This is a genomic window from Phenylobacterium sp. CCH9-H3, from assembly GCF_001557235.1.
Classification (GTDB): domain Bacteria; phylum Pseudomonadota; class Alphaproteobacteria; order Caulobacterales; family Caulobacteraceae; genus Phenylobacterium.
The window spans coordinates 1-57671 of the sequence record NZ_LSJI01000093.1; the positions used below are offsets into that span (position 1 = coordinate 1).

Genomic DNA, 57671 nt, shown 5'->3' on the forward strand with positions numbered 1-57671 from the left:
TGTCGGACGTGGCGCGGCGCCACGACATCCGCCCGCAGCAGCTGTTCGGCTGGCGCCGCGAGATGCGGATCGTGGACCCTGAGCCGCCGATGACCTTCGTGCCGGCGCTGATCGAGCCGCCTGTGAAGGCTGAGCGGGCGCGGCCGAGGCCGGCGCGGGGCCGGACGCGGCGACATCGAGTTGGAGTCGACGGCGTCGTGGTCCGGGTGCGCCGTGGCGTGGAGGCCAAGACCCGTGGCGGCGGTGATCAAGGCGCCGAGCAGGGAACACCCGCCGATCCGGGACGACGGTTCGCGCAGCCAAGCGAGCCGCGACTGCCGCGCGTGAGCCTTGTCCGACAAGATGGGGCGGAAGGCCCATCCGTGTAAAGGCGCACGGTAGCGTATTGCACGCAATATTGTGGGTGGGGTTAGCGCCGGCCGGTGAACCCGCCTCCGAGGAGCGCTTGGAGGCCGAGTTCGAGGTCGCTCATGCCCATTATGCGGTCGATCGAACCCTTGCGTAGCTCGCCGGACCGGCGTCGTCCGGTCGTAGCCGTCGAGCAACTGCAGGATCTGGGTGTCGTCCTTTCGGGCGGCCGCGGGATCCTTGGCCCGAAGCCGCCGCCCTTCTCAAGTGCCACCACGCCATGCTCTATCGGGCCTTGCAGACCCGTTCGCCGCCGCCGCATAAACCTGTTCATGGTCTGTCCCGCTTAGGGCCGTCCGTGTAACAAACCTTGAGGCACCCCAACCTACGGCGTGGAGATTCAATATCGATTCTAGGGCCGGCGCTGCGGGTCCCGCGCCGCCCTTGTTCGTCGCGCACCAGACGGAAATTTCGCCGTGCCTCTACTGAAGATTGCAGCTTGATCAAAGCTGTAATGTGACTTGCGATATCGAGCAATGAGGCTTCGCCAGGCGGGATTCACTCCCCTTAATCCCCAATACCTCCCCGGGGCGAGGGGATGCTTGGGCGACCCGGGCGATCTGCCGCGCCGCCCTCATTTTTACTTGGGCTGGAGCTACAGTGCCGATCGACGCTCTTGGAGAATTGGCCTGATCAGGAGTTCGCCGAGTGCGACTTCGTTGATAAGAGGCTAAACAAGCTTCTTGGGCCCCTAGCCTAAGCAGTCGATCGGGCGTTAACACGCTCACAATTCCATTCGACGCTGACTATCTTGTAATAGGCGCCGTCCCGACCCCACCTTCGCTGACGAAGTTGGCCGGTGCTGGTGGCGACCCGGCCGGTGGATTTCCGAAAAGGAATGGGCGGCCTGGCGGCGCTGGTGAAGGATCAGTTTGGCTATTGGCAGGCTTCAACACATTTCTTAGACCCCCATACGTAGGATGTTAATCCGGGCAACCAGAATATCTTCGAATTCTTGGGGATCGCCATGGACTCTGACGCCCATAATGCACTTTACGATGCGCTAATCGGTCGCACTCAGCAGATCGGCATGAGAATCGGCATGATGGTTGGCGTCGGCGCCGCCTTTATTCCGGTGTTTGGCTGGCCCGTCGTCCCGTGGCTCGCGTGCATCATCACTCTGCAGCTGGGCGAGCGCGCATGGATTCTGCGATGCGACCGCCGTCGCGTGCTCAGGCAGCGCGCCGCCTGGGGTTTGCCCTTGATTGTCCTCAACAGCCTTCTCTTTGCCGGGATTGGCATGGCCGCCGTGCTGACCGGCGATTTCTGGGCGATGCTGTCCGGCGTGTTGGTGATGGCAGGCGTCCTAATGAACGCCGGGCCTTCGACCGGTACTTCGAAGCTTGCCTATATCGCCGCAGCCGGCTCGATCACGGTCTTCGCCTGGTCGCTCCCGGTTATGGCGTATCGATCCGGAGCGACAGCGGGCGAGGTCTGGGCTCTGTCCGTTTGCGTCCTGCTGCTGTTTGCCGCTTCGCTCAGCACGCGCAGCTTCGCGGTACGCGCGTTCAGAGCTGAACGTCGGGCCAACGCCGCGAAGAGTACCGCCCTGGCTACCATCAGTCATGAGATTCGCACGCCGCTGAACGGCGTGCTCGGCATGGCTCAGGCTATGGCGGCCGACGATCTATCCGAGACGCAACGTGCACGGCTGGAGACCATCAGTGAGTCTGGCGACACTCTGCTTATTATCCTCAACGATGTCCTCGACTTCTCAAAGATCGAAGCAGGAAAGCTGGAGTTGGAGGAGGTGGACTTCGAGCTCAGCTCCCTCAGGAGTGCGGTCCATGCCGCCTTCGAAGCCGTGGCTGCCGCTAAAGGCCTGAAGTTCACCTTCGTTATCGAGGAGCAGGCGAGGGGCTCTTATCGCGGCGATTGCATTCGCCTGCGGCAGGTTCTCAACAACCTCGTCTCGAATGCCCTCAAGTTCACGGAACAAGGCGAGGTGTGCGTGCGTATCCGCCGAGAGAATGAAACTCTCGAATTTGTCGTCGCAGACACCGGCATTGGAATTCCCAAGGACGCTGTGGCCCGGTTGTTTAACAAGTTTGAGCAGGTGGACACCTCCACCACTCGTCGGTTTGGAGGTACCGGCCTAGGGCTCGCGATCTGCCGAGAGCTCGTCAGCCTGATGGGCGGGACAATCGAGGTCAGCAGTGTCGAGGGCGAGGGCAGCCGGTTCCAGGTTCGCCTTGCGCTCTTGCGGTTGGGCGACGAGCAGGTCCCCAGGGCGAAGGCTGGCGACCGGCGGGCACCTGCGTTAGACGGAGCGCCGCGGCTCCGCCTATTGGCCGCCGAGGACAATAGCGTCAACCAGCTGGTACTGCGCACTTTGCTTCAGCAGGTCGGGATTGACCCAGTGATGGTCGTAGACGGGGCCCAGGCGCTGAAGTACTGGTGCGATCAGGAGTGGGACGTAATCTTGATGGACGTCCAGATGCCGGTGATGGACGGTCTCTCGGCCACACGGGCCATTCGGTGCGCCGAGGCGGGGACCGGCCGCGCTCGTACGCCAATCATTGCACTCACCGCCAACGTGATGTCGCACCAGATCACGGAATACGTTGCCGCCGGTGTGGATGGCCACGTGGCCAAGCCAATCAACGTCAACGAGCTGTTCACCGCTATCGACGGCGCACTCGCGCGGTCAGACCCTCGCGCCGCCTCGACCGCCTAGCCTCCACAAGCCGCGCTGGGCACCAACAGTCGAAGGGCGCGTATCCCACCCCACTTCAGGTTACAGGATGGCGTTGCTCTCTCGCAGCACGGTCGCGTCCGAGGTAAGACCGTAGGTCCGCTGAGCCGAGGTGGCTCGCCCTACACTGCGCCTTCGAGGGTTGCTCGGAGTGGCCGAGCCGATCCTCACCGCAGGAGGACGAGCCGCGGAGCATTAGTGAGGTTTTCGTCGGGATCGATGTGGCGAAGGCGCGGAACGTCATCGCTGTAGCGGACGGTGAGCGCGGCGGCGAGGTGCGCTTCGTCGGCGAGGTGGATGCCGCCGAAGAGAGCATGCGCAGGGTGGTGAAGCGGATCGCGGCGACCTGCGAGCGGGCGCATTTCTGCTACGAGGCCGGCCCCACGGGGTACGGACTGCATCGGCTGATCACCTCGCTCGGTCACCCCTGCACTGTGGTGGCGCCGTCATTGATCCCGCGGAAGCCGGGCGATCGGATCAAGACCAACCGCCGTGATGCCCTCGCCCTGGCGAGGCTCCTGCGCGCCGGCGAGCTTACGGCGGTGTGGATCCCAGACAAAGCCACGAGGCGCGATCTGGTTCGCGCCCGCGCCGCTGCGGTCGAGACCCAGCGCGTCCACCGCCAGCAGGTCAGCGGCTTCATGCTCAAGCACGGCCGCGTCTTCCCACGGCCGAAGGCCTGGACCATGCGCTACCTGCGATGGCTGCAGGAGCAGAAGTTCGATCATCCCGCCCACCAGATTGCGCTGCAGGAGATGGTCGAGGCGGTCCGGGTCTCGAAGGAGCGGGTCGAGCGGCTTGAGGCGGCGATAGAAGCGTTCGTGCCGACCTGGTCGCTGGCGCGGGTTGTGCGGGCCGGCGGCCCCAGCGGGAGCGGAAGTTATCGGAGATATGCCCGATGGTCGGATCCATGAAGGCGTCGAAGGCCAGTGCTATCATGATGGCCGTGGCCACCATCTGCGCGGGCAGGCCGATGACCTGATTGTAGAAGACCAGCAGGAAGAGCGAGTGGCCGCGCTGCTTGATCGTGTTCGCGGCGGCGCCCGACGCATAGGGGAGCCGGGTCTTCCAGCTGAGCGGCGGCGCGCTCGGTAACCCGGTCATTGTCTTTCTCCCCGCGTGGGCCGTCTAGCGAGGCAATCCCACCAGGCTGCGGCCCATGATCACCCGCTGAATCTGCCCGGTGCCCTCGACGATGTTCAGCGCCTTGGCGTCGCGGAACAGCTTTTCCACGAGGTTGTGGCCGGCGCCGGCCTCCAGGCCGACGATTTCCATGCCCAGGGCGGCGGTCTCCTGCGCCACTTCGGCGGTGATGATCTTGGCCATGGAGGATTCCAGGATGTTGCTGCGCCGGTTGTCGGCCATCCAGGCAGCCTGCAGGGTCATCAGCCGCGCCCCACGGATTTTTCGCAGCATCAGCTCCAGCTTGTCGCGGATGCGAGGCGACTTGATCGCGCCCGACTCCCTGGCGAACCGCCGCGCTTCGTCATAGGCGGCGCGGGCCACCCCCAGGGCGCTGGCGGCGACACCCACGCGGGTGGCATTGAGCGCGCCCATGGTCGCGCCGTAGGACCCAGAGCCGGCGGCCCCCATCTTCGGCTCACTGCGCTCGCCGCCCAGCAGATGATCGGCGGGCACTTCGCAGTCCTCGAGGATGAAGGACACCGACTCGTAGGAGCGCAGGCCCATCTTCTTTTCGATCTTCACCCCGGTGAAGCCGGGAGTGCTGCGTTCCACGAAGAAGGCGCGCTGGGCGGCGCGGCCCTTGGTGGGGTCGAGGGTGGTCTGCACCAGAACCCAGTCGGCGCGGGAGGCGTTGCCGATGAAGCACTTGGCGCCGTTCAGCACATAGCCCTTGTCGGTCTTGCGGGCGTGGGTGCGAAAGGCGGCGGTGTCCGATCCACCGCCGGGTTCGGTCAACGCGAAGCTCGCCCAATGCGGCGTCGTATGATGGGCGAAGGGGCCGAGGAAGCGCTCCTTCTGCTCCGGCGTGCCGGCCGCGTTGACCATGCCGGACGGGAAGCCCGCGCCGGGGGAGGCGACCCCCATGCCTCGATCCCAGTAGGCGCTCTCTTCGCCCAGCACGACCATCTGGGTGATGCGCCCTTCCGGGGCGGGCTCGGCGGCGGCCATGAGTTCGCGGCGGCCACGTCCGCGGTCGATGAACCTCTGAAAGTAGGCGTGGCCGACCGGCAGCGGAGAGCCGGAGCGGTCCGCCTCCAGGCCTGCCGGGCGGGCTTCGGTTTCGCCCCATTCGCGAGCGTCATCGACGAGTTTCTTCAACTGAGGACTGATCTGCAGTTCCATAGACAAACTTTCTCAGAAGGCGTCGCCGACGGTGTCGGCCAGGGAGGCGGCGTCGTCGCGAGCGCGTTCCACGCCGCCGGCGAGAAGGCCCAAGGCCCGGGTCTCGCGCATCGCCTTCTCCATCGGGAAGTCGCGCATGAAACCGTGACCGCCGAGGATCTGCACCCCGTTGGGACCCACAAAGCGGCTCGCATCGACCGCCTCGACAAAGGCGGCGGCGGCATGCTGGCGGGCGTCCTCGCCGGCCTCGATGCGGCGCGCGGCGTCCTCGACCAGCAGGCGCACCTGCTCCACGGCGTTGAACATGTCGACGATCAAGAAGGCCATGCCCTGGTGGTGGGCGACTGGTTGACCGAAGGCCATGCGCTCCATGGCGTATGCCCGCGAGAACTCGGTGGAGTCGTAGAGCACACCGACCAGCAGCGAGGCGAAGTAGAGCCGCGCCTTGGCGAGCGCCTGTTCGGCGGCGTCCTTGTCGTTCCAGGCGGCCGCGGCGGCGCCATCGAAGCTCAGGCGGCTGGCGCCGGCGGCGTGCAGACCGATGCTCTTGACGGGTTCGGCGGTGGCAGAGCCTTCGATTACCCAGGCGCTGGTGGGGCCGAGGCCGACCACCAGATCGGCGCGCTCGACCGGCGCCCAGGCGACCTTGCCGCTCACCCGATCACCGGCGGCGAGGCTACGATCTTCGTCCTCGACCACGAGCACCACGCGGGCGTCCGGGGTTTGCAGGATCGGGCCGGCGAACCGGGCGACCGCGTCGGGACCGCCGAAGGCGTCCAGCAAATAGACGGCCGGTCCAAGTCGATCGAGCGCCAGAGCCGCGCCGGCGTCGGCCTTGGCCAAGCAGCTGTTAGCGAGAACGCGGGTGAGGATGCCCAGGCCCACCCCGCCGGCCGCCTCCGGCACATCGAGCCCCTCGAAGCCCAGCTCGGCGAAGCTCGCACGGGCCTCCGGCGAGGGTGCGCGAGCCGCTTCGGCGGCGCGCAGGTTGGGACGCAGCTGTTCGCTGGCGAAGGCGGTCAGGCTGTCGACGATCATCTGGTCGTCTTCGCGGATGCCGAAATTCAAGGCGGTCTCCTAAGTCGTCGTCAGGCGCGGTCAGGCGCCGACGAAATTGCCGGGCCGGCGTTCGGCCACCGACCGAACGCCCTCGCGATAGTCTTCGGTGGGAAAGAGCTTGGCCTGCTCGGCGCTTTCGTGGTCGGTGCGGGCCTTAAAGGCGTCCGCTAGGCCCTCACGCAGGGTGGCGCGGGTGGCGATCACCGCCAGCGGGGCGGCCTGGGCGATTTCGGAGGCGAGCGCCAGGGCGGCCTCCCGCAAGCCCTCCTTCGGTGCGACCACGTCGGCGAGGCCCCAGGCCAGGGCCTCCTCGCCGTTGATCCGGCGGCCGGTGTAGAGCAGCTGGGCGGCCTTCTGCAGACCGATTAACCGGGGCAGCGTGAGGGTCAGGCCGAAGCCCGGGTGGATGCCGAGCTTCACGAAGTTGGCCGCGAAGCGAGCCTCCGGCGCGACGACGCGAAAGTCCGGAACCAGGGCCAGGCCGAGCCCTCCGCCGATGGCCGGCCCCTGGATCGCACCGACGATCGGCTTCTTGGTGGCGAAGAGCCTTGCGGCCGCGCTGTAGAGGTCGCCCGTCGCCCCGCCGGTCGGCGATGGCCGGCTGAAGTCCGCGCCGGCGCAGAACGAGTTGCCCTGGGCGGCCAGGACGATGGCACGCAGATCTGTCTGCCCGTCGATCGCCTCGAATGCCATGGCCAGCGCAGTGATCAGCCCGACGTCGAAGAAGTTGTGCGGCGGCCGACGGATCTCCACCACCGCCACGTGCCCATGGGTCTCGACGCCCACATCCTCAGCCTGACCCATCTCCGCCCCTTCAAATTCGGCCGCCCCGTCTGACGCGGCGCGTGCCTAAGGCTGACGCAGGGAGGGTAGGCGAGGCAACTGTTTCACATGTGAGGAAGACGTTTTCGCATATGTGCATAATGTGCAGGTAAGCGACCTGCGTTTTTTCCTATTTCAGGATCTCGGAAAACTTGGCGACGGTGTCCTGCAGAAGCGCCAGGTGTTTGTCATGCCCGGCGACGATGCGCTCGGAAGGGCCGCCCAATCCGATCGCGAAAATCCGCCTGAAGGGCGTCTCGGGCAGCAATACGGCGATGATCCCGACCCCCGGGGTTACGAGGTTGTGGGAGATCGCATAGCCGCTGCGGCGGATGACGTTGATGCTGGTGAGGAGATCCTCGACGTCGATCTTCTCCTCGCCGGCGTCGCGGGCGGCGTCTATTCGCCGGACAATGGCGCGGATGGAATGATCGGTGTGGCCGCTGAGCAAAAGCCGGCCGAAGCCCGATCGAGCCAGCGGGCGCAGCGTGCCTGGGGCCACCGAGTAGTTGAGCGGTTCGCGCGAATAGATGACGTGGACGTACTGGGCATGCAGGTCGCTTTGGGCGGCCAGAATGACGGTCTCGCGTGTCTCGTCGCGCAACGTCTCCATCAGGCCGATGATGTTCATACCGCCAAACAGCTCGGTCACCACCCAGCCGCCCAGGGCGGCGATACGCATGGTCGGCAGATAGGTCCGGCTCCGTTTGTCGTATTCAAGATAGCCCAGCATCACCAAGCTCTTAAGGATCGCCGCGCCGCTTGATGGCGGGTAGCCGTGCTGGTCGCAGATCTGCTTCAGCGACAGCGGCGTGCGCATGGTGTCGAAATATTCGAGCACCTCGAACACGCGACGCGCCGACTTAATGGTGACATCTGACATCCGGCCTCCAGCCTTATCCATGCGTTATGCATGCATATGAAAATTCAGCACGTCCATATGTAAAACATTGCATCACCGCGAAAGAGCGTGACTATTTGATCAAGCATGCATCGGGTGAAATCCAGACCAGCCGGGTGAGTGCTGAAGTCATTACCGGAGGTTCGAACAGACGGCCGGGTTTACGCCAAGTCGTCGCTCGCATAGCGGGTGATGATCGATGTCTCGCGAGGTAAGGAAAGGGCGCCGCTTGAGAGCAAGAGCTCGGTAGGCGTCCAGTAGAACGCTAGGGAGGGACTTATGACTAGGGCGCAATTGCTTGCGCGCTCAGCGTGCGCGCTTGCCTTGAATGCAGGGCTGGCGGGCTGGGCGATGGCGCAGTCGGACGGACCGAAGGAGACGTCCGTCGAGGAAGTCGTCGTCACCGGCTCCTATATTCGGGGCACGCCGGAGGACGCCGCCCAGCCGGTCGATGTCGTCACCGCCCAGGCGCTGGAGCAGCAGGGCTCGCCTTCCGTGGTGCAGCTCGTCAAGACGATCACGGCCGCTGGCGCCGCCCTTGGCGAGGCCAACCGTTCCCTCGGCGCGCAGGCGTCTGGCAACGCTTCGATCAACCTGCGCGGTCTGGGTCCGGCAAGGACCCTCACGCTGATGAACGGTCGTCGGCTGGCCGACTCCGCCAATGCAGGCGGCGGTCTCGGCGCGAACCTGCTTTTCGTCCCGTCCGCCGCGGTCGGGCGCATTGAGATCCTGAAGGACGGCGCGGCCGCCACCTACGGTTCCGACGCCATGGGGGGGGTGGTAAACTTCATCACTCGCCGAGACCTGGAAGGGTTCGAGTTCTCCGGCCAGTACGCCGCCATCGACGGTTCCAAGGGTGACTACGAGGGCAACCTAGCCTACGGCTGGCGCGACGACCGGGGCAATATCCTGCTGACCGCCGGCTATCGCCACCGCAGCCGCCTCGACATGCTCGACCGCGGCTGGGCGAAGTCCCCCTACGAGGATCCGAACTACGGCGGCTGGACGGGTGCCACCAACCCGGGCTTCTATGTCGCCAACACCGCCTCGCTATCGCCGGCAATCCTCTTCCGCGACAACGGCTGCGCCGAACTGGGCGGGGTCTTGACCAATGGCGCCACGGGCCGCCCTGTGTCGCCCGCCAGCGCTTTAGTCAACGGCGGGGCGGCCACCTCGACCTGCCGATTTGAGTTCACTCAGCTCAGCGACCTGGTGACCACCGAGAACCACTATCAGCTCTACGCCGAGGCCAACTACGACCTGTCCGACAAGGTCCAGATGCATGTGGAGGCGGCCTGGACGCGCAATGATGTGCCCAACCAGCGCATCTCGCCGGCCAACCTCTCGACGCAGTTCCCGACGCCGACCTCGCTCGGAGGCACCTCCGGGTCGCTGGCCCCTCCGGGCGCCTTCAACTTCTTCGTCCGCTACAATGTCCCGCAGAATAACCCTGGGCTCGACCAGCTGGCGGCCGACTGCGCGGGCGGCGGCGGCCGGTTCGGTGAGTTTGGGACGGCCCAGTGCGCAAGCATCACCGCCGCCGCTACGGCTGGGGCGCTCGGGGTGGACATCTCGCCGACGGCCTGGCGCGCCATCGCCTTCGCCGGCCATCCGACGACCAACTCGAAGTCCGCCGAACAAGACGTGCACAACGATTCCTGGCGCGTGTCAGCCAGCCTCAACGGCGACTTCGACAACGGCATCCACTGGGACGCGGCGTTGACCTACATGGACGCCACCTCCTCGCACTCAAACTCCGACATCCTCGTCAACCGATTGCAGAACGCTCTCAACGGCTTCGGCAGCCGGCAGGGCGACGCGAATGAATGCTCGGCGGCCGAGCGGTCCGTGGCGGCCAACGCGGGCAACGCCGCCGCGGGCTGCTACTTCTTCAACCCCTTCACAAACAGCGTTGCGACCAGCGTCATCAACGGCCAGGCAAATCCCTACTATCGGGCCGGGGTCGCCAACGATCCGCGGCTCATCGACTGGATGATCGGCCGATACACCAACACCTGGACCAATCAGCTGCTGGTCGCTGATGCCGTACTCACCGGCGATCTCCCGGTTTTCGAGCTGCCCGGCGGCCAGGTGCAGTGGGCCATCGGCGCGCAGTACCGCTACCAGCGCGAGTTGCAGTACTCCGGCGACTTCTTTGACAACCAGACCTTTCCCTGCGTCGACTCCATCGATGACAGCGTCCCGGTGTGCGGCGCGCCGGCCGGGCCGCTGATCTTCTTCGGGTCTGGCCGCGACCGCGATCTTGACCGGTCCGTTCCGGCCGGGTTCCTGGAACTGCGGCTGCCGCTTTTCGATAACTTCGAAGCCAACATCGCGGTGCGCCACGAGCGCTATGGCGGCGGCGTCGGGTCGACTACCAATCCACGGATCGCCCTGCGCTGGCAGGCCTTGGACTGGCTGGCGTTCCGCGGATCAGCGGGCACCACGTTCCGGGCCCCGACGCTGGAAAGCACGACCTCGGGCTTCACCCGCAGTGTGGTCAACATCTCTGGCCAGTATCGGGCGGTCCGCACTAACGGCAATCCCGATCTGCAACCCGAAACTGCGCACGCCTATAATGGCGGGATTCTCGTCGATTTCCGCAGGTTCAAGGCTTCGCTCGACTACTGGCGCTTCGACTTCAAGGACGAGCTGACCACGGAGTCTTCGACGGCGCTGTTCTCGGCCATGTTCCCGGCGGTCGCCGACGCCAGCACCTGGGCCTGTCTTGGCGGCGCCCGGACGGTCCCGGAGCTCGCCGCCCGCTTCAACTTCGGCGGGGTCTGCGCGCCGGGGAACGTGCTGGAGATCAACACTTCTTTCGTCAACGGCCCGAACACCCGGACCTCGGGCTTCGATTTCAGCGCTCAGTACGACTGGCCAGATGTATACGGCGGCGACCTGACCGTTGGCTTCGACGGCACCTATCTCAAGGAATTCCGCCGCGGCGCCTTCTCACTGCTGGGCGCGCCGCAAGTGGTGTTCCAGCAACCAGTGGATCGCGCCGGGACCAGCGATCTCGTCGGCTCGTTCTTCTCCTACCCGCAGCTGCGGGCGAACGGCTTCGTCAACTTCAACCGCGGGCCGCTCAACGCCCGTTGGCAGGTCCGCTACACCGAGGGCACCAAGCCGGCGCCCGGCACGCCCGCCAATAGGTGGGTGCTGCAGGGCTCCGACTACGTCCAGGTCCCGGTCGGCAAGAGCAAGGCCTACGTCCAGCACGACCTGACGGTGCGCTACGACGCGCCGTGGGATACGACCGTCACCTTCAGCATCCAGAACGTGTTGGACACCGATCCGTCGGACGCACCGGGCGCCTACAACTACGACATCACCAACGGCAACCCCCTCGGCCGCGTCTTCGAGGTCGGCTTCAAGAAGACGTTCTGACCGATGCGCTCTTCTAACACGTCGCGCGCCCGGCGACCGCCTTCCCCTCCCCCGGGTACCGGCGCCTTGACCCTGGCGCCGCCGGCTCCCGCTGGCGGCGCATCCTTCATGATCCCGTTCAGCAGCCTGAATTTCCTGTGACAGATCCTTGCATGACCGCCACCACCTCTTTGCCCGTATCGCCCCTAGATGGTCTCCGCATCATCGATTTGACCTCGGTGATCATGGGTCCCTATTCGACACGCATCCTCGCAGATATGGGCGCGGACGTGATCAAGATTGAGCCGCCCGAAGGCGACATGATGCGGCCCCCACAAGGCGCTCGGCTCTCGGGCATCATGCTCAACCTCTACCGCAACAAGCGCAGCGTGGTGCTTGACCTGAAGCGCGCGACGGGAAGGGCGGCCCTGAACGCGTTGATCCCCACCGCCGACGTCTTCGTGCACAACCTACGCCCGCAGGTGATGGAGCGGCTGGGCTTCACCTATGACGCGGTCAAGGCCTTGAATCCCGACATCGTATATTGCGCGGCGTTCGGCTTCGGCAGCGAAGGGCCGTATGGCCAGAAGCCGGCCTATGACGACCTGATTCAAGCCTCCTCCGGATACGCCAGCACCGCCATTCCGCTGACCGGCGAGCCGGCCTACGCCTCGGCGGTGATCTGCGACAAGCTGGCCGGGCAGGCGATCGCCTACGCGATCCTCGGTGGCCTCCTGCATCGCGCACGCGGCGGTGGGGGCCAAGCCATTGAGGTGCCGATGTTCGAGACCGCCATTGACTTCAACCTGGTCGAGGGCTTCGGCGGCGCAGTCTACGCCCCGCATCGCGGACGACCGGGCTATCCGCGTATTCAGACCAAGGAGCGGCGGCCCTATCGGACGGCCGACGGATACGCCTGCATCCTGCCGTACTCGGCCAAGAACTGGTTCGACTTCTTCGATTTTGTCGGCCGAGCGGACTGGAAGGAGCTCTACCGCGATCCCGCTAGGCGGGCCGCGGCCATCGAGACGCTCTACGCGATGATCCGCGAGGAGGCGCCCCGTCTCACCAACGCCGAATGGCTGGCCTTCTGTGACGGCGCCGACATTCCATGCATGCCGGTCATCAACGTGGAGGACCTAGCCGATGACCTGCACGTACAGGCCGTCGGCCTGATGCCTGTGGTCGAGCACCCGACCGAGGGGCCGTACTACAGCGTTCGGCAACCCATTCGGTTCAGCCAAGCGCCCTACCGGCTGCGCTATCACGCCCCGGCTCTCGGTCAGCATACCGAGGAAGTCCTCCGCGAAGTCGGTCTGACGCCGTCAACCTGAGGGGGGCCTTATGGCCGCGATTTCCATCGAACCGGGCGACGGCGAGGCGCCGCTGCCGTCCGTGGCCGATCAGACCGACGCCGCAGGAGCCGGCGCCAAGCCCGTCGGCCGTCCGTGGCTGATGGCCTGGATGCTCATGGCGGTGCTGACCCTGAACATCCTGGACCGCCAGGTGATCAACGTTCTCGGCAACGAGATCGGCAAGGACCTCAATCTCACGGATTCGCAACTCGGCCTGGTCGGCGGCCTGGCGTTTTCGATGGTCTATTTCGTCTTCGGCTTTCCCTGGGGCTGGATCGCCGACAGGCCGAAAGTAAGCCGCGTCTGGGTGATCTCAGCGTCCTTGACCATCTGGTCCACCATGACCGCGCTCTGCGGAGCCGCCTCAGGCTATGGCTACCTGCTGCTGGCGCGCATGGGCGTGGCGGCCGGTGAGGCGGGCTGTGGCCCGGCGGCCCATTCGCTGATCGCCGAGTCCGCGCCGAAGGCCAAGCTCGCCCAGGCGTTGGCGATCTTCGGACTCGGCATCCCCATCGGGGCCTTCCTCGGCAAGTCGATCGGCGGCGTGCTGAGCGACCTCTTCGGGTGGCGCAGCGCCTTCTTCCTCGTCGGAACGCCCGGTGTGCTGCTGGCGATCGGCCTGCTGTTCATCCTGCGCGATCCCCGCCATCAGGATCGCGCCCGCGCCGCGTCCTTCCCGAGGCCCGGCGTTCTGCAGGCCGCGCGGGAGGTCCTGCGGTCGCGCACCATCATCTACCTGATGCTAGGCAGCACCGTCATGGGTGCCCTGGTCTCGGTGGGCAGCTTCTGGGGCATGATGCACTTCCAGCGAAACCTCGGCATGACAGCGGGCCAGGCTGGCCTATGGCTGGGCGTGCAGGGCGGCCTCACCGGCATTTTCGGCACCCTGGGCGGCGGCTGGATCGCCGATCGCCTCGCCGCCAGGAACCCGCGGCACTACATGACTCCCGGCATCATCGGTATGCTGCTGACGCCGCCCATGCTGGTCTTCGCCTGGTGGACCGACAAATGGTGGCTGGCCCTTATCTTGATGATCTTCCCCACCATGTTCGACAACTTGAGCTACGGCGGGGTCGCCGCGGCCACGCAGCGCCTGCTCAGCCCCAATGTGCGGGCCACGGCCTCGGCCCTGATGGCCATGGTTGGCACCCTGGTGGGCGCGGGGATCGGCGTTACCGCGTTCGGGGTGCTGTCGGACGTGATCCGCGAGGCGCTGCCGGCTTCCGCGCCTCCGCACCAGAGCGTGCGCTACGCCCTGATGGGCGCGGCGATCAGCTTTCTCATCCCCGCATTCTTCTACTGGCGCGCTAGCAAGCACGTGCAGCGGGAAATCCAAGAATTCGAGCGCGCATAGCCCACAGAGCTGCCACCATGCTTGCGATCTCGTTACGCCGCGGCCTGACATGAACGTTCGCTTCATGGCACGACTGATCCTCTCTCGTTGCGGTGGACACCCATGCTTCTGTAATAGGTCAACCGTCCTTTCGGGTTGATCTGCCTCGACGGCGCAGATGGCTCGGCGAGCCTCATCTAGCTTCCGTATTGTCCACGCAGGCGTGAGATACGGCATGGGGTGTCGGCTCTACCGAGGTCCCGGCGGCTACCTCGCCCGCAGCCGCGATCCGCCCCCCGGGCAACATGGTCGTTTGGCGAGGCCTGACGCGGCTCAATGACATCGCCTTCGGCATCTCAATCGGGATGCGCCGACGATGTGGTTAACTGAAAGCCTCACCGGAGGGATACGACTATCCGCATCCGTCGGACATATGTGTCGCTCTCGGGCGAGGGTGCGGGTGACTGTGCGGTAGGGGCCGTGGGCGTGCTCATCGAGCGATAGCCCGTTGTGGACCTTGCAGCACCTTCGCTTTCGACCGTGCGTATTCCACGCCATCGTGGGCACGGATTCCACGGCGTCGTGGGCGCCTCTCGGTTGAGGGGATGATGGAGGCAAGACCGACAGTCTGACCGGGCTAGGGAGCCGCTGTTGTTTGAGCAGGGGGCCTGATGCCGACCGAGAGTTTGTCGATGCGCCACATACGCGACCTACTACGTCTGAAGCACGAGAACGGTCTGAGCACCCGGCTGATCCACATGCGGTCTTTTCCAACCTTCAGCATCAAAGTAATACCAATCGGCGCTGATCAGTACCCATGGGCCCAGTCTCTGAGGCCGATGGACATGATGCGCCAGGGTTGGTCGGCAATGGTGTTCCAGGCGGCGCAGCAGTTGTCGACGATGTCGTCGTAGTTGCGGAAGATGCGGTTGGAGAGGTGGTTGTCGCGCATGAACTGCCAGAGGTTCTCGACCGGATTGAGCTCCGGGGCCTTGGCCGGCAGCGGCAGGAGGGTGATGTTCGATGGCGTCTGCAGGGCCTGGGAGGTGCGCCATCCGGCCTGGTCGAGCAGCAGGACGGCGTGATGACCGGGCTCGACCTGGGCGCTGATCTCGGCCAGGTGGGCGTTCATGGCCTGGGTGTCGCAGTAGGGCATGACAAGGCCGGCGGCGGTTCCCTTCTGCGGACAGATCGCGCCGAAGATGTAGGCCCATTGGGTGCGCTGTTCGTTGGGCGCGGACGGACGGGTTCCGCGCCTTGCCCAACGGCGGGTGAGCTTGTTCTTCTGCCCGATGCGGGCTTCATCCTGCCACCAGATCTCGAGCTCGGTCCCTTCAGCCATGCGGTCGCGGATCTCCTGGACCCGCAGGGGGAAAATCTCGCTTGAAGGCCTCCAGGGCCTGCGGGTTCTGGGCATGGTGTCTGGGCCGGGCGGACAGGCGCGCATAGCCCAGACCTTTCCGGATCCGGCCCAGTCGGCTGGGGTCCAGCGACACGCCGTACTCGTCGTAGATCCAGCCCGCCAGATCGATGAGCCGCCAGCGCACCACCCCGTGGATGGCCGGGATCGGGCCGTCCTCCACCAACTGGACGACCGCCGCCAGCTGCTCCGGCGTGAGCTTCGGCTTCGCTCCCGGCGCCTTGCGGTCGATCAGCTCCGCAGGACCTTCGGCATTGAACCGCAGCGCCCAGTCGCGAAGAATCTGCCGGTCCATCCCGCCTACCGCCGCGGCCTCATGGCGGCTGGCGCCGTCGTAGACCGCCACCAGCGCCAGCAGACGTCGGACCTGGCGGGCGTCCCTGCTGGCCCGCGCAAGCGCGCGAAGCTGAGCGGCGTCAAAGTCCTGGCGAAGCGTGATAGGTGGCATGGCGAACCCTCCGGTCCGACGATCGAATCCTACTTCGCCGCCCCTGAGAATCCCCCCGAGTCAGGCACTGCGCCGATTGGTATAAACGTGGCTTTCACAGACAAGCCTGGTGAAGAGCAGCACAATAAACTTCGACCCGGGGGCAGAACTTCTGCGCTCAAGCTTGGTTCCAGATTCGCCTCGGCGGAACGCCTACAGCGATGGCGAGCAAACATTGCGACGATCACCCAAGCTGTTCGCCGACGAGACCACAGCCCCGGTGCACGATCCGGGGCGCTGCAAGATCAAGACTGGCCAGATGTGGGCATAAAGGCGATCAGCCAGTGACAGAAGGGGTTGGACCGTCTCCCTGCCCTCCCCGAGAGACGGTCCATTTTCGCCTTAGAACCGATACTGGAGCTCTATCCCGTACGTGCGCGGGAAGTTCGGCTTCACCGTGACTCGTTGAACGCCACTGGCCGAGGGGGCTCCGGTTCGGAAGTCCTGATAGGCCAACTCATCAAAGGCATTCTTGACGTAGCCAATTACTGTGTAGCGATCGTCGGAGTCCTTCCAAAGCGCCCGGAGGTCCACGACTTCGTTCGATGGTGAGCGGAAACCCGGCTGAGCAAAAACGACGGCCTGTTGCTCGTCTGTGAAGGTGTAGGTACCCCCAAGTGTGAGATCGCCCTTAGTGAACTCGAACGTATAATTCAACCCAAGGTTAAGCTTGTTCTCCGGAGTCAGGGGGAGCCTGTTTCCGACGAGGGTCTGGGGCCGGCTGCCGTTCGGCAACACCACACCCGTAGGTCGCGCGCCCGCCTGTAGCGCCTTCGGGTCCGCTGTATCGACGAAACAGCAGCCGCTCTTGAGTTCGGTGTTGAGGTACGAATAGCTCGCGAAAATCTGCAGATGATCGATGGGAACCCACTGGGCCTCCATTTCCAGGCCCCAACTCACAGCGTCCAGGTTCAAAAACTGACTGCCGGTTGAGCCGGTGGCCGGATTTAGAACTACGGTAAGCGGGGCCTGAAAACCCTTGTAGTCCGCGTAGAACAGCGCGGAGTTCAGCTGGAAACGTCGCCCCAGATTCTTCTTCAACCCGAGTTCATAGTTGTCGACGTATTCGGGATCGGCATAGGGGAACGGCGTTAGGCCATTGGACGCAAGCCAGCCGCCAGACTTGTAGCCGCGGCTGTAGCGGGCATAGGCGTTGGTGTCGGAGTCAGGTTGCCACTGCAGCCCTAAGGTCCCCGTCCAGGCGTCATAGTCTGCGGCCAAGTCACGAGTAAGGCCGCCGTTTGCCGAAGGGCGTAGATTTGCATAGAGCGGATTGGCCAAGCAAGACGCGATGGTCGGGCCGCCACAGACGACAAACGTAGTGAAATCCACCGCGATCCCTTGTCCGATGGCGGCTGGTATCCCTGCGGCGGCCAAGATGGTGGTGGTGGTGTTGGTACGCGACACGTAGCGAGCCGAGTCTGTACCCGACTTCTCGTCAACCGTGTACCGGAGGCCACCCGTAAGCGTGAGCGTATCGGTGATATCATAGTCGATCTGAACAAAGGCCGCATAGGAGTCGACCTCCAGCGCACCTTCTACGAAGAGGTAGTTCCCCTTCGGGTTCGGCGCCGCCGGAACTCCGGTCGCCAGACTGATCGGGTTCTGAACGGCCGGATCGTTGAGGACTCGCTGGCCCTGGGGTTGCGCGTAGGTTTGATGATACTGGTACAGACCGACGATCCAGCGCAGTGGCCCGTCCGTGTTCGATGACAGGTTGATCTCATTGGAGTACCATTTCTGGTCCTCGCGGTAGAAGAACCTCTGGTCTGGCGACACGCCCGTGGCGGTGTAGGCGCCGAAAGGCGTCGCGGTCGGCACGCTGAATAGGCCGGTGCGCGATGAACGATCCTCATCCCCAGCCGTGTCGTAGACATAGGATTGGTAGCCGGCCAGATACTTGAGGGTCATGCCGCCAAGATCCCAGGTGAGATCGAAGTGCAGTCGCTCATGATTGCTGAGCTTACCTTCACTCGTCTGGTTGGTGTTGATCTTGTAGGGGTCGGTCATCGCCGGATTAATTCCTGCGAAGCCGAAGGTCGGATTGTAGTAGAGGCCAGCGTTGCCGAGGCCGGTCGGGGACGTGGTGTCGTAGCGGCTCGTGATCGACTCGTGGACGTTGCCAACGCCGAAGCTGTCATCCCAGTCGAACTTCGAATAGCGCAGGCGGGCCGTGATGTTCTCGCCGAGATCGGCTTCCAGCTGAGCCTCGACTATGTACCGTTTAACAGCGCTGGAATCGCCGGCAGGCCCGAGGTTCTCGAAGAAGCCTTCCTCTCGGCGTTCCAGAGAGCCGCCGAGGAGGAAGCGCAGGCCATCCGTGATCGGTCCTCGAACCAAGGCGTCGGTTCGCCAGGTGCCGTAGTTCCCAAGGACGGCGCGGACCTCACCATTGAAATCCTCTGTCGGACGTTTGGCGATGATGTTCAGCGCCCCGCCGATGGAATTGCGCCCGTACAGGGTGCCTTGCGGGCCGCGCAGAATCTCCGTGCGTTCGATAAACAGCGACGGCGTGCCGGCATCAAACATGGAGTTTGAGAAAATGCCGTCCGAGTACAGCGCGACGGAAGGATCCGTGCCAATAGCATTGGTCAGGCGACCAAACCCCCGGATCGAGAGGCGGTCGTTGTTGGTATAGGTGACGCTCGGCGAAACGCGCGCCAAGTCCTCGACATTAGCTACCCCTAGCAGGTCGCGCCGTTCGCTTGTATAGGCCGTTACGGCCACAGGAACATCCTGAAGGCTCTGCTCACGTTTTTCAGCCGTCACCACCAGCTCTTCAATGGTGAAGCCGGTGTCTTGCGCCCAACTAGGCGAGGCCGCAGCCAGAGCCAGCGCGGATGCGCTGCATGCGAAGGCGAGTCGCAGATTTACGTAGTTTTTCATGTTCCCTCCCAGTCCGCTAGGCGTTTTTGCCTCTATGCTGACGGTAATGGAGATTACTATAATGTCATTGACGATGGCAAACGGTCCCCGCGCCCGGCCTCTGACTGGCGGTCGCTTGTAGACTCGCGCGAGCACTTCGTTTGCTCGCGGCCAGTCGAGATGGCTACAGGCCGCCTGAGTATTGGGTGCCTTGGCGCAGCTACCGCCTTCGTCGCCGCGCGCTTTGTCTTGCATCGCCGGCGGCGGTGTTATCTTGGGGGGCCTCTCGGGGCATGCGGCGAGCCGCCAGGCCGCTCGTGACCACACGGTCGAACGCACGGCGTTTGCAAAGACGCGGGAAGACGCCCCCGAGTCGGCTCGTCTGCCGCCTCTCGGCCTGGGAGGCCCTAACGCGAGCCACAAATCCGAGGACGGTCAGAGTGCTCGACAGGTTGCGCAAAGGTCGTCACATGACAGGAACCGTTGTTCACATCGCCTGGAATTGGCCCGGCCACGATTCCAGCCTTAAATATTACTGATAGAGTCATGGAGTTGTAGCCGACGATGCCCGGAGAATCTAACGAGCTCCTCTCACAGGATGAGTTGGACAGCGGTTTGAGCCCTATGGGCGGAGGCTACCTCCTGGCCGATGTCACCCGCCTGATGCGAGCGGCTTTTGATGACAAGATGCAGGAACTCGGCCTGACCGCGTCCACTTGGCGGGTTCTGATCTACCTGCACCGTAGCGACGGCGTCTCTCAGGCGGCTTTGGCCCGGCAGCTTGAGGTCAGCCGGGCCTCGCTTGGGCAAATGATTGATCGATTGGAGCAAAGTGGGCACGTAATGCGCGCTGAACATTCAGAAGATCGGCGCGTCTGGTGCGTCCATCTCACCGCAAAGGCGTTAGCCATGATGCCCGATGTGGAGAGCAAGGCCAAGAGTTTGCACGCTTTGAGTTTTGGAAAGCTCGCCCCGAAGGACTACAAGAAACTCCTGAAGATACTCTTAGAGCTCCGCGATATCCTGGTGACGAATGAAAGCGCCGCTTGAGGTCGCTCGAAGGTCGCGGATAGGCCATCGCGCATCTGCCATGAAAAGAGGCGGCGCGGCCGGTCGTCCGCGCCGCCTAAGCTTCCCTTGGCCCCGGGAGGTAGGTCGGGGCAGCGGGGCAAGATGGGGTCACAGTGCGCATTCTCTCGGGCGAAAATCCGAATACCGGGCGAGCCTCATCGATCGACATTCTATACGCGGCCTTATCGTAAGCTACAATATGATAAATGACCTCGCGATGAGCATCGGCGATGAGGGCTATGGTCGGCCGTATTGAAATGGCCAAGCGCGGCGGGGTGCCTGGTGCGGTGAGGGCGCGGGTCGCTCCGAGGTCAGTCGTCTGCCGTTGGTGGTTCTTCCGGCCGCGGGTCGAGGCGTTCCGGCGATAGGGCGTCGCGAAGGGCGACGCGGTGACGCGCTTCGGCGGCGAGCTGTTCGAAGGCCAGATTGAAGGCGGCGACGCACGAGCTGGCGTCCAGCTGCGCCATGTCATCGCCCACCGTCTGGTCGAACTCCTGCAGCGCGATCAAGAAGGCGGTGGTGAGCTTGTTGCCGGAGGTCCTGAGGGCGAAGGCGGGGGATCTGATCAGGGCGGCGACGACGAGGCCGTAGGCGTCGGCGTCCGTGAACTCGGCGAAGGCCTTCAGACGCTCGAACTTGAGCGGGCCGACGCCGGCCTCCAGATATTCGTACGACCGCTTGCCGATGCCCATGGCGGCGGCCACCTCGGCGGTCCTGAACCGGCGGGCGCGCCGGATGAGGCGCAGCGCCATGGACAGCAGGTGCTCGATGGTCGAGGCAGAAGTCGGACGGGCCATGGCCTCGACGCGCTGGGGTAGCAACTCGGAGACGATGCAACCTCGCCTCCTTCGCCTCCACAATCAATATGCAAACAGTCGCCTGAGAAACAGATCGGGCGCCTGGTGTGTCCAGAGAACAAAATCGGCCTGATATTCCAGCGGCGGCGACTTCGAAAATAGAGAATGCGCAAGAAGTTTGCGCGGTTCGCGCAGACATTCGGCGCGTATAGAAGTGTGTAGTGGGGAGGCTAACGAATATTTTCATCGAGTCGTTCGAATTCTATTGTTGAACTTCGCTCTTCGAAGAATGGTGGATGCGTATTTGACGCTTAGGCCGCCGCGTTGGGAGGCGATATTGATTCGAGAGCGGGACCCATTCGGACGAGCGCTGGCGACCCTGAGGGTCCGCTTGCGCGCCGGCGCCTATGGTCAGGGTCAGCCGCTCGCCATCGTCGAACTGGCTCGAGAACTCGATCTCAGCCCGACGCCGGTGCGCGAAGCGCTGTCGCGACTGGCGGGGCAGGGGCTGGTGGAGGACCGGCGAGGCCGCGGCTATTTTAGTCCGAGGCTCGAGGCGCTCGACCTGGCGGAGCTCTATGACCTGAGCGCGGTGCATGTGCGCCTTGCGCTGCAGGGGCTGGACGCGGTCGGACGCCGGCGAAGGTCGCCCGACACGGTCTCCGCGCGGACCGTGCTGGAGACCCTCGGCGAGGACGCGGCCTCGCCGGACGCCTTGGCGGGGGTCTACGAGACCCTCCTCGAACACATCGTTCTGGTTGCCGGCAACCGAACCTTGCTGGTCCAGCACCGGATCACTTCCGATCGCCTTGGCCCCGCCCGCCGCGTCGAGCCCTTGGTCCTGGGCGACGTCCGCGCCGAACTGGCGGAGCTTGCGGATCGCTTCGACGCGGCCGATTGGCGCGGGGTGGACGTGGCGGCTCAAGCCGCCCTGGCCCGGCGACGCGAGGCCTCGGCCGAGATCGCCGCCGTGCTTCGCGAGCGCTATTTAAGTATATGAAATATATATCGAATATAGTTTGAATCTCTTTGCGCCGGCGCGCTCCATCGACAGGCCGCGATCCGCGGCAGTTGCAATGCAAGGAGATGGAAATGTCCAAGACCCGCACGTTCAAGGTGATCCGCATGGGCGCCGCCCGCCGCCTCACCAAGGGCATCGAAGGCGTCGGCCTGGAGCTGGCGACGTTCAAGCGGGAGGAAGGCTGACCTCCCCGCGGCGCCGGCTCGCGCCGGCGCCGCCCCTCCAGGGGCGGCCCTGAGGTCGCCCAGTGACCGCTCAAGCCAAGGCGAAACATGCTCGTCCATTTGGGTCCGGACATTCACCTGGTGGCGGTCGGTGCGGACCTGGTGGTCCTGAACATCGCGGCCGACGCCTATTTCTGCCTGCCAGACGCCGCCTGCGCGGTCGCGCCCAGCCGGGGGTACGGGTTTGAGATCGATGGAGACTTGGCCGAGGCCTTCGCCGCGGCCGGCTTCCTCGCCGGCCCCGATGACCCGCGACGTCAGCCCCTGAACCTGCCCCCGGCGTCCCGCTTCGACCTCTGCGGCCATGTCGCCGCGCCCCGCGGGTCCGACATGGGGCGGATGGCGCGCGCCTTCGGGAGCATGGTGCGCCTCTACTATGGCGCGCCCCTCAAACACCTGGTCGCCACGGCGGCGTGGGCCCGGCCCCGCCGCGCGCGCGAAGGCGACCTGGACGTGTTGGCGGATCGCGCGGCGCGGTTCGATCAGCTGCTGCCCTGGGTCCCCTTCCAGGGCGAGTGCCTGTTCCGCGCCTTCATGCTGCTACGCTTCCTGCGGCTGGGCGGCCAGGATGCAACCTGGGTGTTCGGGGTCCGCACCTGGCCGTTTCAGGCCCATTGCTGGCTACAATCGGGATCGACCGTACTGGACGACGCCGTGGAGCGGGTGCGCCCGTTCACGCCGATCTTCGCGGTCTAGGCGCGATGGGAGACTACCTCGCCTTGGCCTGGCGGGCCGAAAATCTCCTGGCCCGGACCCGCGTGGCGCAGCTGAAGCGGCGGGCCACGGCCGCCGGCGCCTACCGGGTCGTCGCCGACGAGGCGCAGTTCCTGCTGCTGGTCTGCGCCTGCCTCGCCCCGCCCGTTCGGCGGATCGGCCGGGACGGCTGGGTGGTCGGCGACCTGTTCGGCCGCGCCGGCTTCGAGCCAGCCCCGGACGTGCTCAAAGTCTGCGAGGCGGGTGGAGGAGCGCAGGCCAGGCGGCTGATCGCGCGCTATTGGGGGCGCTACGTGGCGCTGTGGCCGGACGGCGACACGCTCTCGGCCTTGCGCGATCCCTCCGGCGCGGTCGAGGCCTTGAGGTGGCGAATCGACGGCGTGACACTTGTGGCGTCGGACCTGCCGCCCGCGGATCTCCTCGGCCCCTTGGCGTGGCGGGCCGAAATCTGCTGGCCGGTCGTGGCGGGGTTTCTGTCGTCGTCCTCGGGCGCGGCCGCCGCGGAGCTTGGGCTGTCGGGTGTCGAAGCGGCCCTGCCCGGGGCGAGGCTGGGGTCCCGCAGCGTGACTGCGGGCGGAGAGCTCCTCTGGACCCCGGCCGCCTGCGCCCGCGCCGAGGCCTCGGACCCGGCCGTCCTGGTGGCGGCGGTGGATGGCGCCGCGCGCGCCTTCGCCGCCGGCGACCCGGGCGTGATCGCGGAGATCTCCGGCGGGCTGGACTCGGCCATCGTCGCCTCGGCGCTGCGCCGCGGGCCCGCCCTGGAGGTGAAGGCCTGGACGAACTTCTATGCCCGCGATCCGGAAGCCGACGAGCGGGACTTCGCGCGCGCCGTGGCCCAGCGCCTTGGGGTCGGTCTGACCGAGATCCTGAAGCCCGACCAGACCCTGACCTGCGAGGCGCTGGAGGGAATGCCCACGGGGCTGCGGCCCAGCGTCAACGGCCTGGATCGGCAGTATGACGCCGATGTCGTGCGCCTCGCCCGCGAGCATGGTGCGTGTCGCGTCCTCACCGGACAGGGGGGTGACGCGGTGTTCTTCCAGAGGGTCACGGCGCTCGCCGCGGCCGATCTGCGGGGTCGAGGCCTTGGCGCGGCGCAATGGGCCGGGGTCCTGGCCGCCATGGCGCGTAGCACGCGGCGCTCGGTCTGGTCGGTCGGCCGGGAGGCCTTATGGGGGCGCCTGGCGGGCGTGCGCCCCAAGCCCGCCGTCGCGCCGTTCGTGTCGGCCGATGCGCGCCGTCTGGCGCGCCGGCTTGGCCCCCATCCCTGGCTTGCGCGCGGCCAGGCCGTCGCGCCCGCCAAGGCCCTGCAGATCGAGGCGCTGATCTATGCCTCCGGCGCCTATGGCGCGTCGGAGCGCGGGCGGCGGATCGACCTCGTGCATCCGCTCTTGTCACAGCCGGTGATCGAAGCCTGCCTGGCGATCCCGGTGGCGGACCTGACCTGGGGCGGGCGGGTCATGGGGATCTGCGGCGGCTACCAGATTCTGGGCGCCCGGATTGCCGACCCCGAGGGCGTAGAGGGGCCATCCGGGTCGGCGGCGGGCCTGGGCCTCCTGGACATCGAGACGGTGCTGGCCGGCGACAAGGTGCTGCGCCCCGTCTCCGGCGAGCTTCACGGCGGCGCCGCGTTCCGGGGCTACGAGATGCACATCGGCCGCACGCACGGCCAGGGCCTGACGAGGCCCATGCTGACCTTCGCGGATGGCTCGCAGGGCGGCGCGGTCTCGCCCGACGGCCGGATCTCCGGCTGCTACGTCCATGGCCTGTTCGCCGACCGCAGCGCCCGCGCGGCCATCCTGGCCGGCCTGGGGGCCGCCGCCCGGGCGGGCGACCACGCCGTCGCCGTGGACACGGCGCTGGACGAGATCGCCGCTGAGCTCGAGGGCGCGCTCGATATCGCCCGCCTCGCGCGACTGGCTGGCCTCCCGGCCTGACAGACAAGCCCGAGGTTGACCAGGCGGGTATACCAAATTGAGAAATCCTCAGTCGTCGTCATTTTGCGGGTGAGACTGTCTTTGGCCTGTCATCAGGATGGGGCAATGCCTTCGGCGTACCGGAGGACCCCTCGTGCTACGCCTGCTGACGCTTTGCCTCGCGTTCCTGATCCCGACCGCGGCCTGGAGCGCCGCGCCGCTGGGTTCGGCGCAGAACCCGCTGCGGGTCGTGCTCATTCCGGCGGACGGCGGCACCGAGGACGGCACCCGCGCCGACTTCCAGCCGGTGTTCAACGCCATCACCCGCACCTCCGGCCTGCACTTCACCCTGCGGGTGGGGCAGTCCTACAACGCCGTGGTCGAGACGATGTGCAACGGCGGCGCCGACGTCGCCTTCTTCGGGCCGGTCGCCTATGTCCAGGCGCGCCGCCGCGGCTGCGCCGAACTGCTGGCAGTCTCGGTGGAGAACGGCCGCTCGACCTATTACGCGGGCCTGTTCACCAGGGCGAAGGGCCCGGTGCGCCGGCTGTCGGACGTCAAGGGGCGGCGCGTGGCCTTCGGCGACCTCAACTCCGCCTCCTCGTTCATCGCGCCGATGGCGATGCTCCTGGACGCTGGCATCGACCCGGTCCGCGACCTTGGCGCCGTGCGCCTGACGGGCAGTCACGCCAACAGCCTGGCCGCCCTGATGCAGGGACAGGCCGACGCCGCGGCGCTGTCGTTCGACTCGTTCGAGAAGGCGGTGAACCAGGGCGTGGTGTCCGGCCGCGAGGTGAGCGTCCTTGCCCGCAGCGCGCCCATCCCCAACCCCCCGCTGGGCATGAGCACCCGCCTGCCGCCGACCATGAAGGCGCGGCTGAAGCGGGCCTTCGCGACGGTCTCCAAGGCGCCTGGGGTCACGCCGGATATGATCCGCGGCTACGGCGGCAAGCGGGTGGACGGCTACGACACCGCGTTTCCGGAGCGGAGCTACGCCGCCGCCGCCGCCATGCTGGCGCGCGTCGACGATCCGCTGAAGGCGGCGATCCTGAAGAAGGCGGCCGCCCGATGAGCGCCGAGCCGCACATCGCCTTCGAAGGCGCCTCCAAGCGGTTCGCGGATGGGACCCTGGCGCTGGACGACGTCACCTTCGGCGTTCCGCGCGGCCAGGTCTGCGCGCTTGTGGGGCCGTCGGGCAGCGGGAAATCGACACTGCTGCGCGCCGTGAACGGGCTGACCGAGCTCACCGGCGGAGCCGTGCGGGTCGATGGAACGCCCGTCGACGCGGCCCACCTCTCCCAGATCCGGCGCAAGGTGGGCATGGTCCACCAACACTACGGCCTCGTGGACCGCGCCAGCGTCGCCGAGAACATGATCGCCGGTGCGATCGCCGAGATCGCCACCTGGCGTGCGCTGCTCGGCCTCTATCCGACCGCCTACCGGGCCAAGGCCTGCACGCTGCTGGCCGAGGTGGGGCTTTCGCCCGAGCACCTGACCCGGCGGGTGTCCGAGCTGTCGGGGGGGCAGCGCCAGCGAGTCGGCATCGCCCGCGCCCTGATGCTGGACCCCGAGATTCTGGTCGCGGACGAGCCGGTGGCCAGCCTGGATCCCCGGGTGAGCGTCGAGGTGCTGGACCTGATGCGCCGCGAGGCGCAGGCGCGGGGCGCGAGCGTCCTGTGCAGCCTGCACCAGGTGGATCTGGCGCGGCGTTTCGCTGATCGCATCGTGGCCCTGCGCGCCGGCCGCCTGATGTTCGACGGTCCGGCCGCCGCCTTCGACGAGGCCGCGGCGCTGTCGATCTACGGCTCGGCCGCGGAGGCGGCGCGATGAGCCTGGCGCGCGATTCTGCGGCCACGCCGGCGCCCGCCTGGCGCTTCCCGCGAGCCCTGCGTCCCCGCGTCGTGGCCGGCTGGCTTCTGCTGGTGGTCGCAATCCTGGCGTCTGCGCCGAGCGTCGAGGCGGGCCGGATGCTCCGGATGACGGGCGAGGCCATCGCGGCGTTGGCTACCGGCGGGACGTCGCAGGTCGTGGACGGCCTCGGCGCCATCGGCCGCCAGATGATCCCGCTGCAGATCTCGGAACGCCGCGAGGTCTCGCGGATCGAGGGCTTCGACCGCGACCGCCTGCCGCTCTTCTCGCGCATCGAGGTCGTCGACACCCGCACCGAGCGCCTGGATCCCGAGACGTTCCAGATGCGCGCGGTGGTCGAGCGCACTGAATACCTGGTGGAGCCGGTGGGCTACCTCGTCCGCGTCGGCGTCAAGCTCTGGGAGACCTTGATGATCGCGTTCTGGGGCACGCTGCTGGCGGTGCTCATGAGCGCCCCCCTGGCCTTCCTGTCGGCCCGGAACCTGACGCCGCACGTCTGGGTCTACGGCGGCGCGCGGGCCTTGGTCAGCCTGCTTCGCGCGGTGCCCGAGCTGGTCAGCGCGCTGTTCCTCGTCGTCGCCTACGGCTTCGGTCCGGTGGCGGGCGTCCTGGCCCTGGCGCTCCATGGCGCGGGTTTTCTCGGCAAGTTCTACGCCGAGGATGTCGAGGCGGCAGACCCCAAGCCGCAGGAAGCCCTGGCGGCCACCGGCGCGAACCGGCTGAAGGTGCTGCGCTTCGCGATCCTGCCGCAGGTGCTGCCGCAATACATCGGCTACACCCTCTACGTCCTCGACCGGAACTTCCGCATGGCCACGGTCGTCGGTCTGGTGGGGGCCGGGGGCATCGGCCAGGAGTTGAAGGGCCGGTTCGACATGTACAACTACCATCATGTCGGCACGATCCTGGTGGCCATGTTCGCGGCTGTGTTCCTGATCGATCAGGTCTCGGCCCGCCTGCGCAGGGCTCACTTCTAGCCGCCGCGACAATCTCATCATGATGTCGCTCGTGGAATGAAGAATATTCACTAGCTCGTCATGGACGCCTCACGTGAGCGTCACGGCCAGACGTCACCTTGCCCTCCAGATCAAGCGATGGGGGTCAGTGATGGACGAGACGAACCGGCGGACATTCCTCAGGCTCGCGACGGGCGCGGCGGCCGGCGGGGCGGCGATCGCCGCGATGCCGGTGGCGATCCAGCGGGCGCTGGCCCTTCCGGCGCGGCAGGTGTCCGGTACGATCCAGGACGTGAAGCACGTGGTGATCCTGATGCAGGAGAACCGGTCCTTCGATCACTACTTCGGGACCCTGCGCGGCGTGCGCGGTTTCGGCGACCGGCATCCCATTCCCCTCGTCGGCGGGCGCAACGTCTGGCGGCAGTCGGACGGCAAGCGCGAACTGCCGCCGTTCCACCTCGACACCAGCAAGACCGACGCTCTGCGCGTGCCGGGCACGCCTCACTCCTACGCCGACGCCCAGGCCGCCTGGGGGCAGGGCAAGATCGAGGAGTGGCCGCGGTTCAAGACGGCCTATTCGATGGGCTACTACCGCCGGGAGGACATCCCCTTCCAGTTCGCCTTGGCCGAGGCGTTCACGATCTGCGACGCCTACCACTGCTCGGTGACGGCCGGGACGGACCCCAACCGCATCGTCTTCTGGTCGGGATCGAGCTCGGACCCGGAGCTGCGCGCCAAGGGCGTCGACTGCACGGACGACCATGCCGAACCCGACAACTGGCGTTGCTGGGTCAAGGGCGCCCTGCCGGAGCCGGGCTACACCTACGCGGGCAACAGCCTGAAGTGGGACACCATCCCGGACGTCCTGGAGAAGGCCGGCGTTTCATGGCGGATCTACCAGGACCCCAACAACAACTGGACCGGCGCCATGCACGGCGGCCTGGCGTTCGAGAGCTTCCGGACCTGCAAGCCGGGCTCGCCGCTCTACGAGAAGGGCATGAGCCACTGGTCGCTGGAACAGCTGGCGCGCGACGTGAAGGAGGGGACGCTGCCCGCGGTGAGCTGGGTGCTTCCATCCCCGCCCTATTCCGAACATCCGAGCGCCTCGACGCCGGTGCAGGGCGCCGAGTTCACCGCCCGGGTCCTGGAGGCCCTGACCGCCAATCCCGACGTCTGGGGCAAGACCGTCTTCTTTCTCACCTTCGACGAGAACGACGGCCAGTTCGACCACCTGCCGCCGCCGGCGCCGCCGTCCTACGACGCCGAGGGCCGGCTCGCGGGGAAGTCCACTCTGGACCTGCGCGGGCACTATTTCTCGGACCCCCAACGCAAGCACATCGACGCGCGTGACACGCAGAGCGGCCTCGTCCGCCCGTTCGGCCTCGGGCCGCGGGTGCCGATGTACGTGGTCTCGCCCTGGAGCAAGGGCGGCTGGGTCAGCTCCGAGACCTTCGACCACACGTCGGTGGGCCAGTTCCTGGAGACGCGGTTCGGGGTCACGGTGCCGGGGATCAGCCCGTGGCACCGGGCGGTCTGCGGCGATCTCACCTCCGCCTTCGATTTCGCCAAGCCGAACGATCCGGTGTTCCCGGATCTGCCGGACGTCAGCGGCGCCTCGGCGGTGGTGCTGCAACACATCCAACGGCCGCGCATCATGCCGCCGGAGCAACCCCAGCCGGTGCGGGCGGAAACGGGTGTGCGGCCCTCGCGCGCCTTGCCCTACGTGCTCAACGTCAAGTCGGAGGTCGTGGCCGGCGAGGTGCGGCTCGAGTTCCGTAATGGGGGCAAGGCCGGCGCCGTGTTCCACGTCTACGACCGCCTGCATCTCGACCGCATCCCGCGGCGCTATACCGTCGAGGCCGGCAAGACGGTCTCGGACGTCTGGGCGACGGCGGGCGACGGCGGCCGCTACGACCTTTCGGTCTTCAGCCACAACGGCTTCCGCCGGGACGTGCAGGGCGAGACCGGCGGCGCGCTGGAGATCGAGGTGCGGTACCGCCCGCAGGCGCGCGAGGTGGAGCTGGAGATCCGCAACGGCTCGACCGAGGCCCAGGCGGCCGTGATCCGCCACAACGCCTACGGCGAGGCGGGCGGCGAGGTGCGCGTGCCGCCCGGGGGCCGTTCGACGCGGAAGTGGTCGGTGGCCGACGCGGGCGACTGGTACGACGTCAGCGTCACCGCGCCCGGCGTGACCCGCCGCGCGGCCGGCCGGATGGAGACCGGCGCGCACGGGATCAGCGACCCCGCCATGGGCGCCTAGGATCGGCGGATCGACGGCGACGCGCCCTCAATGAGGAACGCTCAGGCGCGGCCGCGACCGGCGGCCGCGCCTGCTGACGCATGTCCGGAATGGCTGGATACGGACGGTGCGCAAAGTTCATTTTGATGATCAAAAACGAATGAGAAATATTCACTACACCGTCACGAGACGCCCCTACTGATCCCAGCCCGACGGGAGGCCGAACGGGCCGCCCGCACCGAACGCGAGCCTCGCTCGCATGACCGGGGGATGGGTTGTCATGAAGAAGAGACACACGCCGACAGCTGCGGCCTTCGCCGCTACGCTTCTGGCCGGGTGCGCGGCGCCGGCGCTGGCCTGGGCCGCCGAGGCCGCCGGAGATGCCGACGGCACCAGCGTCAGCGAACTGCTGGTGAAGGGCAAGCGCGCCGAGCTGGGCTCGGTGAAGGCGGTCGAGGCCGTGGAGTACGGCAACTCCGTCCAGGTCGTGACCGCCGCGGACGTGGCCAAGAGCGGCGCGCTGAACTTCGCCGAACTGGCCCAGTTCCTCGTGAAGGGCGTGAACGTCGGCTACTCCCCCGACGAAGGCGAATACACGATCCGCCTGGATGGCGGCGGCGACCGCGACACCCTGGTCGTCCGCGACGGGGTGCCGCTGTACGACCGCGGCCCGGCGCTGGAGGACATCTGGGGCTCCACCACCATCGATCCGCACATGATCGAGCGCGTGGAGGTTTTCCGGGGCGGCAACAGCCTGTTCTTCGGCAGCAACGGCGGCATCGGCGTCGTCAGCCTCGTCACCAAGAAGCCGGACGGCACGCGCAAGGGAGAGCTTGGCGTCAGCTACGGCTCGTTCGAGTCACGTGAGATCTGGGGCAACTACTCGTTCCCGCTGGACGCCGACGGCCGCCACAGCGTGATGTTCTACGGCTCGATGCAGGCCACCGACGGGCCGCGGATCTTCAATCCCGACGACTTCGTGGACAACGTCCGCGCGGCCGGCGGCGTGCAGGAATACCCGCTCAACCGCAATGAAGTGGGGGTGAAGTACCTCTGGAAGATCGACGAGAGCACCGAGTTCCGGCTGAACGGCGAATACACGGAATCACAGTTCCAGGACGCCTTCCCGGACCGCGAGGTCCACTCGCCCAACACGGTCCGCTATCCCATCGTCGACGCCTCGCTGGAAAAGCGCTGGTCGCCGATGCTCTTCACCGAGGTGAACGCCTACTACAGCAACCCCAAGCTCTGGAACACCGAGCTCTACCCCGACATCTGCCTGGTCCAGGCCGGCTGCATCAACCCGGCCACCAACACCCGCGTCGCCTTCGGCGAGTGGTCGGGCAAGGTGTTCGCCAACGGCGCCAACCGGGGCTTCGGCTCCACCAACCAGCGTCGCGCCGGCTTCAAGGAATACGGCCTGACGGTCCGCAACACCGTCAACCTGGGCGAGTACATCGAGTTCGTCGCCGGCGGCCAGATCGTCCGCTACCAGGATGACTCCGCGGCCGAGTATCCGGTCGACGACGATCCGGCGACCACCACGGGCGTGTTCATCGACGCGCGGCCGAAACTGCCCTTCAGCCCCGACACCGCGATCTCGCTCGCGGTGCGCACCGATTTCCTTCCCGGGTCCGAGAAGCGGACGATCTGGAAGTTTGGCGTGCGCCAGCCGCTGCCCTACGGGTTCTACGTCCGGGCGAACGGCGGCACCTCGTACAGCCTGCCCCGGATCACCGAACTGCGGAACGAGAGCTCGACCGTCGTCGGCAACCCGAACCTGCAGACCGAGGAAACGGAGACCTACAACGGCGGCTTCGGCTACGAGCGTCGCTTCGACAGCTTTGCTGTGTCGGCGGAAGTGGGCGGCTTCAAAACCGAGATCAAGAACCGCATCCGCACCACCACCGACTTCCCGGTCCCCGCCAGCAACGGCTTCCCGGCGCGCAATACCTACTACAACGACCCCGCCGTCACCGAGATCGTAGGCGTCACCGCCGATGTGAACCTTACCGTCGGTCAGAGCTGGCGGCTGAACCTTGGCTACACGGCCCAGGATGCGGCGGCCAAGACGGGGGTGCTCAAGGGCGAGCAGATCAGCGAGACGCCGGCCTGGTTCATCAACGGCATCCTGGAATGGACCTCGCCCGACCGCCGGCTCAACGTCGCCATCATGCCGCGTCTTCAGGGCTCGGAGTTCGCCAGCGGCGGCCTGACGATCAATGGTCGCCCGCAGATCCGGAAGAACTTCGGTAAGTACACGGTCACCAACGCCACCGTGAACTACTTCCTGGGCGACGACATGCAGTACCAGCTGCAGTTCCGCGTCGTGAACGTATTCAACGAAAAATACGCGGAACGCTACGGGTTCGGGAACCAGCTCTACGGCTCGGCCTTCAATCGCGGCGAGTATACGAACCGCGACCCCAGGTACTTCTTCGGCTACCCGTTCGAAGGCAAGCCCCGCGCCTTCTACGGCACCTTCACGGCCCGCTTCTAGGCCGGCTGTCGCCGCCGCGCGCGCCCGGAGCTGCGTCCCCTCCGCAGGCCCGGACCGCGCGCGGCGGTTCATTTTTCAATCTCGCCGCCCACGCCGCAGCGGGCGCGCGTCGAACCCATCAGCGCCGGCCGGTCCCGGCGCGCGGAGTCCATTCTCTTGAATCGTCACGACATTCGGGCGACGCCGTGGGCGGCCGCCATCGAGGACGCCGTGGAGGCGCGCCGGGCCATCGCCGACGCCAAGGCGCTGCTTTTCGACTGGGACGGGTGCGCGGCCATCGCCGACCGACCCCAGGCCGCCGCGGTCGCGCTCATGGCGGCCCGGCCGGAGCGTTTCGCCATCGTCTCCAACAACACCAGCCACGGGCGAGGCTTCTTCTCCGACCGGCTGCGGGCCAACGGAATCCACGCCCCGCCGGAGCGCGTGATCCTGGCCGGGATCGAGACCCTGCTCCGGGCCCGCCAGCTCGCCCCCGAACGGACGCTGCTCCTGGCCGCCCCGCGCATGGAGGAGGCGGCCCGCCGGATGGGCCTGGAACTCGTCACCGACGAGCCGGACCTCGTGGTCCTGCTCCGCGACACCCGCTTTTCCTATGCCAAGCTGACCCAGGCGGTGAACGCCGTGCGGCGCGGGGCGCGCCTGCTGGTCGGCAACCCGGACCGGAGCCACCCCTCCGCGGAGGGCCGCGTGATGCCGGAGACCGGCTCGCTGCTGGCTGCCATCCTCGCCGGCGCCGGCCCCGGCGCCGAGCCGTTCGAAGTCGTGGGCAAGCCTCACCCGACCCTGTTCCTGCGGGCCTGCGAGGCGCTTGGCGTCCAGCCGGAGGACGCCGTGATGATCGGCGACAACCCCGAGACCGACGTGGCGGGCGCGGCCCCGCTGGGCCTTCGCTGCATCCTCGTCGACGGTCCGGGGGAGCTGACCCTGGAAGACCTGGCCGGGTGAGGGGCTTCAGAACCGCTTGCTGGAGAGGGTGTCGAAGGTGCTGCGCAGGGTCTCCGTCGCCCGGTCGTGATCGGCGAGCGCCAGGGCGGCGATCAGGGCGTCCAGGACGCAAAGCTGGGCGATCCGGCTCATCATCGCTTCGGTGCGGAAGCGGGTCTCGCGGGCCATGGTGAAGAGCACGACGTCCGCGTGGGCCTGGATGGGCGAGCGTGCATAGTTGGTGATCACCACGGTCCGCGCGCCCGCGGCCTTGGCGAGCTTGGTCGACATCACCGTCTCGTGGGTGGCGCCTGAGTGGGAGATCGTCAGCACGGCGACGCCGGGGTCCGTTCGCGAGGCGCTGATCGCCTGGATGTGGCTGTCGGTGACCGCCTTGGCGTCCAGGCCGATGCGCAGCATGCGGTAGTGCGCGTCGTCGGCGATCGGGGCCGAGGATCCGATGCCGTAGACCTCGATCCGGCGCGCGGTGCGCAGCGTCTCGACCGCCTTGGCCAGGGCCGTGTGATCCAGGACCGAGAGCGTGTCCTGCAGCGCCTGGATGCCCGAGTGGAAGATCTTGCGGCACACGACCGCCGTATCGTCGCCGATCTCCAGATCCTCGTGGATGAACTGGACCGGCCGCACGATCTCCTGCGCCAGGCTGAGCTTGAGCTGCTGGAAACCTGACAGCCCCAGCCGCTGGCAGAAGTTGATCACGCTGCCCTCGGACGCCTGGGTTTCCTCTGACAGCTCGGTGACCGACATCTTGAGGACGTCGTCGGGGCGCTCGAGTACGTAGTCGGCGATGCGCCTGGCTCCGGGGGCGAGGGTCTCCAGCACCGCCCTTATGCGGCCGAGGGCGTTGTCGACCGGCGCAAGGTCCGAGGCGCGCGCCCGTGCGGTCGGCTTCGGGGCGGCTTGATCCGGCATCGTGTCCCTCGCTGGCTCCAACGCTTGTGATGCCATCGGCGCCTGTGGGGGTCCAGGGCATGGCCGCCGTCCGCCGTGGCCGCTCGGCGCACGTCGAATCTGCTGAGAACTAGCGGCGGCATGCGACAGATTTGGAACACGCCCGCCGGTCAGTCCTCGGCGATCTCGCTGGTGCGCCGGGTTTCGGGCATGCGCAGGTAGGCGAAGAGCGACAGGGCGATCATGCCGGTGACGTACCAATAGAAGCCGCGTTCCAGCCCCACGCTTTTGAACCACAGGGCGACGTATTCGGCCGTGCCGCCGAAGACGGCGTTGGCCAGGGCGTAGGGCAGGGCGACGCCCAAGGCCCGGATGTGGGCGGGGAACAGCTCGGCCTTCACGACGGCGTTGATGGCCGTATAGCCGGTGACGATCAGCAGGGCGGCCAGTACCAGCAGGAACGCCGTGAACGAGTTGTCGGCCTGTTCCAGCAGCCGGAAGATCGGATAGGTGCCCAGGGCGCCCAGCGTCCCGAACGCGATCAGCAGCGGCTTGCGGCCGATCCGGTCGGACATCCAGCCGGCCAGCGGCTGGATCAGCATGAAGACGAACAGCGCCGCGGCCGTGACCTCGGTGGCGGCCTCGCGGCTGAAGCCGGAGGTGTTGACCAGGAATTTCTGCATGTAGGTGGAATAGGCGTAGAAGGCCAAGGTGCCGCCGGCGGTCAGCGCGATGACCAGGAACGCCTGCCGGGGATAATGCCGGAACAGGATCCAGCCGCTGGAGCCCAGGCTGGCGGTCGCCTTCACGTTCTGGAAGCTCTCGGTCTCCACGAGGCCCCGGCGGATGTAGAAGACGGCGATGGCCAGCGCCCCGCCGATCCCGAACGGGATGCGCCATCCCCAGCCTTCCAGGTCCGCCGCCGGCAGGACGGACTGGAGCACCAGCAGGACGCAGAGCGCGAGCAGTTGGCCCGAGATCAGGGTCACGTACTGGAAGCTGGAGAAGAAGCCGCGGCGGTCGCGGCCGGCCATTTCGGACAGATAGGTGGCGGAGGCGCCGTACTCGCCGCCCACCGACAGGCCCTGCAGCAGGCGGGCGAAGAGGAGGATCAGCGGCGCTACGGCGCCCGCCTGCTCATAGGTCGGCGCGACGGCGATGGTCAGCGAGCCGAGGCACATCAGCGTCACCGACAGGGTCAGCCCCGCCTTGCGGCCCTTGCGGTCGGCGTAGACCCCCATGACCCAGGCGCCCAGGGGGCGGACGATGAAGCCCACCGCGAAGACTGCCGCCGCGCTCAGGAGCTGGGCCGTCGGATCGTCGGAGGGAAAGAAGGCTGGCGCGAAATAGAGGGTGAAGGCCGAGTAGACGTACCAGTCGTACCACTCCACCAGGTTGCCGGTGGAGCCGCCGATGATGGACTTCAGGCGCCGACCGCCCGCCAAGGATTCCGACACCGCCACCCCACTCCCGACCACATGCTCTCGACGACTTGAACGGGCGGGCGCCTCACTTTCCGCCATCCGGCGCCCGCGCTTTCGCCGTGCGCGAGGGATACGCAAGGGAACCCTAGACGACGCCTCGCAAGCATGCGCCGATTGTCACATCGGTGTCGTGAAGGCGCTGATGGGGGGCCGGATATGAGCGAGCTTCTCGTTCGCCTGGAATGGTTCAAGGCCGTGGTGCTGCCGCACGAGGCGGCGGTCCGCGCGCGCCTGAAGCGGATCTGCCCGCCGGGGTTCGACGTCGACAACCTGGTGGCCGAAAGCCTGGCGCGCGCCTACCAGGCGCCGGAGTTCGGCCGGGTCACCGCCGGGCGCGCCTATCTGTTCACGGTGGCGCGGAACCTGCTGATCGACACCCTGCGGCGCGAGACCATCGTGTCATTGGACTTCGTGGCCGACCTGGACGTGCTGCGGTCAGACGAGGCGGCCGTGGAGCGGCAGCTGCAGGCTCGCGACGAACTGCGCTGGTTGCAGGCGGTGGTCGAGCGCCTCCCGACCCAGGCGCGTAAGGTGTTCCTGCTCCGCAGGGTGCACGATCTTTCGCTTGCCACCATAGCGGGACAGATGAGCTTGTCCGTTTCAACGGTCGAGAAGCATCTTGCCAAGGCGCTGAAGCTGGTGGCCGAGGCGTTGGCGGAACGTGAGGATCACGAGCTTGGGCGAACAGCCCCACGAGAGCTGCGACCGGCGGGCGACAGACGAACAGGCGGCCGCCTACGTCGCTAAGCTCGCCTGTGGGGTCAGTCCCCAGGAGCGCCAGGACATCTATGCATGGGTGGCGGCCGATCCCCGCCACGCTGTGGCGTTCGCACGTATGGAGGCCGCCTGGGACGCCTCGGCCCGCCTGCGCGCCGCGCCGCCGCCCTTGGAGATTGCGTCCGCGACGCCGCGTGCGGCCGGCAGGCCCGACCGGCGGCGGCTGATGTTCGGCGGGCTGGCTGCGGCCGGCGCGGCGGTCGCCGCCACGGTGGGCTGGCGCCTGCTCGACAATGTGGACCTGTATCGCACCGGCGTGGGCGAGCGGCGTGTGGTGGCGCTGCGGGACGGGTCCAGCGTGACGCTGAACACCGCCTCCACGGTCGAGGTCGCATACACGGACGCGGAGCGGCGCGTGCGGCTGGTGCGCGGCGAGGCGCTGTTCGATGTCGCCCATGACGCCGCGCGCCCCTTCCTGGTGGACGCCGGCTCCGCGCGGTTCCGGGCCCTCGGCACGGCGTTCAACGTGCGACTCCGGCCCGACGTGGTCGAGCTGACGGTCACCGAGGGCGTGGTCGGGGTCGTGGCGCGGGAAGGGGAGGTCAAGGCCCCGCCCGCGGCCAGGATCGCGGCGGGCGGGGGCGCCATCGTGCGGTCGGGCGCCGTCGCGCCAACTGCGCTGGACGGGCAGCACCTGCGCCAGCGTACGGCCTGGCAGGAGGGCGTGCTCGAGTTCGACGGCGAGTCGCTTGCGCAGGTCGTGGGCGAATTCAACCGCTACCGGCGTCAGCCTATCGTCATCGGCGACGCGCGTCTGGAGTCCCTGCGCATCGGCGGCCGCTTCGAGGTGGACGAGGCCGACAAGTTCCTGGCCGCCCTGACCAGCAGCTTTCCGATCGAGGTGATCGAGACCGCGGACGGCGGCGTCCTGCTGGTGGAAAGGTCGAGCTGACGATTTTTTCGCCGCCTGATGGCGGTGGCGCGAACCCCGTCCGTTCGGATGGGTAGCTGGATGCACCCGGGGGGCCTCGCATATGCTGCTGAAATCCAATCTTCTTGCGTGGGCCTCGCCCGTCGCCGCGTTCGTCGCCCTGGCCGCGGCGCCGGCCGCGGCCCAGGACACGGTGGCGAACTTCGACATCGCCGCCCAGCCGATGCAGGGGGCGCTGAACGCGCTCTCGGCTCAGTCTGGGGTGCGGCTGCTGTACCCCTACGACCGGGTCTCGGGCCTGATCTCTCCGGCGGTGCGTGGGCGGATGGCGACCCGCTCGGCGCTGGGTCAGATCATCGCCGGCTCGCCGCTCCGGGTGGCCATGGCCCAGAAGGACCTGATCGCGCTTTCGGCGTCGGCGCCGCCCGCCTCGCTGATCCGGACGGCTTCGGCCGGTCCCGTCTATGCGACGGCGACCGCGCTGGCCGTGCAGGATGAGAGCGCCGGCGCGCCGGCCGCGCCGACGGCGCTGGACGAGCTGGTCGTCACGGGCGCCCGCGGCGCGCCGCGCACCGTGACCGACAGCCCGACGCCGATCGACGTGCTGAGCGCGGCGGACCTCGAGAAGACCGGCCGCGCCGGCGCCTTCCAGGCCCTGCAGACGCTGGTCCCGTCCTTCAACCTGCCGGCTCGCGCCGGCGGCGGTACGTCGACGGTGATCGCCACCGGCGGCCTGCGCGGCCTCAACCCGGACCAGACGCTGGTGCTGGTGAACGGCAAGCGCCGCCACAAGACCTCGCTGATCAACTCGGTGTCGTCGCTCTACAACGGCTCGGTCCCGGCGGACCTGGACCACATCCCGGTGCCGGCCATCGGGCGGATCGAGGTGCTGCGCGATGGCGCCGCGGCCCAGTACGGATCGGACGCCATCGCCGGCGTCATCAACATCATCCTGCGCGAGACCGAAGGCGGCTTCGTCAGCGGCAGTTTCGGCCAGAACTTCGACCGCAGCGACGGAGCGCTGTGGCAGTTCCAGGCCAACTACGGCTCCAGCATCGGGGAGCAGGGCTTCCTGAACCTGTCGCTGGCCAGCAAGAGCCAGGAGCTGTCGAACCGCGCCATTCCGGTGGCCTCGACGGTCCAACTCTACCCGCGCATCAACGGCCAGCCCGACCCGCGCGAGCTGACCGCCGACCGGCTGGTCACCAAGAACTCCGGCGTCCTGCCGCAGGAGAGCATCAGCTTCGGCTACAACGGCCGCTACGACCTGGACGGCGGCGTCCAGCTCTATTCGTTCGGCACGTTCAGCCGGCGTCTGTCCGATCTGCCCTTCACGTTCCGCTCGCCGAACAACGTCAACACCCTGCCCCAGATCTACCCGGAGGGCTTCCGCCCGAACCTGGTGATCCGCGAACGCGACTTCGAAGTCGCGCTCGGCGCCCGGGGCGAGCTCAGCGGCTGGTCGTGGGACGTCTCCACCACCTACGGCTACAACCGGGCGCGCGAGAACACCTCCAACACCCTGAACGCCAGCCTCGGGCCGACCAGCCCGACGGTCTTCTACGTGGGCCAGCTCAAATCGACCGAGTGGGTGAACTCGCTGGACGTGACCCGGCCGTTCGAGCTTGAGGGCGCCGGCCAGCTGCAGGTTTCCTTCGGCGCCCAGCACCGCCGCGAGACCTATTCGGTCGGCGCGGGCGAGCCGCTCAGCTACGCGGCGGGGACCTATGTGATCCCAGCGGGCCAACCGTTCGCCGGCCAGCGTCCGCAGACCGGCGCCCAGGCCACACCCGGCTTCCAGCCGTCCGACGCCAGCAAGTCGCACCGCAACAACTTCGCGGGCTATGTGGAGCTGGGTTGGGAGGCGAGCGACCGGCTCTTCCTGGGCGCCGCCGCGCGCTATGAGGACTATTCCGACAGCTCGGGCGACACTCTGGTCGGCAAGCTGAACGCCCGCTTCGAGCTGACCGACTGGCTGGCCGTCCGCGGCGCGGTCTCCACCGGCTTCCGGGCCCCCGGCCTGGCGCAGCAGAACTACGCCGCCAGCTCCAGCCAGTTCCGACTCGTGAACGGCGTCCTCGACCTGCTGCAGATCAAGACCTTGCCGGTGGGCTCGCCCGAAGCCATCGCCCTGGGCGCCGAGCCGTTGAAGCCCGAGGAGTCCACCAACTACAGCGTCGGCCTGACGCTGGAGCCGATGTCGAACCTGGCGATCACCGTCGACGCCTACCGCATCGAGGTGGACAAGCGGATCGCCATCACCAGCACCCTGACCGGGACCGCCGTCTCGAACATCCTGATCGCCAATGGCCTGCCGGGCTCGCTGAGCGCCCAGTACTACACCAACGCCATCGACACGCGGACGGATGGCGTCGACATCGTGGCCACCTACCGCGCAGACCTGGGCGACTGGGGCAGCCTGCGGGCTACCGCGGGCTACAACTGGAACGACACGGACATCACCGGGATCATCCCGAACCCGCCGGAGCTCAGCGCGCTGGGTCCGACGTTCGTGCTCTTCGACCGGTTGAGCCAGGGCTACCTGACCCGGGCGTTCCCGAAGGACAAGATCGCGCTGTCGGCCACCTGGACCTGGAACGACCTGACCCTCAACGGCCGCGCCACCCGGTTCGGCAAGTACTTCATCCAGCAGAACGCCGTCGCCAACGACCGGGCCTACGGCGCCGAATGGATCGTCGACCTGGAGCTCGCCTACAAGCTGCCCTACCGCGTGACCGTGGCGGTGGGGGCCAACAATCTGTTCAACAACTACCCGGACGCCAACGGCATCTTCAACGCCAACACCGGCGCAGGCCAGTATCCCGGCACCTCGCCGATCGGCTTCACCGGCGGGTCCTACTACGGAAGGGTTCAATGGGAATTCTGAAGCCGCTCATCGCCGCGGGCCTGGCTGCCGGCGTCCTCGCCGCGCCGGCGTTGTCGGTCGCGGCGCCCCGGGGCGAGATCCTGTTCGACAGCTACGGGGTCCCGCACATCTACGGAAAGGACGAGGCCGCGGTCTTCTACGGCTTCGGCTACGCCACGGCGAAGAACCATGGGAACGTGGTCGTGAAGCTGTACGGCCAGGCTCGTGGCCGCGCCGCCGAATACTGGGGACCGGCCGAGATCGAGTCCGACAAGTGGGTGATCGCCAACGGCGTCTACGAGCGCGCCAAGGCCTGGTACGCCCAGGAGCCGGCCAGCTTCCGCGCCAACCTCGACGCCTTCGCCGAGGGAATGAACGCCTACGCCAAGGCCCACCCGGACAAGCTCGATCCGTCGATGCTCCAGGTCTTCCCGATCACTGGCGTGGACGTCATGGCGCACGGCCACCGGCTGATGAACTACGTCTATGTGGCGCCCCAGGGCCGGACCATGGGAGCCAACGCCGACGCCGGCTCGAACGCCTGGGCGGTGATGCCCAAGAAGTCGGCCAGCGGGAACACCATGCTGCTGGCCAACCCACACCTGCCGTGGGCGCCCAGCCAGCTCACCTATTTCGAGGCCGACCTGAACGGGCCGGGCTTCAAGATGTATGGCGCGACCCAGGTGGGACTGCCCGTCCTGCGCTTCGCCTTCAACGACCGGATGGGCTTCACCAACACGGTCAACGGCGTGCTGGGCGCCACGAATTATGAGCTGAAGCTGGCGGACGGCGGCTATCTGTTCGACGGCAAGGTGCGGCCCTTCGAGACCCGGACCGCCAGCCTCAAGGTCCGACAGCCGGACGGCACGCTCGCGACCCAGACCCTGGAGCTGCGTTCATCCGTCCACGGCCCGGTCTTCGCCCGCGCGGACGGCAAGACGGTGGCGGTGAAGGTGGCCGGCCTCGATCGCCCCGGCGGCCTTCGCCAGTACTGGGACATGGGCAAGTCGAAGAGCTTCGCCGAATACCAGTCGGTCATGAAGCGCCTGCAGGTGCCCTCCTTCAACATCGTCTACGGCGACAAGGAAGGGCACGTTCAGTACCTCTACAACGGCATCCTGCCCAAGCACCCGGATGGCAACGTCGCCAAGTGGGCTGGGCTGGTTCCCGGCGATACCTCCGCCACCCTGTGGACCGAGACGCATCCTTACGAGGACCTGCCCAAGGTCATCGATCCGCCCAGCGGCTACGTCCAGAACTCCAACGACCCGCCCTGGGTGTCGACCTGGCCCCAGGCGATCCACGCCAAGGACTATCCCGCCTACATGGCCAACAACGGGCCGATGTCGCTGCGCGCGCAGCACTCGTCCCACCTGATGGCCGATTCGCCGAAGATCACCTTCGACGACTTCGTGGCGCGCAAGCTGAGCGACCACGTGCTGATGACCGACCGGGTCCTGGACGAACTCCTCGCCGCCGCGGCGCAGAGCAGCGATCCGGAGGTGCTGGAGGCCGCGGCGGTGCTCAAGGCCTGGGACCGCACCGTGACCGCCGACGCCAAGGGCGCCCTGCTGTTCGAAGCCTGGGCCCGTAAGTTCGCCGGTCCCACCTACATCAGCGACGCCAACTACCGGGTCCGCTGGGATCCCGAGAAGCCCATCGACACGCCCTATGGCCTCAAGGACCCGGCCCAGGCGGTGGCGATGCTGAAGGCGGCCGTGCAGGAGGCCAAGGCCAGCTACGGCGCCATCGACCGGCCGTTCGGCGAGGTCTCGCGCTTTGCCCTGGGCAAGGTGGACCTCCCCGGCAGCGGCGGCTTCGGCAACACCGGCGTCTTCCACGTGATGACCTGGAGCCCGCTCAAGGACGGCAAGCGCACGCCGGTCCATGGCGAGACCTGGATGTCGATGGTGGAATTCTCGACGCCCATCAAGGCCGTGGGCCTGATGAGCTACGGCAACTCGACCCAGCCCGGCTCGCCGCATCGCAGCGACCAGCTGGAACACCTGTCGAAGAAGACCTTCCGGACCCTGTGGACCACCCGCGCCGAGGTCGAGAAGCACGTGGAAGAGCGGGTCGCCTACTAGTTTCGCATCACCCTTCGAGAGGACGCCCAAGATGAACATGCGCGCGATCGTTGCAGGCCTGGCGGTGAGCGCCGCCCTGCTGGCCGCCCCGGCCCTGGCCCACCCCGTCGATGGCGCCTGGAAGGAGCAGCACAACGACACCCCCGGCATCACCACCCCGGCGAACTTCAAGCTGACGATCTGGATGAAGGTGGAGGGCGATACGCTCCACTATCACTCGGAAAACACGACCCAGCCGGACAAGCCCTACATCAGCGACCACGTCTCGACGCTGGACGGGAAGGTGGCGCCGTTCCCTAACCAGACCCGCTTCAACGAGATCTCGACCCTGCTGACCGAGCCGCATGAACTGCAGATCCTAAAGATGAAGGACGGTGACGTGATCGCCGGCGAATTCTGGACCTTCAGCAAGGACGGCAAGACGGCCGTGCGCCGGGGCATCGGCAAGAGCCCGGAAGGCAAGTCGCGCGCCTACCAGGAGCACTTCGTAAAGGTCACGGACGAGCCGAAGTACAAGAAGTAGCGGCGGCTCAGACCTCGGTCGCCCGGAAGATGCGGCGGCCGCCGGCGCCCACGGCGCAGAACCCATCCACGCAGCAGGCGGCGCGGCCCGACTCCACATAGGCCGCGTCGTGCCACCAGAGGCCGGGCGGCGCCGCGCGCGCCGCCATGCGCACCGGCGTCGCCTGGGCCGTCTTCATGCCCGCGAATGGCCCGAGGATCGTGGGCAGGTCGTACGCCTCGCCGTTCTTGATCACGTGGCGCACGGCGGCCGCGTCCTCGATCCGTGTCAGGGGATCACCCTCGGTCACGACCAGGTCGGCCAGCATTCCCGGCTTGATGACCCCCAGCGGCTGGTCGAGGAATTCGCCGGCGTAGCGGGTGGCGGTGGTGAGGGCCTCCACGGGCGTCATGCCGAACTTCACCATGGCCCGCAGGTTCATATGCAGGCTGATCCCGTTGAAATCGATCGGCGAGTCCGTGCCCGTCACCACGCGGCCGCCGCCTTTCAGGATCGCCCGGAGGTGGGCGACGTTGCGCTCGAGCGAGGCCAGGGGCGCGCTGACGTCGGCGGACCGCAGCTGGGCGGCCCGCTGCTGCAGCTTGGCGTATTCCCACGGCGGGTAGAGCGCCTTGGTCCGCGGATCGTCCACCAGCGAGCGGTCCTGGGCGTAGAGGACCGACGAGGTGAAGAGCGTCGGGGTACGCCGCGCGCCGCTGGCGGCGAACAGGGCCGTGACGTCTTCGTAGCTGACGCCCAGCTGGCTCACCGTACGCGAGTAGCCGGTGCGGCTGGTGGCGCCGATGTGCTCCATCCCGTCCAGGCCGAAGTTGAGCGCCGGGTAGTGGTAGTGCGAGGTGACCGGGATGCCCTCGGCGTGGGCCCAGGCCGTAATGTCCCGCTGCGCCTGCAGCGGCTGGCGGACATAGGACTTCAGCAGGTCGTAGCCCAGGGCCTTGGCCCGCGAGAGCTCCAGCTCCATCTGCCCCGGCTCGGTCACCGGGCGCATGAAGTTGTAGTAGATCCGGCCGCCGTCGATCGCCTCGCCGGTGGAGAAGTAGCGGGGCCCGAGCCGCAGGCCCGCGTCGATGGCCTCCCGGTCCTCGACCATGTGGTAGGCGGGCGAGCCCGGCGAGCGGGCCGTGGTGACGCCCAGGGACAGCCACAGGCGCCCCTCGCGGTCTCCGTAGCCGTAGCCCTGCATCTGGCGGTGGGCGTGCATCTCCACCAGGCCGGGGATCACGGTGGCGTCGCGGGCGTCGATGGTGCGGGCGTCGGCGACCGACACCCCGGCGGGCGCGAGCTCGGCAATGCGATTGTCCACAACGACGATGTCGACGTCCTTGCGGGCGCTCGCGTCCAGCCCGTCCCAGAGGCGGCCCGCGCGGATCACGAGGCGGCCCTTGGGCTTGGCCGTGGCCCAGGTGATCCCATGGGCGACGGTGCTCGGCGCCCCGCCCGCGGCGTCGATCAGCCGGAGCTCGCCGTTGCAGAGATAGAGGAGCTTGCGGCTGTCGCCGCTCCAGGTGGGGGCGTCGGTGACCTCGGCGTTGAGGGCCTTCGGCGGACCGGTCATGACGCCCCGGGCGTCCACCGGCGCCGTCCAGAGGCGGCTGGCGAATACGAAAGCCAGGCTCTTGCCATCGGGCGACCAGACGGGGCCGTCGTCGCCGCGCGTCCCCAGCGACTTGTGCGGGAACACCGGCTGGTAGGTCGCAGCCCCGGTGGCCACGTCGACCGTCAGGATCTCGCTCAGCCCCTCCCGGAAGCGGGCGGCGTAGGGCTTGAAGGCGGCGAGGGCCAGGGTCTTGCCGTCGGGGCTCCAGGTGGGCTTGCCGGGCTCCCAGATCGCGCCGAACACCTGCCGGATCTGGCCGCCGGCGACGTCGACCGTATGCTGCGAGCCGTTCTGGTCCAGGAAGGCGATGGTCTTGCCGTCCCGGGACCAGGCCGCCGAGACGGCCGCGTCCTTGTGCGTGGTCAGGCGGCGTTCGGCGCCGCTCGCCATGTCGCGCAGCCAGATGTCCAGCTTGCCGCCGCGGTCGGTGGAGTAGGCGAGGGTTTTTCCGTCGGGAGACCAGGCGGGGTCGCAGACCCAGAACCCGTCATCGACCAGCCGCCTCGCCTTGCCGCTGAGCGGCAGCAGCCACAGGGCGTTCAGCGCCCGGAACACGACCTGGGACCCGTCCGGCGACAGGGCCGGGCTGCCGATCCCCACGACCCGGCGCGCGCCCGCGCCGTCGTAGTCCCTCTGCCGCTTCCTGTAGTTCGGCCGGGTGACCGGAACCGACAGGCTGAAGGGGATGTCGCTGACCTGGCCCGCCGGGGTCCGGCGCCGGATCTTGCCGTCGGCGGCATAGACCATGTCGCCGTTGGGCAGCCAGGCCGGGCGGAACGGGAAGACGTCCTGCCCCGACACCAGCGGGCCATCCGGCCCGATCATCTCGGACCGGCCGTTGGCCAGCAGGGGATAGACGATCCCTGTGCCGTCCGGCGTGAAGGCCGGGCTGTGCAGCTCGACCGGGTTCATCCGGTCGGCCGACGCCTTGATTGTGGGCCCGACCGATCGGGTCCCGCCGGCGTCGACGATCTCGACCCTCGCCCGCTCCACCGCAAAGGCGATGCGCTGCCCGTCCGGCGACCAGGCGGGCTCGCAGGCCTGGCCGTCGGCCGTGGCCCACAGCCGGATGGCGCCGCTTGCCAGGTCCAGGACGTGGATGGCGTAGGCTCCGGTGCGGTCGGACGCGAAGGCGACCATCTTCCCGTCGGGCGAGAAGCGCGGCTCGCGGCAGTCGAACGGCCCCTCCGTGAGCTGCCGGAGCCCGGTCCCGTCGGCGCCGACCGTCCAGATCTGGAACGAGCCGTCGCGATAGGACTGGAACACCAGCCGCTTGCCGTCCGGCGACCAGTCGGGCTGGGCGCCGTCGGTGAGGTCGTCGGTGAGCCGCCGGGCCGGGCCGCCCGCGACCGGGATTGTCCAGATCACGCCATAGAGGTCGAACGCCAGGGTCCGGCCGTCCGGCGCGGCGGAGACGGCGATGTTCGTCCCCTCCGTGACCGTGACCTGGCGCACGACCGGCCGGTCCCTGGCCGCCGCCCCGACCGCCCCCGGCGAGGCCAGGGACGAGGCGGCGATCGCCGTTCCGCCCATCGACAGCAACCGCCGGCGATCCACGCCGCCGCGAGGTGATTTACGCATCGAACGCCCCCGGATCCCCACCGCCGCCTCAGAACTTCGCGATCACCTTGGCATAGTAGAACCCGCCGGCGATCCCGAAGGGCGAGAACTGGTTGAAGTAGGCGAATGGGCCCGTCGCCGCCCCGCGGTTCGCAGGCTGCACGATGTCGGGCAGCACATCGGTCAGATTGTTGGCGCCCAGCGAGATCCGCAGGTTCTCGTTGAGGTCGTAGGCGAGGTCCAGGTCGACGATCCCGGTGGGCGAGACCGTCTCGTCGAGGTTGGGGTTGGCCGAGTTGCGCTGGATCACCTTGCCGTAGCGGGTGATGCGCAGGTTGGCGGTGAACTTCTGGATCGTCCACTCCGCCGAGGCGATCTGCTTGTTGCGGGGCGTGCCGACCGTGAAGTTGCCGATCTGCCCGCGGCCCACCAGGACCAGGCCCGCCGCCGCCAGCATGGGCGGGGGCGGAGTGATGCGGTCGAACTTCGTCTTGTTGAAGTTCGCCGAGAGGGTCCATTTGACCGCGCCGTACTCCCCAAAGTCGGTGCGGTAGTCGATGACCGCGTCCAGGCCCCGGGTCGTCGTGTCCGCGGCATTGGCATAGTAGAACGCGGCCTGCCCGCCGGGCAGGCCGGCGGCGATCAGGGCTTGGCTGACCGCCGCATTGGGGCCGAGCTGCTCGCTCTGCAGGATGCGGTTGCGGATCTCGATCTCATAGACGTCGACCGTGGCGTTCAGGCCCGGCAGCGGCTGCATGACCAGGCCGACGGAATAGTTGGTCGATTTCTCCGGCTCCAGCGGCTTGGCGCCCAGCGCGATCGCGGCCGGGTTGTTGGTCGGCAGGATCTGGGAGGGGCCCAGCTGGGCGGGGCGGCCGGGCAGGGCGACGTTGATGGTGCTGGCCGATCCGTAGTGCTGCTGCTGCAGCGAAGGCGCCCGGAAGCCGGTGGAGGCGGTGGCGCGGATGGCGTAGCCCTCGATCGGCTCCCAGCGCAGCGACGCCTTGCCGGTCTCGGCGGTGCCGAAGTCGGAATAGTCCTCGTAGCGGCCGGCGAGCGAGATCTCGAAATTGTCGGTCAGGGCCTGTTCGATGTTGAGGTAGAGGCTCTTGTTGTTCCGCTTGAACGTACCGGCCGTGTTGGGCGGGAAGCCCGAGACGCCATTCGCGCCGCCGGCGATCGCGGCGGGGTTGGTGGCCAGCGGATGGCCCGCGGGATAGGTGAACGGGCCGGTGTCGTAGGATTCCGGCTGGCCCGCGGTGATGACGAACTCGCTCTCCCGGTACTCGGCGCCCGCCGCCACGAACATCGGCTTGGCGAGGCCGAAGTCGAACTCGCGGCTGATGTCGAAGTTGCTGGTCCATTCCTTGAAGGTCAGCGTGCCGAGGTAGAAGTAGGTGGGCGAGGCCGGGCCGTACGAGGCGTTCAGCGAGTTCTCGTAGTAGCCGACCTTGCTCCGCGCGAGTGACGTCGACAGGTCCCAGTCGAAACCGAGCAGGCCTGAGCCCTTGGCGCCGACCGCCGCCTGGTAGTCGCGATCCCTGAGGAACAGGCGGGGCGAGTAGCCGTCGGGATAGACCGTCGCGTTGTTGTTGAAGGCGTTGGGGGCGCGAAAGGTCAGCCAGGCGGCGGAGTTGCGGCTGGAGACGGTGCCGAAGCTGTAGAGCTTCACGGCCTCGCTCACGTCCCAGGCGGTGTTGTAGCCCAGCGAATAGAGCTGCGACGCCGGCGCGCCGGGGTGGGAGACGTGCCGGTCGATGGTCTGTTCGCGCGGGTCCGGAACGCCCGGCGCGATCGGGAAGTAGAGGTTGGCCGTCGCCGGCGTGTACTTGCCCCGGTCGACCAGGTTGGTGGTGCGCGCGTCCAGCGTCACGTTCAGGAAGGCGCGTTCGCCCAGGCCCATCCCGTAGTTCAGCGAGCCCTGCAGCGTCTCGCCATCCCCCTGCAGCGTCGTGCCCGCCAGGGCGGTGAACGAGCCGCCCTCGGCGTCGTCCTTGAGGATGATGTTGATCACGCCGGCCAGGGCGTCCGAGCCGTATTGCGCCGAGGCGCCGTCGCGCAGCACCTCGATCCGCTGGATCGCCGAGGAGGGGATCAGGTCGAGGTCCGGCGGCGACTGGCCGGCCTGGGTCGTGCCGTTGACGAACAGGATGGCCGTGTTGTGCCGCCGCTTGCCGTTGACCAGCACCAGCGTCTGGTCGCTGGCCAGGCCGCGCAGGGACACCGTCTTGATGGCGAAGCTGGCCCCGGCGCCCGAATTGGACGTGTTGGCCGAGGGCACGAGCGTGGAGATCAGGTCGCGGGTCGACTGCTTGCCGCTTTTCTCCAGCACCTCGGCGCTCAGCACGTCGATCGGCGCCAGGCTGGTGGTCACGGTCCGCGCGGTGGACCGCGTGCCGGTGACGATCAGTTCGTCGATGACGGAGGCTTCAGCGGCTGCCTCGGCCGCCGCCGCCGTATCCGCCACCGCAAGGGCGAGCCCCGAAATGCCCGCCAGCAGAAACGTCCTTGTGAATACCCGCACTCGCCCCGCTCCTCCGGTCAAAATCCTGACCCTCGCGGCGCTTCCCCCTGCGTAGTCCGGGTGTTGCTCCCCGGCTGTTCTTGCGAGGACGAGAGATGTGACTTTCGCATCCCGCAACATGGAAGATGAGGGTGGGGTCGCGGATCGAGTGGCGGTCCATAGATTGCATCAAATACAGGCTAAACGGGCCGACTTTAGAGCAAAACGCCAGGCGATTGGGCAATAGGCTCCGCAACGACTCACCATGATGAATTTTATACATGAGCGACGATTTGACGAATCTGATGAAAACTGAAATGACGCCGCAGTGTGGCGCCTTCACGCTGACGTGCATGGGGTCTTCTTGCCATGGTTGTGATCCTGGGGATTACTTCCTTTGCAAGGGTGGGGGCGGCGATGAGCAACAACTATGTGAATCTGCGCGGTCTGCTGTCGCGGGAGCCCGTGGCCGGGCGGCGGTGCGCCGAGCGCCTGCTGAAGATGCAGGCCTCGCTGCAGGACCTGCGCAAGCGCAAGAGCGACGACACGCTCCTGCTGGCGACCTGGAACATCAGGGATTTCGAATCCAACAAGTTCGGGTACGGGCCCCGGCTGCCGGAGACCTATTACTATCTGGCGGAGATCATCTCCTGCTTCGACCTCGTCGCGCTCCAAGAGGTGAACCGCGACCTCACCGGCCTGGAAAAGCTGATGCGGATCCTCGGCCGGGAGTGGGACTACATCGCCACCGACGCCACCGAAGGCTCCGGCGGCAATGACGAGCGGATGGCGTTCGTCTTCAACACCGAGAAGGTCTGGTTCCGGAAGATCGCGGGCGAAGTGGTGCTGCCCGAAGGCCAGATGGTCGTGGCGCAGAAGAAGGTGAAAACCCCCAGGGGCGCCGCCGCGCCGGTCGAGCCCACCGCTGCGGCCGCGGCCAAGGTCAAGGACCAGTACGAGGAGGTGAAGCAGCAGTTCGCCCGGACGCCGTTCCTGGTGGCCTTCCAGTCCGGCTGGTTCCGCTTCAGCCTCTGCACCGTCCACATCTACTACGGCGCTGACAGCGGCCAGAAGCTGAAGCAGCGCATCGCCGAGATCGAGCGGCTCGTGGAATTCTTCGCCAAGCGGCAGGACGACGACAACGACGCCGAGCGCGACGCCAGCGGCGCCGTCGAGAACTACATCGTGCTGGGCGACTTCAACGTCGTCAGCCCCAAGCACAAGACCATGGAGGCCCTGGTCAGCAACGGCTTCCAGGTCCCGAAACAGATCGACGGGGCCAAGGTCCGCAAGACCGGCGACCACTTCTACGACCAGATCGCCACCCGGGTGAAGGACCCGCGGTTCGAGTGCGTCGGCGGTGGCATGGTGGACATGTTCGCCGACGTCTTCCGGGAGGAGGATCTGCAGATCTACGACGCCTTCATGCCCGCCTCGGATCCAGAGGCGGATCCCCGGTTCCATGCCGACACCCGCGAGAAGCTGTTCCGCAAGTGGCGCACCTGGCAGATGTCGGATCACAGGCCGCTGTGGATCCAGATCCGGACCGACTTCGCCGACAAGTACCTGCAGGATCTGCTCGCTCCGCCCGGGCCCTAGCCGGCGGATGGTCCCCCTGCGGTTCCACCGCCGCGTTAGGCGAACAGCGCCTCGCACCCCGTACCGGCGAGAGCCGCGTCCGCTCGAGCGCGGTCCGGGGACGAGAGCGCCGCGTACTCTTCCCGCAGCCAGGCCAGGCACTTCGCCTGGTATGGGAACGGCTGTGACACCCACGGCTGGCCGTCGATCTCGGCCCGCACCTCGTCCTGACCCGCCTGGACGGCGCGCGCATTGGCCAGCAGCAAGGGCGCATAAGCACGGCCGGCCTCTCGCAGAAGGGCGGTGATCGTCGGCGGCAGGGCGTCGGCATCCGCCCAATCGGCTTCGGCGGGCTCCTCGCCGGTGAGGTCTTCCATCAACAGCACCCACGCGCAGAGCCGCGGAGCCCGGGCGTGGGTCAGCGCCATGGGCGTCGGGTCGAAATGGGCCAACTGGGTGAGCTGGCCATAGATGGCGAAGTCGGCCGCGGCGGGCCGTCCGCCGAGCAGGAAACGATGGTCGCGCAGATGCGCCTCCATCAGATCGACGAAGCGCACGTAGCCGGCCTCGATCACGGGTCCGGTCGTCGGGTTGGAGCCCACGTAGCGCAGCCTGGGGATCTGCCGTTCCGCCACGGCGCGGCCGGCGCCTTGCAGGATGTCGTCCGGCAGGCGCGCGCGCGTGAAAGCCGGCAGCACGGCCGAGGCCTTGGTGACGTCGGCGTCATAGGCCCACCGGTAGTGGAACATGGCCTTCGTCAGCCATTCGTCGCCGAAATCCTCAAGCAGCGCATCGATGAGGGCCAGGGCGGGATCGGGCGGTCGGACCTCTCGACCTGGGCGCTCCCGTTCCAGCCGTCGAAGGATTGGCGTGGAATCGGTCACGGCGATGCGTCCGCCGTCCGGACCTTCGAAGTAGAATGTCGGCAACAGCGGCACCTTCGGTCGCGGCAGGCCCGCGACATCGTGCGAGACTTGGACAAGGCTGTACGGGATATGCCGGTAGCGCAGCAGCGCGAGCATCTTCCGGGTGTAGGGGGATCCAGGAACCCCGCTCAGGAGTACGCGGCCGTCAGGCTTGTCCATATATCTCTCCGTTGACAGAGAAGCGCGGGCGATAAACCGTAATTCCGGTTCGCAATTGAGCATGACCCTTGTCACGCGGGCGAACAAGGCGAGACGGCGGGAGGCCGGCCCGGGCGTGCGCCGATTGGAAAGACCGTAGCGGGGGGCTAAACCGCTGGGTGAGCAGCGGAAGATGCAGATGCCGAAACCCAAGCCGCTGGACACCGGCGAGACCGACCCGACCTGGACGCGGCCGGCCTATCAGAACCGGAGCCGCGAACAGCGGGACCGGCTGCTGAAGGCGGGCGAGCGTGCGTTCGCCGCGGCGGGATTCTGGCAGACGCACATCACCGACATCGCCAAGCGCGCCGGCTGCTCGGTCGGCAGCTTCTATCGGCGGTTCGAGGACAAGGAGGCGTTCTTCCTCGCGCTCCAGGCCGACATGGCCACCCGCGCCGAGGCCAACATCGCCAGGTTTTTCGAGGATCCGGCGCGCAAGGACGAGACGCTGGAGGAACTGCTGCGGCGGCTGGCGGGCAATACCGCCCGCACCATGCGGGGGATCGAGGGCTACTACCGCGCCCTGTTCGAACTCAGCCTCCGCGGCCAGAACGTCTGGCCGCCCATGCGGCGGATCGAGGCGATCGAGGCCGAGTTCGTGGCGCAGCTGCTGACGGCGCGTGGGATCGCCGTCGACGAGCGGACGCGGCGGCGGGCCCAGCTCGCCATCCGGATGATGCACGGCCAGATCATCTCGGCCATGCTGCACGGGCCCGGCCCCTGGGCGGCGGACGATCCCGAGTTGCACGACGAGCTCAGCCTGATGCTGCTCCGCTATCTGGGCATCGACGGCGCGGCGGCCAGCCGGAAGGGATGATGCGCCGGCTCGGGCGACCGGGCGGCGGTGACAGGGAACCAGAACGGCTGTTCTGGTCTGGGGAGGAAGTTGATGGCTGCGCCCTACCGGATCTTTGGCTCGGAGATGTCGCCCTATTCCGTGAAGGTGCGATCGTACTTCCGCTTCAAGGGCGTTCCGCACGAGTGGATCCCGCGCAACGCGGACTCGGACGAAGCCTACAGGCGCTACGCCAAGCTGCCGATCGTGCCCACGGTGGCGACGCCGGAGGACGAGGGCCTGCAGGACTCGACCCCGATCCTCGAGACGATCGAAGCCCGGTTCCCGGAGCCGTCGATGCATCCGGCCGATCCGGCGCTCGCCTTCCTCTCCGCTCTCCTCGAGGAGTTCGGCGACGAGTGGGGCAACAAGCTGATGTTCCATCACCGCTGGTACGCCGACGTGGACCAGGCGGCCTCGGCCCAGACCCTGGCCCGCCTGAGCCTGCCGAACGGCACGGCCGAGCAGGTGGCGGAACGGACAAAGCTCGTCCGCGAGCGCATGACCGGGCGCGGCCACTTCGTCGGCTCCAGCGAAGCGAACGCGCCGCTGATCACCGCCTACTATCTGGAGCTTCTTGACCTCCTGGAGCCGCACCTGGCCGCGCGGAAGTATCTCTTCGGCGCGCGCCCTGCGTTCGGGGATTTCGGGCTGTCGGCGCAACTCTACGAATGTTCGGTCGACCCCACCTGCGGCGGCATGATCCGGGCCCGCGGGCCGGCCGTGCTGGACTGGTGCCATCGCATGCTGGAGCCGCGCGTCGACGGGGCGTTCGAGGACTGGGAGAGCCTGAAGCCGACGATGGCGCCGCTGCTCGCCTACGTGGGCCGCTACTTCCTGCCGTGGTCCACGGCCAACGCGGCCGCCCTGATGGCGGGGGATCCGGAGTTCACCATCGAACTGGCCGGGGCGCCCTATACCCAACCGCCGCAGAAGTACCACGCCAAGTCGCTGGCCGCCCTCCGGGCCCGCTATGCGCCGCTGGCCGGGAATGCGGAGCTCGCCGCGATCCTGCGCGAGGCGAACGGCCTGCCGTTCCTGCGCCCCGCCTAGGCGCGGCCGGCCGGGGCGGGCTATCAAGGCGGCATGGCGCGTGAAACTCTCCAGGCGGGCGGCCTGCGGCTGGACTTCGATCCGGACCTCGGCGGCGCGATCCTGTCGCTCACCCACGAGGGGGAGGACCTGCTGCGCCCCACGCCCGACGGCGCCACCGACGTGCTGGAGACGGCTTGCTTCCCGCTCGTGCCCTACGCCAACCGCATCGCCGACGGCCGCTTCACCTTCGCCGGCCGGACCGCCGCGCTCAGCCGGAACATGGCCGGCCAGGCCCATCCGCTGCACGGCGACGGCTGGCGTGGGGCCTGGCAGGTGGAGGCGAAAGGCGCGGACTTCGTCACCCTGGTCTTCGAGCCCGCGGCGACCGAGTGGCCTTGGCGCTATCGGGCCCGCCAGACGTTCCGGCTGACGCCCGATGGTTCGACCTTCGAGATGAATGTTCTGAATGGGGCGGACACGCCGGGGCCGTTCGGCGTGGGGTTCCATCCCTACTTCCCGCACAGCGCGACGGCGCGCCTGACGGCCCGGACGACCGGTGTCTGGCAGGCTTCCGCCGACCTGCTGCCGACCGAGCTCGTGGCCGCCGCGCCGTGGGCGGATGGGGCGCCGGTGCGCAGCGAGCGTCTTGTGGACCACTGCCACACCGGCTGGACCGGTCCCGCGCGGATCGACCTGGGTCCCGGCCGGCCGAGCCTTGAGGTCACCGCCACCTCGGAGCTGGGTTGCCTGCATGTCTTCGCGCCGCCGGCGGAGGACTTCTTCTGCGTCGAGCCGGTCAGCCACGCCCCGAACGCCCTGAACATGATCGATCCGGCGGCGCACGGCATGCGGGTGCTGTCCCCTGGCGAGAACCTGTCGGCCTGGATGCGTATCGCTCTAATGTGAGCGCTAACATTTCTGCTTGAAAGGTCTGACCACCTCCGGCACAACGTCACGCATGCGGCGGCGCAAGACCGCCTGAGGAGACGTAAGGAGGGCGTGTGGCGGCGAGGTCGCGAAGGCAGGTGCTGTCGCTCGGCGCGGCCGCGCTCGTGGCGCTCGCGCTGGTTAGCCCGGCGTCGGCCGCCGAGGCCCGCTTCGACTGGTTCGAGTATCGCGGCCATGATCCTGCCGGCGTCACGCCGCTGAAGCCCGGCGAGTACCGCAACCCGATCCTGCGCGGCTTTTATCCTGATCCTAGCCTCACGCGGGTTGGCGACGACTTCTATCTCGTCACCTCGACCTTTGCCTATTTCCCGGGCCTGCCGGTGTTCCATAGCCGCGACCTGGTGAACTGGACCCAGATCGGCAACGCGATCGACCGGCCGGACCAGCTGGATTTCAAGGACCTCGGCCTCTCCCGCGGGGTGTTCGCCCCGACCATCAGCCACCGGGACGGGACGTTCTACATCCTGAACACCTGCGTCGACTGCGGCGGCAACTACCTGATCACCGCGAAGGATCCGTCCGGGCCATGGTCAGACCCGATCTGGATCAAGGACGTTGACGGCATCGATCCCTCGTTCTTCTTCGACGAGGATGGACGAACCTGGCTGCTCAACAACGGTCCGCCGGAAGGCGCGCCGCTCTACCCCGGCCACCGCGCCATCTGGATCCAGGAATTCGACCTCGCCGCCCGCAAGCCCATCGGCCCGCGCAAGGTGCTGGTGAACGGCGGCGTCGATCTCTCGACCAAGCCGATCTGGATCGAGGGGCCCCACATCTTCAAGCGGGGCGGCTGGTACTATCTGAGCTGCGCGGAGGGCGGCACGGCGGAGGGCCACTCGCAGGTGATCCTGCGCAGCCGGAACGTGCTGGGTCCCTATGAGCCGTGGTCCGGAAATCCGATCCTGACCCAGCGCGGCCTGCCCCGCGGCCGGCCGCACCCGATCACCTCCGCCGGCCATGCCCAGCTGGTGCAAACGGCCAAGGGTGAGTGGTGGGCCAGTTTCCTGGCGACCCAGCCGTACGCCGGCGACTTCTACAACACCGGCCGTGAAACCTTCCTGTTGCCGGTCAAGTGGACGGACGACGGCTGGCCCGTGATCCTGCCGTCCGGCCAGGCGATCCCACGCACGCATCGGCGGCCGGACCTGCCGCCGGCGCCGGCCGGGACGCCGCCCGAGAGGGAGGAGTTCGACGGCAAGGCGCTGGGGCCAGAGTGGATGACGATCCGCAATCCGCGCGGGCCCTGGTATCGCCTCGACGCCGGAACGCTGGTGCTGGAGGGCGCCGAACCCCTGGGCGGTTCCGGCCATCCCGCCTATGCCGGCCGTCGCCAGCAGCACGTGAACGCCGAGGCGGCGACGCGCGTGCGGTTCACGCCGGCGCGCGGGGGCGATCGCGCCGGGCTGGTCGCCCTGCAGAGCCCTGACTTCTTCTACGCCCTGACGGTTGGGCGAGAGGGCGGGGCCATGGTCGTCGCCCTGGAGCGTCGCGCCGGACCCAAGGCGCCGGTGAACGGCGAGGTCGTCGCCACTGCGCCCGTTCCGGCCGGCCAGCCGGTCGAGCTCAAGATCACGGCGCGCGGCGGCCGCTACGACTTCGCCTACGCCCTGGCGCCCGGCCGCTGGACCACGCTCGCCGCCGACCAGGACGGCACGATCCTTTCCACCAAGACGGCCGGCGGCTTCGTCGGCGCGACCTTCGGGCTCTATGCCTACAGCCCGGCCCGGCCGGACGGAGACTGACATGACGACCCTGACCCGCCGCCGCTTCGGCGCCAGCCTCGCCGTCCTGGCCAGCCCGCTTGCGGCGCCTGCCGCCCACGCGCAGGGGCGGCCGCTCTACAAGGATCCCAAGACGCCGATCCCGGCCCGCGTCGACGACCTTCTCGGTCGCATGACGCTGGAGGAGAAGGTCGCCCAGATGGTCGGCATCTGGCTGAACAAGGAACAGATCCAGACGGCCGAGGCCGAGTTCTCGCCGGAAGCCGCGTCCAAGGCCTTCCCGCATGGCCTGGGTCAGATCTCGCGCCCCTCCGACCGCCGCGGCGCCAAGGCGGGCGCCTTCGCCGGCGCCGAACCCGGGACGGTCAACCGCACGCCCGCCGAGACTGCCCGCTACATCAACGCCGCCCAGAAATGGGCGATGGAGAAGACCCGCCTGGGGATCCCGCTGCTGATGCACGACGAAGCGCTGCACGGCTATGTGGCCCGCGAGTCCACCAGCTTCCCGCAGGCGATCGCCCTGGCTTCCACCTGGGATCCGGAGACGGTCGAGAAGGTCTTCGCGATCACCGCCCGCGAGATGCGGCTGCGCGGCTCCAACATCGCGCTGGCGCCGGTGGTGGACGTGGCGCGCGACCCCCGCTGGGGCCGGATCGAGGAGACCTATGGCGAGGATCCCCACCTCTGCGCCGAGATCGGCCTGGCCGCCATCCGAGGGTTCCAGGGACGCACCCTGCCGCTGGCCAAGGACAAGGTGTTCGTCACGCTGAAGCACATGACGGGGCACGGCCAGCCGGAGAGCGGGACCAACATCGGCCCGGCCCAGATCTCGGAACGGACCCTGCGGGAGAACTTCTTCCCGCCCTTCGAGCGCGCGGTGAAGGAGGCCAACGTCCGCGCGGTGATGCCGTCGTACAACGAGATCGACGGGGTTCCCTCGCACGCCAACCGCTGGCTGCTGCACGACGTGCTGCGCGAAGAGTGGGGCTTCCAGGGCGCCACCCTGAGCGACTACTTCGCGATCCGCGAGATGGTCACCCGCCACAAGATGTACGAGACGCTGGACGATGCGGCGGTGGCGGCGATCAAGGCGGGCGTCGACGTCGAGCTGCCCGATGGCGAGGCCTACAACCGCCTGCCGGAGCTGGTGCGGGCCGGCCGGATCAGCCAGGCTGAGATCGACGCCGCCGTGCGCCGGGTCCTGACGCTGAAGTTCGAGGGCGGCTTCTTCGAGAACCCCTACGGCGACCTGAAGAACGCCGACCGGCTGACCGCCGCGCCCGACGCCATCGCCCTGGCCCGGCAGGCCGCCGCCAAGGCCATGGTGCTGCTCAAGAACGACAAGGGCCTGCTGCCGCTGGACGCCGGCAAGGTCGGCCGTCTGGCCGTGCTGGGCACGCATGCCCGCGACACGCCGATCGGCGGCTACAGCGACATCCCCCGCAAGGTGGTGAGCGTGCTGGAGGGCCTGCAGGCCGAGGCCAAGGGCCGGTTCCAGGTCGACTACGCCGAGGCGGTCCGCATCACCGAGAGCCGGGTCTGGGCCGCCGACGAGGTCAAGCTGGTCGATCCCGCGGTGAACGCCCGGCTGATCGCCGAGGCCGTGGAGGTCGCCAGGAAGGCCGACGTGGTGCTGATGGTGCTGGGCGACAACGAACAGACCAGCCGCGAGGCCTGGGCCGATAACCACCTGGGCGACCGCGACAGCCTGGACCTGATCGGACAGCAGAACGACCTGGCTCAGGCGATCTTCGCCCTGGGCAAGCCCACGATTGTGCTGCTGCTCAACGGGCGGCCCCTGTCGGTGACCTTGTTGGCCGAGAAGGCCGACGCCCTGATCGAGGGCTGGTACCTGGGGCAGGAGACGGGCCACGCGGTGGCCGACGTCCTGTTCGGCCGGGTCAATCCGGGCGGCAAGCTGCCGGTGACCATCGCCCGCAACGCCGGTCAGCTGCCGGTGCTCTACAACGCCAAGCCCAGCGCCCGCCGCGGCTACCTCTTCGCCGA

The 57671-nt window shown here is 67.6% G+C and carries 38 protein-coding genes and 2 pseudogenes (1 of these 40 running past the window's edge); 27 read left to right on the top strand and 13 right to left on the bottom strand.

The features are described 5' to 3' along the window. The 3 genes and pseudogenes from AX721_RS08225 to AX721_RS08235 all read left to right on the top strand — a co-directional run. On the top strand, positions 1-368 hold a 368-nt coding region (locus tag AX721_RS08225; RefSeq protein ID WP_156467073.1), incomplete at its 5' end, for a transposase. A 1007-nt stretch (positions 369-1375) separates the two neighbouring features. Then, entirely contained in the window at positions 1376-3085 is a 1710-nt protein-coding gene (locus AX721_RS08230) for an ATP-binding protein (protein WP_156467074.1), read from the top strand. A 212-nt stretch (positions 3086-3297) separates the two neighbouring features. Further along, positions 3298-3960, top strand: a pseudogene (locus AX721_RS08235) (transposase); the annotation flags it as partial. A 58-nt stretch (positions 3961-4018) separates the two neighbouring features. On the opposite strand, the pseudogene AX721_RS28740 reads toward AX721_RS08235, so the two are convergent. The 5 genes and pseudogenes from AX721_RS28740 to AX721_RS08255 form a co-directional block, all read right to left on the bottom strand. After that, positions 4019-4207, bottom strand: a pseudogene (locus AX721_RS28740) (MFS transporter); the annotation flags it as partial. Between the two features lie 24 nt (positions 4208-4231). Continuing rightward, on the bottom strand, positions 4232-5410 hold the full coding sequence (locus tag AX721_RS08240) for an acyl-CoA dehydrogenase family protein (protein ID WP_068875532.1): 1179 nt from the start codon (positions 5408-5410) through the stop codon (positions 4232-4234). A 12-nt stretch (positions 5411-5422) separates the two neighbouring features. Then, entirely contained in the window at positions 5423-6478 is a 1056-nt protein-coding gene (locus tag AX721_RS08245) for an acyl-CoA dehydrogenase family protein (RefSeq protein WP_068875533.1), read from the bottom strand. 30 nt (positions 6479-6508) lie between these two features. Further along, positions 6509-7273, bottom strand: coding sequence for an enoyl-CoA hydratase/isomerase family protein (locus tag AX721_RS08250; protein ID WP_068875534.1), 765 nt, complete (start codon positions 7271-7273; stop codon positions 6509-6511). A 148-nt stretch (positions 7274-7421) separates the two neighbouring features. Next, positions 7422-8174, bottom strand: coding sequence for an IclR family transcriptional regulator (locus AX721_RS08255; RefSeq protein ID WP_068875535.1), 753 nt, complete (start codon positions 8172-8174; stop codon positions 7422-7424). A 369-nt stretch (positions 8175-8543) separates the two neighbouring features. Here AX721_RS08255 and AX721_RS08260 point away from each other — a divergent pair, with 369 nt between their 5' ends. From AX721_RS08260 to AX721_RS08270, 3 genes are all read left to right on the top strand, one after another. After that, the gene (locus tag AX721_RS08260; RefSeq protein ID WP_068875536.1) at positions 8544-11582 is read left to right on the top strand and encodes a TonB-dependent siderophore receptor; all 3039 of its coding nucleotides are present in this window, start codon (positions 8544-8546) and stop codon (positions 11580-11582) included. 152 nt (positions 11583-11734) lie between these two features. Beyond that, complete coding sequence (locus tag AX721_RS08265) at positions 11735-12895, top strand: CaiB/BaiF CoA-transferase family protein (protein WP_068875537.1); 1161 nt, start codon at positions 11735-11737, stop codon at positions 12893-12895. Positions 12896-12905: 10 nt separating this feature from the next. Further along, positions 12906-14270 (top strand): MFS transporter, encoded by a 1365-nt coding sequence (locus tag AX721_RS08270; protein ID WP_068875538.1) that lies wholly within the window; start codon positions 12906-12908, stop codon positions 14268-14270. A 787-nt stretch (positions 14271-15057) separates the two neighbouring features. On the opposite strand, the gene AX721_RS26745 is transcribed toward AX721_RS08270, so the two are convergent. Both AX721_RS26745 and AX721_RS08285 read right to left on the bottom strand, forming a co-directional pair. Beyond that, positions 15058-16117 (bottom strand): IS630 family transposase gene (locus tag AX721_RS26745; RefSeq protein WP_231754705.1). Its coding sequence is split into 2 segments (ribosomal slippage): positions 15058-15612 and positions 15614-16117, totalling 1059 coding nucleotides; the frame shifts between segments, so codons are not numbered across the junction. Positions 16118-16498: 381 nt separating this feature from the next. Beyond that, a complete protein-coding gene (locus AX721_RS08285) occupies positions 16499-19042 on the bottom strand; it encodes a TonB-dependent receptor (RefSeq protein ID WP_068875541.1) in 2544 nt (847 codons plus the stop codon). Between the two features lie 543 nt (positions 19043-19585). Here AX721_RS08285 and AX721_RS08290 point away from each other — a divergent pair. Beyond that, positions 19586-20071 (top strand): MarR family winged helix-turn-helix transcriptional regulator, encoded by a 486-nt coding sequence (locus tag AX721_RS08290; protein ID WP_068875542.1) that lies wholly within the window; start codon positions 19586-19588, stop codon positions 20069-20071. A gap of 332 nt (positions 20072-20403) precedes the next feature. Here AX721_RS08290 and AX721_RS08295 read toward each other — a convergent pair whose 3' ends face one another. After that, on the bottom strand, positions 20404-20889 hold the full coding sequence (locus AX721_RS08295; RefSeq protein WP_156467075.1) for an XRE family transcriptional regulator: 486 nt from the start codon (positions 20887-20889) through the stop codon (positions 20404-20406). Between the two features lie 289 nt (positions 20890-21178). Here AX721_RS08295 and AX721_RS08300 point away from each other — a divergent pair, with 289 nt between their 5' ends. The 9 genes from AX721_RS08300 (at position 21179) to AX721_RS08340 (ending at position 33267) form a co-directional block, all read left to right on the top strand. Continuing rightward, the gene (locus tag AX721_RS08300; protein WP_082769837.1) at positions 21179-21889 is read left to right on the top strand and encodes a GntR family transcriptional regulator; all 711 of its coding nucleotides are present in this window, start codon (positions 21179-21181) and stop codon (positions 21887-21889) included. A gap of 293 nt (positions 21890-22182) precedes the next feature. Then, on the top strand, positions 22183-22830 hold the full coding sequence (locus AX721_RS08305; RefSeq protein WP_068875545.1) for a lasso peptide biosynthesis B2 protein: 648 nt from the start codon (positions 22183-22185) through the stop codon (positions 22828-22830). Between the two features lie 5 nt (positions 22831-22835). Then, positions 22836-24782 (top strand): asparagine synthase-related protein, encoded by a 1947-nt coding sequence (locus tag AX721_RS08310; protein ID WP_068875546.1) that lies wholly within the window; start codon positions 22836-22838, stop codon positions 24780-24782. A gap of 133 nt (positions 24783-24915) precedes the next feature. Then, entirely contained in the window at positions 24916-25833 is a 918-nt protein-coding gene (locus AX721_RS08315) for a phosphate/phosphite/phosphonate ABC transporter substrate-binding protein (RefSeq protein ID WP_197422506.1), read from the top strand. Beyond that, the gene (locus AX721_RS08320) at positions 25830-26591 is read left to right on the top strand and encodes a phosphonate ABC transporter ATP-binding protein (protein ID WP_068875548.1); all 762 of its coding nucleotides are present in this window, start codon (positions 25830-25832) and stop codon (positions 26589-26591) included. The genes AX721_RS08315 and AX721_RS08320 overlap by 4 nt, the downstream gene beginning before the upstream one ends. Next, on the top strand, positions 26588-27604 hold the full coding sequence (gene phnE, locus AX721_RS08325) for a phosphonate ABC transporter, permease protein PhnE (RefSeq protein WP_082765540.1): 1017 nt from the start codon (positions 26588-26590) through the stop codon (positions 27602-27604). The genes AX721_RS08320 and phnE overlap by 4 nt, the downstream gene beginning before the upstream one ends. A 130-nt stretch (positions 27605-27734) precedes the next feature. Further along, positions 27735-29843, top strand: coding sequence for a phosphocholine-specific phospholipase C (locus AX721_RS08330; RefSeq protein ID WP_068875549.1), 2109 nt, complete (start codon positions 27735-27737; stop codon positions 29841-29843). 259 nt (positions 29844-30102) lie between these two features. After that, positions 30103-32322 carry a TonB-dependent siderophore receptor gene (locus tag AX721_RS08335; RefSeq protein ID WP_068875550.1) on the top strand — a complete coding sequence of 740 codons (2220 nt, stop codon included), beginning with the start codon at positions 30103-30105 and terminating at the stop codon, positions 32320-32322. Positions 32323-32478: 156 nt separating this feature from the next. Continuing rightward, the gene (locus AX721_RS08340) at positions 32479-33267 is read left to right on the top strand and encodes an HAD-IIA family hydrolase (protein ID WP_068875551.1); all 789 of its coding nucleotides are present in this window, start codon (positions 32479-32481) and stop codon (positions 33265-33267) included. A 6-nt stretch (positions 33268-33273) separates the two neighbouring features. Here AX721_RS08340 and AX721_RS08345 read toward each other — a convergent pair whose 3' ends face one another. Beyond that, on the bottom strand, positions 33274-34176 hold the full coding sequence (locus tag AX721_RS08345) for a MurR/RpiR family transcriptional regulator (RefSeq protein ID WP_068875552.1): 903 nt from the start codon (positions 34174-34176) through the stop codon (positions 33274-33276). A 149-nt stretch (positions 34177-34325) separates the two neighbouring features. Next, complete coding sequence (locus AX721_RS08350) at positions 34326-35618, bottom strand: MFS transporter (protein WP_068875553.1); 1293 nt, start codon at positions 35616-35618, stop codon at positions 34326-34328. A 177-nt stretch (positions 35619-35795) separates the two neighbouring features. On the opposite strand from AX721_RS08350, the gene AX721_RS08355 reads away from it, so the two are divergent. The 5 genes from AX721_RS08355 to AX721_RS08375 all read left to right on the top strand — a co-directional run bounded on the left by AX721_RS08355 (position 35796) and on the right by AX721_RS08375 (position 42763). Then, positions 35796-36386: an RNA polymerase sigma factor gene (locus AX721_RS08355; RefSeq protein WP_068875554.1), complete on the top strand. Its 591-nt coding sequence runs from the start codon at positions 35796-35798 to the stop codon at positions 36384-36386. Further along, positions 36316-37308: a FecR domain-containing protein gene (locus AX721_RS08360; RefSeq protein WP_082765537.1), complete on the top strand. Its 993-nt coding sequence runs from the start codon at positions 36316-36318 to the stop codon at positions 37306-37308. The genes AX721_RS08355 and AX721_RS08360 overlap by 71 nt, the downstream gene beginning before the upstream one ends. Positions 37309-37390: 82 nt before the next feature. Continuing rightward, positions 37391-40174 carry a TonB-dependent siderophore receptor gene (locus AX721_RS08365; protein WP_068875556.1) on the top strand — a complete coding sequence of 928 codons (2784 nt, stop codon included), beginning with the start codon at positions 37391-37393 and terminating at the stop codon, positions 40172-40174. Beyond that, positions 40162-42240 (top strand): penicillin acylase family protein, encoded by a 2079-nt coding sequence (locus AX721_RS08370; RefSeq protein ID WP_068875557.1) that lies wholly within the window; start codon positions 40162-40164, stop codon positions 42238-42240. The genes AX721_RS08365 and AX721_RS08370 overlap by 13 nt, the downstream gene beginning before the upstream one ends. Positions 42241-42271: 31 nt before the next feature. Next, positions 42272-42763 carry a hypothetical protein gene (locus AX721_RS08375; RefSeq protein WP_068875558.1) on the top strand — a complete coding sequence of 164 codons (492 nt, stop codon included), beginning with the start codon at positions 42272-42274 and terminating at the stop codon, positions 42761-42763. Between the two features lie 7 nt (positions 42764-42770). Here AX721_RS08375 and AX721_RS08380 read toward each other — a convergent pair whose 3' ends face one another. Together AX721_RS08380 and AX721_RS08385 are read right to left on the bottom strand one after the other, a co-directional pair. Then, positions 42771-45941, bottom strand: a complete 3171-nt coding sequence (locus AX721_RS08380) for an amidohydrolase family protein (protein WP_068875559.1) — start codon at positions 45939-45941, stop codon at positions 42771-42773. A 28-nt stretch (positions 45942-45969) separates the two neighbouring features. Then, a complete protein-coding gene (locus AX721_RS08385) occupies positions 45970-48444 on the bottom strand; it encodes a TonB-dependent siderophore receptor (RefSeq protein WP_068875560.1) in 2475 nt (824 codons plus the stop codon). A 396-nt stretch (positions 48445-48840) separates the two neighbouring features. On the opposite strand from AX721_RS08385, the gene AX721_RS08390 reads away from it, so the two are divergent. Then, entirely contained in the window at positions 48841-50022 is a 1182-nt protein-coding gene (locus tag AX721_RS08390) for an endonuclease/exonuclease/phosphatase family protein (protein ID WP_068875561.1), read from the top strand. Between the two features lie 35 nt (positions 50023-50057). Here AX721_RS08390 and AX721_RS08395 read toward each other — a convergent pair whose 3' ends face one another. Next, on the bottom strand, positions 50058-51086 hold the full coding sequence (locus AX721_RS08395) for a glutathione S-transferase family protein (RefSeq protein ID WP_068875562.1): 1029 nt from the start codon (positions 51084-51086) through the stop codon (positions 50058-50060). 178 nt (positions 51087-51264) lie between these two features. Between AX721_RS08395 and AX721_RS08400 the strand changes: the two genes are divergently transcribed. The 5 genes from AX721_RS08400 to AX721_RS08420 all read left to right on the top strand — a co-directional run. Then, positions 51265-51942 carry a TetR/AcrR family transcriptional regulator gene (locus AX721_RS08400; RefSeq protein WP_068875563.1) on the top strand — a complete coding sequence of 226 codons (678 nt, stop codon included), beginning with the start codon at positions 51265-51267 and terminating at the stop codon, positions 51940-51942. Positions 51943-52014: 72 nt separating this feature from the next. After that, complete coding sequence (locus AX721_RS08405) at positions 52015-53013, top strand: glutathione S-transferase family protein (RefSeq protein WP_068875564.1); 999 nt, start codon at positions 52015-52017, stop codon at positions 53011-53013. A 33-nt stretch (positions 53014-53046) separates the two neighbouring features. Beyond that, positions 53047-53901: an aldose 1-epimerase gene (locus AX721_RS08410; RefSeq protein ID WP_068875565.1), complete on the top strand. Its 855-nt coding sequence runs from the start codon at positions 53047-53049 to the stop codon at positions 53899-53901. A 95-nt stretch (positions 53902-53996) separates the two neighbouring features. Continuing rightward, entirely contained in the window at positions 53997-55685 is a 1689-nt protein-coding gene (locus tag AX721_RS08415; RefSeq protein WP_231733318.1) for a glycoside hydrolase family 43 protein, read from the top strand. Between the two features lies 1 nt (position 55686). Beyond that, on the top strand, positions 55687-57671 hold the 5' portion of the coding sequence (locus tag AX721_RS08420) for a glycoside hydrolase family 3 N-terminal domain-containing protein (protein WP_068875566.1). Its footprint extends 394 nt past the window's final position; only the first 1985 of its 2379 coding nucleotides appear in the window; the start codon lies at positions 55687-55689; the stop codon falls past the right edge of the window.

Bases quoted from the DNA above. Each gene is read 5' to 3' on its own strand.
- AX721_RS08230 (WP_156467074.1), top strand. From the start codon at position 1,376: ATGGACTCTGACGCCCATAATGCACTTTACGATGCGCTAATCGGTCGC.
- AX721_RS08240 (WP_068875532.1), bottom strand. From the start codon at position 5,410: ATGGAACTGCAGATCAGTCCTCAGTTGAAGAAACTCGTCGATGACGCT.
- AX721_RS08250 (WP_068875534.1), bottom strand. From the start codon at position 7,273: ATGGGTCAGGCTGAGGATGTGGGCGTCGAGACCCATGGGCACGTGGCG.
- AX721_RS08255 (WP_068875535.1), bottom strand. From the start codon at position 8,174: ATGTCAGATGTCACCATTAAGTCGGCGCGTCGCGTGTTCGAGGTGCTC.
- AX721_RS08260 (WP_068875536.1), top strand. From the start codon at position 8,544: ATGGCGCAGTCGGACGGACCGAAGGAGACGTCCGTCGAGGAAGTCGTC.
- AX721_RS08265 (WP_068875537.1), top strand. From the start codon at position 11,735: ATGACCGCCACCACCTCTTTGCCCGTATCGCCCCTAGATGGTCTCCGC.
- AX721_RS08270 (WP_068875538.1), top strand. From the start codon at position 12,906: ATGGCCGCGATTTCCATCGAACCGGGCGACGGCGAGGCGCCGCTGCCG.
- AX721_RS08285 (WP_068875541.1), bottom strand. From the start codon at position 19,042: ATGAAAAACTACGTAAATCTGCGACTCGCCTTCGCATGCAGCGCATCC.
- AX721_RS08290 (WP_068875542.1), top strand. From the start codon at position 19,586: ATGCCCGGAGAATCTAACGAGCTCCTCTCACAGGATGAGTTGGACAGC.
- AX721_RS08295 (WP_156467075.1), bottom strand. From the start codon at position 20,889: ATGGCCCGTCCGACTTCTGCCTCGACCATCGAGCACCTGCTGTCCATG.
- AX721_RS08300 (WP_082769837.1), top strand. From the start codon at position 21,179: ATGGTGGATGCGTATTTGACGCTTAGGCCGCCGCGTTGGGAGGCGATA.
- AX721_RS08305 (WP_068875545.1), top strand. From the start codon at position 22,183: ATGCTCGTCCATTTGGGTCCGGACATTCACCTGGTGGCGGTCGGTGCG.
- AX721_RS08310 (WP_068875546.1), top strand. From the start codon at position 22,836: ATGGGAGACTACCTCGCCTTGGCCTGGCGGGCCGAAAATCTCCTGGCC.
- AX721_RS08320 (WP_068875548.1), top strand. From the start codon at position 25,830: ATGAGCGCCGAGCCGCACATCGCCTTCGAAGGCGCCTCCAAGCGGTTC.
- phnE (WP_082765540.1), top strand. From the start codon at position 26,588: ATGAGCCTGGCGCGCGATTCTGCGGCCACGCCGGCGCCCGCCTGGCGC.
- AX721_RS08330 (WP_068875549.1), top strand. From the start codon at position 27,735: ATGGACGAGACGAACCGGCGGACATTCCTCAGGCTCGCGACGGGCGCG.
- AX721_RS08335 (WP_068875550.1), top strand. From the start codon at position 30,103: ATGAAGAAGAGACACACGCCGACAGCTGCGGCCTTCGCCGCTACGCTT.
- AX721_RS08345 (WP_068875552.1), bottom strand. From the start codon at position 34,176: ATGCCGGATCAAGCCGCCCCGAAGCCGACCGCACGGGCGCGCGCCTCG.
- AX721_RS08355 (WP_068875554.1), top strand. From the start codon at position 35,796: ATGAGCGAGCTTCTCGTTCGCCTGGAATGGTTCAAGGCCGTGGTGCTG.
- AX721_RS08365 (WP_068875556.1), top strand. From the start codon at position 37,391: ATGCTGCTGAAATCCAATCTTCTTGCGTGGGCCTCGCCCGTCGCCGCG.
- AX721_RS08370 (WP_068875557.1), top strand. From the start codon at position 40,162: ATGGGAATTCTGAAGCCGCTCATCGCCGCGGGCCTGGCTGCCGGCGTC.
- AX721_RS08375 (WP_068875558.1), top strand. From the start codon at position 42,272: ATGAACATGCGCGCGATCGTTGCAGGCCTGGCGGTGAGCGCCGCCCTG.
- AX721_RS08380 (WP_068875559.1), bottom strand. From the start codon at position 45,941: ATGCGTAAATCACCTCGCGGCGGCGTGGATCGCCGGCGGTTGCTGTCG.
- AX721_RS08390 (WP_068875561.1), top strand. From the start codon at position 48,841: ATGAGCAACAACTATGTGAATCTGCGCGGTCTGCTGTCGCGGGAGCCC.
- AX721_RS08395 (WP_068875562.1), bottom strand. From the start codon at position 51,086: ATGGACAAGCCTGACGGCCGCGTACTCCTGAGCGGGGTTCCTGGATCC.
- AX721_RS08400 (WP_068875563.1), top strand. From the start codon at position 51,265: ATGCCGAAACCCAAGCCGCTGGACACCGGCGAGACCGACCCGACCTGG.
- AX721_RS08405 (WP_068875564.1), top strand. From the start codon at position 52,015: ATGGCTGCGCCCTACCGGATCTTTGGCTCGGAGATGTCGCCCTATTCC.
- AX721_RS08410 (WP_068875565.1), top strand. From the start codon at position 53,047: ATGGCGCGTGAAACTCTCCAGGCGGGCGGCCTGCGGCTGGACTTCGAT.